At 67.0% G+C, this 55177-nt stretch carries 53 protein-coding genes and 1 pseudogene (2 of these 54 cut by a window edge); 22 read left to right on the top strand and 32 right to left on the bottom strand.

What is annotated here, in order from left to right; translation table 11 throughout:
• Positions 1-253, bottom strand: partial view of a helix-turn-helix domain-containing protein gene (locus BM113_RS01345; protein ID WP_089784687.1) — the 5' end (the start) only. 425 nt of this gene lie to the left of the window's left edge; only the first 253 of its 678 coding nucleotides appear in the window; its start codon is at positions 251-253; its stop codon lies off the left edge, out of view.
• Between the two features lie 212 nt (positions 254-465).
• Between BM113_RS01345 and BM113_RS01340 the strand changes: the two genes are divergently transcribed.
• Positions 466-846, top strand: a complete 381-nt coding sequence (locus tag BM113_RS01340; RefSeq protein WP_007142269.1) for a winged helix-turn-helix domain-containing protein — start codon at positions 466-468, stop codon at positions 844-846.
• 302 nt (positions 847-1148) lie between these two features.
• Here BM113_RS01340 and BM113_RS01335 read toward each other — a convergent pair whose 3' ends face one another.
• The 3 genes from BM113_RS01335 to BM113_RS01325 all read right to left on the bottom strand — a co-directional run bounded on the left by BM113_RS01335 (position 1149) and on the right by BM113_RS01325 (position 5502).
• A complete protein-coding gene (locus tag BM113_RS01335) occupies positions 1149-3074 on the bottom strand; it encodes an aldehyde ferredoxin oxidoreductase family protein (RefSeq protein ID WP_089784686.1) in 1926 nt (641 codons plus the stop codon).
• A 264-nt stretch (positions 3075-3338) separates the two neighbouring features.
• Positions 3339-3524 carry a DUF1328 family protein gene (locus BM113_RS01330; RefSeq protein ID WP_089784684.1) on the bottom strand — a complete coding sequence of 62 codons (186 nt, stop codon included), beginning with the start codon at positions 3522-3524 and terminating at the stop codon, positions 3339-3341.
• A gap of 91 nt (positions 3525-3615) precedes the next feature.
• A complete protein-coding gene (locus BM113_RS01325; RefSeq protein ID WP_089784682.1) occupies positions 3616-5502 on the bottom strand; it encodes a bacterio-opsin activator domain-containing protein in 1887 nt (628 codons plus the stop codon).
• A gap of 94 nt (positions 5503-5596) precedes the next feature.
• Here BM113_RS01325 and BM113_RS01320 point away from each other — a divergent pair, with 94 nt between their 5' ends.
• Both BM113_RS01320 and BM113_RS01315 read left to right on the top strand, forming a co-directional pair.
• Positions 5597-5785 (top strand): HVO_0649 family zinc finger protein, encoded by a 189-nt coding sequence (locus tag BM113_RS01320; RefSeq protein ID WP_007142265.1) that lies wholly within the window; start codon positions 5597-5599, stop codon positions 5783-5785.
• A gap of 186 nt (positions 5786-5971) precedes the next feature.
• Positions 5972-7069: an archaeosine biosynthesis radical SAM protein RaSEA gene (locus BM113_RS01315; protein WP_089784680.1), complete on the top strand. Its 1098-nt coding sequence runs from the start codon at positions 5972-5974 to the stop codon at positions 7067-7069.
• 13 nt (positions 7070-7082) lie between these two features.
• On the opposite strand, the gene BM113_RS01310 is transcribed toward BM113_RS01315, so the two are convergent.
• The 3 genes from BM113_RS01310 to purS all read right to left on the bottom strand — a co-directional run bounded on the left by BM113_RS01310 (position 7083) and on the right by purS (position 11720).
• The gene (locus BM113_RS01310) at positions 7083-10583 is read right to left on the bottom strand and encodes a PAS domain S-box protein (RefSeq protein ID WP_089785544.1); all 3501 of its coding nucleotides are present in this window, start codon (positions 10581-10583) and stop codon (positions 7083-7085) included.
• Between the two features lie 145 nt (positions 10584-10728).
• Positions 10729-11403 carry a phosphoribosylformylglycinamidine synthase I gene (gene purQ / locus BM113_RS01305; protein ID WP_089784678.1) on the bottom strand — a complete coding sequence of 225 codons (675 nt, stop codon included), beginning with the start codon at positions 11401-11403 and terminating at the stop codon, positions 10729-10731.
• A 65-nt stretch (positions 11404-11468) separates the two neighbouring features.
• Positions 11469-11720, bottom strand: a complete 252-nt coding sequence (gene purS, locus BM113_RS01300) for a phosphoribosylformylglycinamidine synthase subunit PurS (protein ID WP_089784676.1) — start codon at positions 11718-11720, stop codon at positions 11469-11471.
• A gap of 620 nt (positions 11721-12340) precedes the next feature.
• On the opposite strand from purS, the gene BM113_RS01295 reads away from it, so the two are divergent.
• The 3 genes from BM113_RS01295 to BM113_RS01285 all read left to right on the top strand — a co-directional run bounded on the left by BM113_RS01295 (position 12341) and on the right by BM113_RS01285 (position 15313).
• Complete coding sequence (locus BM113_RS01295; protein WP_007142256.1) at positions 12341-13288, top strand: formyltetrahydrofolate deformylase; 948 nt, start codon at positions 12341-12343, stop codon at positions 13286-13288.
• Positions 13289-13489: 201 nt separating this feature from the next.
• Complete coding sequence (locus BM113_RS22145) at positions 13490-13663, top strand: DUF7556 family protein (protein ID WP_007142255.1); 174 nt, start codon at positions 13490-13492, stop codon at positions 13661-13663.
• A 342-nt stretch (positions 13664-14005) separates the two neighbouring features.
• Positions 14006-15313 carry an acetamidase/formamidase family protein gene (locus BM113_RS01285; protein ID WP_089784674.1) on the top strand — a complete coding sequence of 436 codons (1308 nt, stop codon included), beginning with the start codon at positions 14006-14008 and terminating at the stop codon, positions 15311-15313.
• 77 nt (positions 15314-15390) lie between these two features.
• Here the strand turns inward: BM113_RS01285 and BM113_RS01280 are convergent, their stop codons facing one another.
• Together BM113_RS01280 and BM113_RS01275 are read right to left on the bottom strand one after the other, a co-directional pair.
• A complete protein-coding gene (locus tag BM113_RS01280) occupies positions 15391-15606 on the bottom strand; it encodes a hypothetical protein (protein ID WP_177209073.1) in 216 nt (71 codons plus the stop codon).
• 122 nt (positions 15607-15728) lie between these two features.
• Positions 15729-16754, bottom strand: a complete 1026-nt coding sequence (locus BM113_RS01275) for a phosphoribosylaminoimidazolesuccinocarboxamide synthase (protein ID WP_089784670.1) — start codon at positions 16752-16754, stop codon at positions 15729-15731.
• A gap of 159 nt (positions 16755-16913) precedes the next feature.
• Between BM113_RS01275 and BM113_RS01270 the strand changes: the two genes are divergently transcribed.
• The 4 genes from BM113_RS01270 to BM113_RS01255 all read left to right on the top strand — a co-directional run bounded on the left by BM113_RS01270 (position 16914) and on the right by BM113_RS01255 (position 25229).
• Positions 16914-19583 (top strand): methyl-accepting chemotaxis protein, encoded by a 2670-nt coding sequence (locus BM113_RS01270; RefSeq protein ID WP_089784668.1) that lies wholly within the window; start codon positions 16914-16916, stop codon positions 19581-19583.
• 142 nt (positions 19584-19725) lie between these two features.
• A complete protein-coding gene (locus BM113_RS01265) occupies positions 19726-22305 on the top strand; it encodes a methyl-accepting chemotaxis protein (RefSeq protein ID WP_089784667.1) in 2580 nt (859 codons plus the stop codon).
• Positions 22306-22448: 143 nt separating this feature from the next.
• Entirely contained in the window at positions 22449-23822 is a 1374-nt protein-coding gene (cofH, locus tag BM113_RS01260; RefSeq protein ID WP_089784665.1) for a 7,8-didemethyl-8-hydroxy-5-deazariboflavin synthase subunit CofH, read from the top strand.
• Positions 23823-23912: 90 nt separating this feature from the next.
• Entirely contained in the window at positions 23913-25229 is a 1317-nt protein-coding gene (locus BM113_RS01255; RefSeq protein ID WP_089784663.1) for a M48 family metallopeptidase, read from the top strand.
• 17 nt (positions 25230-25246) lie between these two features.
• On the opposite strand, the gene BM113_RS01250 is transcribed toward BM113_RS01255, so the two are convergent.
• The 6 genes and pseudogenes from BM113_RS01250 to BM113_RS01225 all read right to left on the bottom strand — a co-directional run bounded on the left by BM113_RS01250 (position 25247) and on the right by BM113_RS01225 (position 31521).
• Positions 25247-25705, bottom strand: coding sequence for a DUF2267 domain-containing protein (locus BM113_RS01250; protein ID WP_089784661.1), 459 nt, complete (start codon positions 25703-25705; stop codon positions 25247-25249).
• 75 nt (positions 25706-25780) lie between these two features.
• Positions 25781-26761 carry an LLM class flavin-dependent oxidoreductase gene (locus tag BM113_RS01245; protein WP_089784660.1) on the bottom strand — a complete coding sequence of 327 codons (981 nt, stop codon included), beginning with the start codon at positions 26759-26761 and terminating at the stop codon, positions 25781-25783.
• Positions 26762-26817: 56 nt separating this feature from the next.
• Entirely contained in the window at positions 26818-27564 is a 747-nt protein-coding gene (locus BM113_RS01240) for a GIDE domain-containing protein (protein ID WP_089784658.1), read from the bottom strand.
• A 66-nt stretch (positions 27565-27630) separates the two neighbouring features.
• Complete coding sequence (locus BM113_RS01235; RefSeq protein ID WP_089784655.1) at positions 27631-28854, bottom strand: ABC transporter permease; 1224 nt, start codon at positions 28852-28854, stop codon at positions 27631-27633.
• 310 nt (positions 28855-29164) lie between these two features.
• Positions 29165-29873 (bottom strand): annotated as a pseudogene (locus BM113_RS01230) (ABC transporter ATP-binding protein); the annotation flags it as partial.
• A 103-nt stretch (positions 29874-29976) separates the two neighbouring features.
• Positions 29977-31521 (bottom strand): amidohydrolase, encoded by a 1545-nt coding sequence (locus tag BM113_RS01225; protein WP_089784653.1) that lies wholly within the window; start codon positions 31519-31521, stop codon positions 29977-29979.
• Positions 31522-32190: 669 nt separating this feature from the next.
• Here BM113_RS01225 and BM113_RS01220 point away from each other — a divergent pair.
• From BM113_RS01220 to BM113_RS01205, 4 genes are all read left to right on the top strand, one after another.
• A complete protein-coding gene (locus BM113_RS01220) occupies positions 32191-32679 on the top strand; it encodes a hypothetical protein (RefSeq protein WP_089784651.1) in 489 nt (162 codons plus the stop codon).
• A gap of 86 nt (positions 32680-32765) precedes the next feature.
• A complete protein-coding gene (gene hmgA / locus BM113_RS01215; protein WP_089784649.1) occupies positions 32766-33998 on the top strand; it encodes a hydroxymethylglutaryl-CoA reductase (NADPH) in 1233 nt (410 codons plus the stop codon).
• Positions 33999-34125: 127 nt separating this feature from the next.
• Positions 34126-34332, top strand: a complete 207-nt coding sequence (locus BM113_RS01210; protein ID WP_089784647.1) for a hypothetical protein — start codon at positions 34126-34128, stop codon at positions 34330-34332.
• Positions 34333-34432: 100 nt separating this feature from the next.
• Positions 34433-34855 carry a CBS domain-containing protein gene (locus BM113_RS01205; RefSeq protein WP_089784645.1) on the top strand — a complete coding sequence of 141 codons (423 nt, stop codon included), beginning with the start codon at positions 34433-34435 and terminating at the stop codon, positions 34853-34855.
• Between the two features lie 41 nt (positions 34856-34896).
• On the opposite strand, the gene BM113_RS01200 is transcribed toward BM113_RS01205, so the two are convergent.
• Genes BM113_RS01200 through BM113_RS01185 form a run of 4 tightly spaced genes read right to left on the bottom strand, consistent with a single transcriptional unit; the run spans position 34897 to position 37461 of the window.
• Positions 34897-35235, bottom strand: coding sequence for a hypothetical protein (locus tag BM113_RS01200; protein ID WP_089784643.1), 339 nt, complete (start codon positions 35233-35235; stop codon positions 34897-34899).
• A gap of 56 nt (positions 35236-35291) precedes the next feature.
• Positions 35292-35816 carry a DUF5817 domain-containing protein gene (locus BM113_RS01195; protein ID WP_089784641.1) on the bottom strand — a complete coding sequence of 175 codons (525 nt, stop codon included), beginning with the start codon at positions 35814-35816 and terminating at the stop codon, positions 35292-35294.
• Between the two features lie 59 nt (positions 35817-35875).
• Complete coding sequence (locus BM113_RS01190) at positions 35876-36544, bottom strand: DUF7504 family protein (RefSeq protein WP_089784639.1); 669 nt, start codon at positions 36542-36544, stop codon at positions 35876-35878.
• Positions 36541-37461, bottom strand: a complete 921-nt coding sequence (locus BM113_RS01185) for a GAF domain-containing protein (protein ID WP_089784637.1) — start codon at positions 37459-37461, stop codon at positions 36541-36543. Before BM113_RS01185 ends, BM113_RS01190 begins: the two co-directional genes overlap by 4 nt.
• Positions 37462-37568: 107 nt before the next feature.
• Between BM113_RS01185 and BM113_RS01180 the strand changes: the two genes are divergently transcribed.
• Positions 37569-37910: a cupin domain-containing protein gene (locus BM113_RS01180; protein ID WP_089784635.1), complete on the top strand. Its 342-nt coding sequence runs from the start codon at positions 37569-37571 to the stop codon at positions 37908-37910.
• 64 nt (positions 37911-37974) lie between these two features.
• The gene (locus BM113_RS01175) at positions 37975-39333 is read left to right on the top strand and encodes an NRAMP family divalent metal transporter (RefSeq protein WP_089784633.1); all 1359 of its coding nucleotides are present in this window, start codon (positions 37975-37977) and stop codon (positions 39331-39333) included.
• A 66-nt stretch (positions 39334-39399) separates the two neighbouring features.
• On the opposite strand, the gene BM113_RS01170 is transcribed toward BM113_RS01175, so the two are convergent.
• From BM113_RS01170 to BM113_RS01155, 4 genes are all read right to left on the bottom strand, one after another.
• The gene (locus BM113_RS01170; protein WP_089784631.1) at positions 39400-39729 is read right to left on the bottom strand and encodes a hypothetical protein; all 330 of its coding nucleotides are present in this window, start codon (positions 39727-39729) and stop codon (positions 39400-39402) included.
• Positions 39730-39803: 74 nt separating this feature from the next.
• Positions 39804-40307: a GNAT family N-acetyltransferase gene (locus BM113_RS01165; protein WP_089784629.1), complete on the bottom strand. Its 504-nt coding sequence runs from the start codon at positions 40305-40307 to the stop codon at positions 39804-39806.
• A 174-nt stretch (positions 40308-40481) separates the two neighbouring features.
• Positions 40482-41759: an isocitrate dehydrogenase (NADP(+)) gene (gene icd, locus BM113_RS01160; RefSeq protein ID WP_089784628.1), complete on the bottom strand. Its 1278-nt coding sequence runs from the start codon at positions 41757-41759 to the stop codon at positions 40482-40484.
• A 217-nt stretch (positions 41760-41976) separates the two neighbouring features.
• Positions 41977-42306 carry a hypothetical protein gene (locus BM113_RS01155; RefSeq protein WP_089784626.1) on the bottom strand — a complete coding sequence of 110 codons (330 nt, stop codon included), beginning with the start codon at positions 42304-42306 and terminating at the stop codon, positions 41977-41979.
• 126 nt (positions 42307-42432) lie between these two features.
• Between BM113_RS01155 and BM113_RS01150 the strand changes: the two genes are divergently transcribed.
• Complete coding sequence (locus BM113_RS01150; protein WP_089784623.1) at positions 42433-43374, top strand: isoaspartyl peptidase/L-asparaginase; 942 nt, start codon at positions 42433-42435, stop codon at positions 43372-43374.
• Between the two features lie 290 nt (positions 43375-43664).
• Positions 43665-44567, top strand: coding sequence for a type II methionyl aminopeptidase (map, locus tag BM113_RS01145; RefSeq protein WP_007142226.1), 903 nt, complete (start codon positions 43665-43667; stop codon positions 44565-44567).
• Positions 44568-44717: 150 nt separating this feature from the next.
• Here the strand turns inward: map and BM113_RS01140 are convergent, their stop codons facing one another.
• The gene (locus BM113_RS01140; protein ID WP_089784621.1) at positions 44718-44918 is read right to left on the bottom strand and encodes a DUF7835 family putative zinc beta-ribbon protein; all 201 of its coding nucleotides are present in this window, start codon (positions 44916-44918) and stop codon (positions 44718-44720) included.
• A gap of 304 nt (positions 44919-45222) precedes the next feature.
• Here BM113_RS01140 and BM113_RS01135 point away from each other — a divergent pair, with 304 nt between their 5' ends.
• Entirely contained in the window at positions 45223-45765 is a 543-nt protein-coding gene (locus BM113_RS01135) for an HIT family protein (protein ID WP_007142225.1), read from the top strand.
• A gap of 15 nt (positions 45766-45780) precedes the next feature.
• Here BM113_RS01135 and BM113_RS01130 read toward each other — a convergent pair whose 3' ends face one another.
• From BM113_RS01130 to cofG, 3 genes are all read right to left on the bottom strand, one after another.
• Positions 45781-46023, bottom strand: a complete 243-nt coding sequence (locus tag BM113_RS01130; RefSeq protein ID WP_089784619.1) for a glutaredoxin family protein — start codon at positions 46021-46023, stop codon at positions 45781-45783.
• 47 nt (positions 46024-46070) lie between these two features.
• Positions 46071-47324: a tRNA (N(6)-L-threonylcarbamoyladenosine(37)-C(2))-methylthiotransferase gene (locus BM113_RS01125; RefSeq protein ID WP_089784617.1), complete on the bottom strand. Its 1254-nt coding sequence runs from the start codon at positions 47322-47324 to the stop codon at positions 46071-46073.
• Between the two features lie 86 nt (positions 47325-47410).
• Positions 47411-48568: a 7,8-didemethyl-8-hydroxy-5-deazariboflavin synthase subunit CofG gene (cofG, locus tag BM113_RS01120; RefSeq protein ID WP_089785542.1), complete on the bottom strand. Its 1158-nt coding sequence runs from the start codon at positions 48566-48568 to the stop codon at positions 47411-47413.
• A 254-nt stretch (positions 48569-48822) separates the two neighbouring features.
• Here cofG and BM113_RS01115 point away from each other — a divergent pair, with 254 nt between their 5' ends.
• Together BM113_RS01115 and BM113_RS01110 are read left to right on the top strand one after the other, a co-directional pair.
• Positions 48823-49632 (top strand): bacteriorhodopsin, encoded by an 810-nt coding sequence (locus BM113_RS01115; protein ID WP_089785540.1) that lies wholly within the window; start codon positions 48823-48825, stop codon positions 49630-49632.
• 117 nt (positions 49633-49749) lie between these two features.
• Complete coding sequence (locus BM113_RS01110; protein ID WP_089784615.1) at positions 49750-50340, top strand: hypothetical protein; 591 nt, start codon at positions 49750-49752, stop codon at positions 50338-50340.
• Between the two features lie 31 nt (positions 50341-50371).
• Here BM113_RS01110 and cofC read toward each other — a convergent pair whose 3' ends face one another.
• From cofC to BM113_RS01095, 3 genes are all read right to left on the bottom strand, one after another.
• Positions 50372-51067, bottom strand: a complete 696-nt coding sequence (cofC, locus tag BM113_RS01105; protein ID WP_089784614.1) for a 2-phospho-L-lactate guanylyltransferase — start codon at positions 51065-51067, stop codon at positions 50372-50374.
• A 350-nt stretch (positions 51068-51417) separates the two neighbouring features.
• A complete protein-coding gene (locus tag BM113_RS01100; RefSeq protein WP_089784612.1) occupies positions 51418-52593 on the bottom strand; it encodes a tubulin/FtsZ family protein in 1176 nt (391 codons plus the stop codon).
• Between the two features lie 260 nt (positions 52594-52853).
• Complete coding sequence (locus BM113_RS01095) at positions 52854-53774, bottom strand: complex I NDUFA9 subunit family protein (protein ID WP_089784610.1); 921 nt, start codon at positions 53772-53774, stop codon at positions 52854-52856.
• A 109-nt stretch (positions 53775-53883) separates the two neighbouring features.
• On the opposite strand from BM113_RS01095, the gene tmk reads away from it, so the two are divergent.
• On the top strand, positions 53884-54489 hold the full coding sequence (tmk, locus tag BM113_RS01090; protein WP_089784608.1) for a dTMP kinase: 606 nt from the start codon (positions 53884-53886) through the stop codon (positions 54487-54489).
• 2 nt (positions 54490-54491) lie between these two features.
• Here the strand turns inward: tmk and BM113_RS01085 are convergent, their stop codons facing one another.
• Both BM113_RS01085 and BM113_RS01080 read right to left on the bottom strand, forming a co-directional pair.
• Positions 54492-54722 carry an Lrp/AsnC family transcriptional regulator gene (locus BM113_RS01085; RefSeq protein ID WP_007142215.1) on the bottom strand — a complete coding sequence of 77 codons (231 nt, stop codon included), beginning with the start codon at positions 54720-54722 and terminating at the stop codon, positions 54492-54494.
• A protein-coding gene (locus BM113_RS01080) for a potassium channel family protein (RefSeq protein ID WP_089784606.1) crosses the window boundary here: on the bottom strand, positions 54722-55177 show its 3' portion. It continues 252 nt past the right edge of the window; the window shows 456 of its 708 coding nt (coding positions 253-708); its start codon lies off the right edge, out of view; its stop codon occupies positions 54722-54724. The genes BM113_RS01085 and BM113_RS01080 overlap by 1 nt, the downstream gene beginning before the upstream one ends.

Below are 55177 nucleotides of genomic sequence, written 5' to 3'. Positions count from 1 at the left end.
CGCGGCCGAAGCGGTAGACGGAACTCGAGCCGTAGGAGAAAATCTCCGTCAGTTCACGGTCGCCGTCACGTTCCGGATCGTCGCCCGGTTCCCCGGGCTCGAGCAGGAACTCCTCGGCGACGCGGTCGGGTGCGCCGGGATCGACGCTCTTCGAGACCGAGTGGACCGTCCCGCTCGTGTCTGCTGCAGCGTCGGCGACGGTGCACGACGGCGGGTCGTCGATCCTGATCTCGGCGCGGATTCCCGAGGTCATGGTACGGCTATCGATGGGGGGCCCTCCTCCGTAAACCCTCTGTCCTCGATGCCGTCGAATCGAGTGGTCCGGTCACTCGACCCGTGGTATCGTGTATCACAAATCGCGGGGAAGGGACGCTGTCGCGGCCGATACTGGCAACCCCATATAAAGAGCCCTGTATTTATTGGGACTCATTTGGAGGGGGACTGGTGGATACTAGAGAGTGAACGATGTCCGCTACGAACCCAGACGCGACGCGAGGATGGCTCACTGAAGAGGAAACCGCCGACGCCGGCACCGTGCTCTCGGCCCTGGACGACGACGCCTGCCGGGCGATCCTCGAGGCGACCAGCCAGGAGGCTCTGACTGCGACCGAACTCTCGGACCAGTGTGACATTCCGACCTCGACCGCCTACCGCAAAGTCGAGAAACTGACCGACGCCGGACTCGTCGAGGAGAAAGTCCGGATCAACACCTCCGGCAAGCACGCCACCGAGTACCGGACGTGTTTCGACGACGTCGTCGTTTCCCTGGCCGACGGCAGCGTCGAACTCGAGCTGACGAAAGCGGAGAGTCAGAGCGGGTCCGCGGCCCCGATCGCCGGCGACTGAGGACTGTCGAGCGATTCGACGCGACCGCAACCGCGACCGCGACTGCGATCGCGGCTGCAATCACCGGCGCGGCTCGGGGCCCGTCGTAGCGGACGTCTCGAGCACTTCCGGTGGATTCGATCTACTCTTTCTCTCTGCCCTTTGCTCTCCGCTTTCCGGTTTCGGAGCGATCCCCCGTCGGCCGAGTGGCGTTCCTGCTGGCTGACCTCGCGATCGACGCGAGCCGGGGCTGTCGCCCACGGCGGTGAAAAACGGAGAAGTGACGATCGATCGACCGCGTCGACGGAGTCCTCGGGGATCGATCAGTCGTCCGAGGGAGCCGCGGCGCCGCCTTCGCTACTGACGCCCGTGCCGGGGCCGACCTCGATCCCGAGTTCGTCGAGTTTCTCGTCGGGAACGACGCCGTCGACCCAGCCGCGGTAGTCGTAGTACTCCGCTTTCATCTCCTCGAGTTCGCAGTACTCGCCCTCGCTTGCACCCTGGCCGCGGATGCCGTCCTCGAGGAACCGCTCGGGCAGCGAGTCGTCGGAGCCGTCAAACCCGTTGAGGTTGTTGTAGTACCGTTCGAGGTTGTAGACGCGTTCGCCGGCCTCCATCAGTTCGTCCTCGGAGACGTCGCGACCGGTCATGCCGTTGTACTGCAGGACGTACTCCTCGATGCCCTCCGCGAAGGCGTTGAACTTACAGATGTCGAAGGAGTCGCTGATGGCGTGTAGGTCCTGGAACTCCGCGGTGAGTTCGCCCTTGCCTTCCCACTCGTAGGGATCGACTTTCTCGGGGATGCCGAGGATTTCGGCGGCGGGCGTGTAGCCGCGCAGGTGACACGCGCCGCGGTTCGAGGTGGCGTAGCCGATCCCCATGCCCTTCATACAGCGCGGGTCGTAGGCGGGGATCGTCTGGCCCTTGACCGCCAGAGAGTTGTCGTGGGCGCCGATTTCGTCGGCGACGCGGCGGGCACCCTCCGCGAGCAGGTCGGCGAGTTCGTCCTCGCGGTGGGCGATCTTCTCGATCATCTCGATCATCGTCTCGGTGTCGCCCCAGTCGAGTCCGCCGACGTCCTCGAGTTTGCCCTCCTCGGTCATCTCCATGGCCATCGCCATCATGTTGCCCGTCTCGATGGTGTCGATCCCCATGTCGTTACAGCGATCGATCATCAGGGCGACGTCGTCGCGCTCTGTGTGGCCGGAGTTGGGGCCGAGGGCGAACGCCGACTCGTACTCGTAAGACTCCATCCGGACGTTCATCTCCTCGCCCTTGTGCATCGCCTGGACCTCGACTTCCTTCTTGCAGGCGACGGGACAGGAGTGACAGGTCGGCTCGTCGACGAGGATGTTCTCGCGGACGTTCTCGCCGGAGACCTCCTCGGCGTCCAGGTCGGCGTCCTCGGCGTCGCGCATGCTCCGGGTCGAGGTGTACTTCGCGTTGCGCGTCGGCAGGCCGTCCATCTCCTCGGTGATGTTCATCAGGACGTTCGTCCCGAACTGCGAGAGGCCGCCCTCGTTGGGCGCGGTAACGTCGGACTCCTGGATGGCCTGCATCGCCTGCTGGTGGCCCTCCTTGAACGTCTCGGGGTCGGCCGGCTGGGGCATCTTCGTGCCGGATTTCACGACGATGGCCTTGAGGTTCTTCGACCCCATGACACAGCCCGTGCCACCGCGGCCGGAGGCACGGTCGTCCTCGTTCATGATACAGGCGTAGCGAACCTCGTTCTCCCCGCCGGGGCCGATCCCCATGAAGCTCAGGTTCTTCCCGTAGGACCCATCGACCTCCTCCTCGAGGGTCTCCCGGGTCTCGTGGACGCCCTCCCCCCAGACGTGGGAGGCGTCCCGGAGTTCGACCTCACCGTCCTCGACGACGGCGTAGACCGGGTCGTCGGCCTCGCCCTCGAACAGTAGACCGTCGAAACCGGCCCACTTCAGACGCGCGCCGGACCAGCCGCCGTGGTGACTGTCGGTAACGGTGCCGGTCAGCGGCGACTTGGTACAGACCGCGATCCGGCCGCTCATCGTCACTTGCGTGCCCGACAGCGGTCCGTTCATGAACGCAAGCAGATTGTCGGGACCGAGCGGATCCACGTCCGGCTCCTGTTCGAAGACGTACTTCACCCCCAGTCCCCGCGCCCCGATGTATTTCTTCGCGTCTTCCTCGTCTATCGACTCGTAGTCGACCGACCCCTCGGAGAGATCGACGCGGGCGACCCTGTCCTGGAAACCGCCGAGTTCTGTCATGGTAACGCCTCGTCCTTATCTTCGGTCTCCAGGGTGTTAGGGGTTGCCAACGCAAGGTAACCAATATTGGTTACACACTCGAGACGGGTGAATCCCGGAGACGATTGCCGCTTTTCCTGCTCGTCGGGCGGGGCAAGTGCTGCCGTAGCGTAACTGGTCCCGCACGAACCGGGTGGACAGCGGCTCCGATCGATGAGTCGGGACCGCTGCTACCGACGCCGCCTCGCCGTTCCGTGTCCCGTTGTCCTACCGTCTCGACCGCGCTCACAGTAACAGCGCAACGATCGCGAGCACGATGAAGACGAGCACGAAGATCCGGGCGATCTCCATGGAGATTCCGGCGACCCCGCGCGCGCCGACCGCCGCCGCGATGATCGCGAGGACGAAGAACACGATCGCCCAGTAAAGGAACTCGCCGCCGGCCTGAAGCGGTAGTGCGTACTCGAGCATAGACGTCGGTATCACGACCCGCAGTATAAACGCCGGGTACGGTTTGGGCCGCTAACGAGGGGCTACAGCCCCGGTAACGACGGATTCAGCCCTACTCCCCTTCAAAGAACGCCCTGCAAAGCTTTCCCTCCGCGGAGCGCAGGTGCTCGTGGAACGTCGGCCGGGAGACGTCCATCGAGTCGGCGAGTTCCTCGCCGGTCGTCGGCCGTGGCCACTCGAAGTAGCCCCCGAGGTACGCTCGCTGGAGCGCGGCGAACTGCCGGTCCGTGAGGTCGCTCTCGAGGCGGGCGGCGAACTCCTGGCGGGTCTCGTCGTCCCGGTCGCGGTGGCGGAACGAGCGGACGTCGGTCCGGTCGTACCGCTCCTCGACCGCCTCGACGATCGAGCGGACGTTCGCGGACCGCGGGATCTCGAGGGTCAGGGTCGCGCGGCCATCCTCGGCCTCGACCGATTTGGTGCGCACGCCGCGTTCCGAGAGCCAGCCGACCGGATCGTCGCCGCCGGTGAGTTCGACCAGACAGCCGTCGTCACGTTCGACGACCACGTGACAGTCGAGGTCTTCGTAGGCCGCGGCGGCGTCGACGAGCGCCGCGGGATCGCCCGTCGCGGAGAACATCGAGGCCGTCCCGTCGGCCCCCGAGCGGTGGACCGAACGGCGGTACTCGAGGTGACAGTCCGCGTCGGCCGAGAGCGCGGCCGGGGCGACGGCGTCGTCTTCGATCTCGAGTTCGACCGCGACGACCGCGTCGGTCTCGAGGACGCGGCTGGTCTCGCGTGCGTTGACCCCGCTTGCGACCGCGCGGGCGAGCGCCGAGAGGATCACCGATTCTCGGTCGTCGACCTCTCGATCGCCCTCGATGTGCAGCGTCAGCACGCCGTACTCGATGTCGTTGTAGAACAGCGGGAACGCGGCCACCGTCGTCCCGTCGACGGTACCGACGGCGACGGCCTGGTTCGGGAGCGTCGCCGCGGCAGGGTGGTCGGCGTCGATCGGGATCGGTTCCGGATCGGAGTCGATTCCCGCGCTCGTCCGAACCTCGATCGTTCCCGTCGCGGGGTTGCGCTCGCCGATCCAGGCCCCTTCGTAGGCCTCCTCCGAGGCGATCCGGTCACAGACTGCCTCCTCGAGTTGTGCCCGGCCGGTCGAACCTGCGACGGCGGCCGTGACGTCCTGGACCAGTCCCTCGACCCGGTCGAGGATGTACTCGAGTTCCTCGGTTCGGCGCTCGAGTTCGAGTTCGGCCTCCTTGCGCGCGGTGATGTCGTTCTGGAAGCCGACGTAGTTCGTGACCTCGCCGTCGTCGTTGCGGACGGGCGCGATGGTCACCTCGTTCCAGAACTCGGTGCCGTCCTTGCGGTAGTTCTTGATCTCGACGGTGACGGGATAGTCCTCGTCGACGGCCTTCGCCATCTGGGCGATCGCCTCCTCGCTCGAGTCTTCTCCCTGCAGGAGCCGGCAGTTGCGTCCGACGACGTCGTCGTAGTTGTAGCCGGTGATCTCCTGATACGCGTCGTTGATGTAGACCAGCGGGTTGTCCTCGCGGTCGGGGTCGGAGATCGAGATCCCGACCGGTGCCTCGTCGATCGCACGGTCTTTGATCACGCGATCGCTCACGGTCGACTCGACGTCGTCGCCCGGCCGGAACACGATCGTCGCCGCGTCCGCGTCGCGGTGGACTCGCGCGACGTACCCTCCCGCCTCGAGGTCGACCCGGCGTGCGGCCCCGACGGTCGTCTCGTTGATCGCCTCCTCGAGTCGGTCCCACTCCTCGAGGACGGAACCCGGGTCCGTTTCGGCGACGCTCTCGTTCTCGAGGTCGCTCTCGGGGATTCCGAACACCCGTCGGGCGGCACCGTTCGCGTAGCTGATCCGGCCGTCAGCAACGGCTACGACGGGATCGACGACGTGGTCAAGCGCAGCCGCCGCGGGCGAACGACTGGGCTCGCCCGCGCCGGGCTCCGCGTCGGCATTACTCATATGCCTCCATAGGTAGGGAGGCTTCAAGAACCATTGGGGTCCCGGCCGCCCCGGCACCCTGAATGTTATTACCTCGCGCGTCATACGGTAACATATGTCAGCATACCGATCACCCTTCGACCGGCTCCGCCAGAAGTTCGAGGAGTCGACCGTCGAGTGCGGGCACTGTGGCTACCGCGACACGGAGGCCGGATGGCGAGTGACGGCAACGGGGAGTCGTGTCCAGTACCAGTTCGTCTGTCCGTCCTGTGACGGTGTCGAGACACGGGAGATGCGGCTGTAAGGGTCTCGATCCGAACGCGTCGTCGTCCGCTTTCGTCCGCTTTCGTCCGCGACCGGTAACTGACACGCCACGGGTCGGAACGCTGGCTCACCCGCGAGTCCCGGTCGGGGCAGGTCCCGCTCGAGCGGTGACTGCCCAACGGCGCCAACGAAGGCGCTTTACGGCCTGGGCCGTTTTCCCCTTCTAATGAGTCAACCCACGCCCGAAGTCTACGAGCAGGGCAAGGGCATGGACGCCCACAACCAGGTGATGCGCGAGATTCGTTCGCGCAAGGAGGCCAGCTACGACCCCCACGAGCCGACCCGCGTCTGGCTCGACGAGGACAACACCCCCGGCGGCGTCAAACGGAGCCTGACGATCATTCTCAACACCGGCGGCTGCCGGTGGGCCCGCGCCGGCGGCTGTACCATGTGTGGCTACGTCGCCGAGAGCGTCGACGGCGGGAGCGTCTCTCACGAGGCACTGATGGACCAGATCGAGGTCTGTCTCGAGCACGAAGCGGATAACGGCGACGAGCCGGCGGACCTCATCAAGATCTACACCTCCGGCTCCTTCCTCGACGAACGCGAGGTCGGTGCCGAAACGCGCAGGGCGATCGCCGACACATTCGCCGACCGCGACCGGATCGTCGTCGAGTCGCTGCCGGACTTCGTCGACCGCGAGAAGATCGCCGACTTCACCCAGCACGGGATCGATACGGACGTCGCGATCGGCCTCGAGACGGCGACCGATCGCGTGCGCCACGACTGCGTGAACAAGTACTTCGACTTCGCGGACTTCGAGGAGGCCTGCGCCGAGGCTGCCGCCGCGGACGAGGACGCCGACGACGCCGACGCAGGCATCAAGGCCTACCTCCTGATGAAGCCGCCGTTCCTCACGGAGTCCGAAGCGGTCGAAGACATGATCTCCTCGATCGAACGCTGTGCCGACGTCTCCGGCTGCCATACCGTCTCGATGAACCCCTGTAACGTCCAGCGCTACACCATGGTCGACGACCTCTACTTCTCGGACGGCTACCGGCCGCCGTGGATGTGGTCGATCGCCCACGTCCTCGAGGAGACGGCCGACGTCGACGCCATCGTCGTCTCGGACCCGGTCGGCCACGGCTCCGACCGCGGCCCGCACAACTGCGGGGAGTGCGACGACCTCGTCCAGAAGGCGATCAAGGACTTCGACCTGCGCCAGGACCCGTCGGTCTTCGAGCAGGTTTCCTGTGAATGTGAACTGACCTGGGAGACGGTCATGGAACGCGAGCGGGGGTTCAACCAGCCGCTGACGCGGTAGACGAACCGACGCGCTACGTCCCGGAGTCGGTCTCCAGTCCCCGGTCACGACCCCGACGCCGACCCCGGTCTCGCTCACCGTTTCCGCACTCGACGTCCCCGTCGAACTCCGCCCGCGGCAACTCGATCGTCACTACTGCCCCCCGCGAGCCGTTCTCCGAAAACGAGAGTCGCCCGCCCGAGTGGGTGACCACCCAGTTGACGAGCCACAGGCCCAGGCCGCTGGCGTGGCGCAACTGCGTGATCTCGCGGTCCTCCTGGAGGAGTTCGCGTTCCTCGGCCGGGATACCCGGCCCGTCGTCGGCGACCGAGACCCGGACCATTCCGTCTTCAGCCGCGTCCGCGACCGTTACCTCGATCGACGGCTGCGGGGTGTCGTTGTGCTCGACCGCGTTCTCGAGCACCTGGAACAGCGCCGTCTCGAGGAACTCGGTCCCCCTGGCTGTACAGTCGGGAACCGAGGTCGTCACCTCGGCGTGGGGGTACTCCCGCTCGAGTCGCCCGACCGCGTCGGAGACCAGGTCGGCGAGATCGATCCGACTTGCCGCCGAATCGCCGCGCTCGAGGGTACGTTCGACCCCGCGGGTCTTCTCCGCGAGTTCGATGAGTTCGTTCGCCCGTTCCTGGATCGCCCTGGCGTGTTCGCACCCGTCGACGTCGAGTTCGACCTCGGGGTCGCTCTCGAGGGACTGGAGTTCCTCGAGAAGCAGTTGCGCACAGCCGTCGATGATGTTCATCCCGTTGCGCAGGTCGTGACGCAACACCCGGTTGAGGATCTCGACGCGCTTGCGGTGCTGTTTGCGCTCGGTGATATCGGTATAGACGCCGAAGGTTCGCTCGGAGTAGCCGTCGGTCTCCATCGGAGCCAGCCGGAGCATGAAATCGCGGAGCCCGTCGGTCGTCCGGCGTTTGACCTCCATCTCGACGGTGTCGCCCTGGCTGCCGGTCCGGTTGATGCGCTCGGCTTCGTCCCCGCGGTCGGAGGGGACGATATAGTCGTCGATGGATTCGCCGATCAACTCGGACTCCTCGTAGCCGAAGACGCGTTCGAACGCCGGGTTGACAGCCTCGACGATCGGCTGGGCCCCCTCGTCGACGTATCGCGAACTGACGACGGCGTCCGGAACGTTCTCGAACAGCGCCGCAAAGCGGTCACGCTCGGTGCGCAACTCCGCCTCGAAGGCCAGCCGCTCGAGCGCATCGGAGACGTGTGACAGCAAGAGCTCGGCGAGTTCCTTGTCATCGTCGTCGAACGCATCGTACTCCGTTGACGCGGCCTGGAACACGCCCCGATCGCCGATGGGAACGCTCAGGGCCGACCGGAACCGCTCCGTCGCCGGGTGAGCGTCGTCCCGCTCGCCGACGTCCTCGATGCGGTAGGTCTGCTCGTTCCGATACGTCTTGCCGGCGATCCCCCGGTCGAGCGGGATGCGCCGTTCGTACTGGTCGTCGAACTCCGAGGAGAGTGCCCGCTTGACCAGCGAGTCGTCGTCCTCGTCGGCGAGATAGACCGCGCAAGCGTCGAAGTTCAGCACGTCCTCGGCGGCTTCGACGGCGAGTTCGCAGACCTCGTCCCCGTCCTCACAGTCGTCGAGCCGGGACGCGATCGCGTGAAGGCTCTCGATCTTCGCTTTCTGATCGATGATCTCCCGTTGCATTCGCTTGCGGTCGGTGACGTCGCGGACGATGCCGACGGTTCCCGTTCGGTCGGCGGCCGCGGACCGAACGGAATCGTCCGGCCCGTCGCCTCCCTCCGGCCGCCACAGCGTCGTGTTGATCTCGCAGGGTACCGTCTCGCCGTCGCTCGCCTCGAGGGTCGCCTCGTAGGTCGCGATGCCGTCCTCGCCGACCGACGAGAGCGCGCGGACGCGCTTGCGCCGGCGAGCGTCGCTTTCGTCGGTGAGGATCGTCGAGACGTGGCTTCCGAGGAGATCGTCCCGGTCGTACCCCGTCACCGCAGCTAGCCGATCGTTGACCGTCACGAACCGGCCGTCGGCGTCGAGCGCGTAGACCCCGTCGCCGACGGCTTCGACGATCGTCTCGGTCCGTGCGAGTTCCCGGGTCCGAACCGTCCGATCGAGTGCCGCCTCGACCGTCGCCGCCAGGACTCGCACGAGGTGGATATCCGTGGGATCGAGACGATCCTCTCCCGAGGACGCGATGGTCAGCAGGCCGTGCTCCCCGACGGGATGCAGGATCGCGTTCCCCAGCGAGACGGCGGCGTCCGGTTCGAACTCGACCGGGATTCCGTCGCTCGAGACGTCCGTAAGGACGATCGACTCCCCGTCGGCGTAGGCCGTCCAGAAGTCGGAGTCGCCGGGTTCGACCGGCGGGACGTCGGCCGCGACGGCCTCGAGTTCCGAGGTGGCGCCCTCGAGTTCGAGGTGGCCGGCCTCCTCGTCGTAGAGGCGGATCGTCCCGAGGGGCTGCTCGAGGACCGTTTCGGTCGCGTCAATCACGATCTCCGCGATTCGCTCGGCGGATTCGGCCCGGATGAGTTCGTGAGTCGTCACCTGGAGCGCCTCGAGGGCGTTGGCGCGTTTGTGTTCCTCCGAGACGTCGCGGGCGTACGAGAGAATGCCGACGACCTCGTCGCCGTCGAAAATAGGGGTGTTGACCCACTCACAGACGATAGTCGAACCGTCCGCGCAGACGTTGCGGTTGATCCGCGTCGAGGGCCCGCGGCCGTACTGCTGGTCGACCAGTTCCGACCAGTACTCGCGGGCGGTGTCGCGTTCGGATTCCGGAATCAGTAACTCGAAAGCAGAGGTTCCGAGCGCCTCTTCCGCGCTGTAGCCGAACAGGCCCGTCGCCGTGGCGCTCCAGCCGACCGCCTCGAACTCGCGGTTCCACTCGACGACGGCGAGAGGAATTCCCTCGAAGAACCTGTCGAGAGCTTCGTCGACACGGATCGAACCAGCACCGTCGTCCGTCGAGGAGGGAGAGGAAGAAGAGGAAGAAGAGGAAGAAGAGGAGGGGTCCGACCGGTCGTCCGCACCGGCGTACTCCGGATCGAGAGCCATCGCGGACTCGAGGGTCTCGATCGTGTTGGTCGCGGTGACCGGCGCGCCCTCCGTTCCATCGCGTTCCGTGTCGGCGTCGCGGGTCTTCGGATCGCCGTCGGCGGACGACCCCGGTCCAGGGGAAACTAGCTCTCGGATCCGCCTCGAGAGGGTGTCCAGACCCTGCGAGCGCGGAACGTAGCCGTCGACCCCCGCGGCGACGAGTTCGCCCGCGAGGGCCTCGCTCCCGTCGGTCGGGAAGGCGACGATCGGCACGTTCGGCCGCCGGTCGCGGATCCGTTCACAGAGGTCCACGGGATCGGTCTCCGGGAGGCCCGCGACGACTACGCAGTCTGCACTCGGGAGAGCCTCCAGGCAGTCCCGAACGCCGTCGACGACCGTCGTGACGGCACCGTCGATAGTGTCGGTGTCGTCCGTTCCGTCGTCGAGCGGGGACTCGAGTCCCTCCGGTGGCGTATCGTCGGCGAAGACGACGCGGGTTCGACCAGTCATCGTCTGTATCGGAGCCGTTGCGTCCATTGAGCCGATTGTGCGACGGACGTGCAGTGCACGCTCGGCGGCGTTTCGGCGTCGTTTACTTCGGTCGGAGTCGACTCGGAAGGAATATAAGTGTACCGGCCGTCCGTCGCCGGCCCAGCTACTCGAACGCCCGGAGAACTCCCTGTCCGTCCGTGGGACCCACGTCCGGCAGCGTCGCGCGTTCCGGATGGGGCATCAGGACGGCGACGGTGTCTCGGTCGCCGAGCACGCCGGCGACGTCGTGTTTCGACCCGTTCGGGTTCGCGTGCGGTCCGACCTCGCCGTGCTCGTCGCAGTACCGGAAGAGGACCCGGTCCTCGGCCTCGAGTGTCGCCAGCCGGTCGTCAGCGATCTCGTAGCGGCCCTCACCGTGGGCGATCGGCACTTCGATGACCTCGCCCTCCTCGTAGGCGGCGGTCCAGGGCGTGTCGGTCCGCTCGACCCGCAGGTGGACGTGCTCGCACTGGAAGCGGGCGCTCTCGTTCGTGGTGAACGCCCCCGGAGTCAGGCCGGACTCGCAGCCGATCTGGGCCCCGTTACAGACGCCCAGCACCGGGACCCCGTCGCTCGCGGCCTCGCGGACCTCCTCCATGATCGGCGCGCGGGCGGCCATCGCGCCGGCCCGGAGGTAGTCGCCGTAGGAGAACCCGCCCGGGAGGACGATCCCCTCGGTATCGGCGGGGAGGCCGTCCTCGTGCCAGACGATTTCGGCGTCGATCCCGAGGTGCTCGAGGGCGCGTTTCGCGTCGCGGTCACAGTTCGAGCCGCCAAAGCGGACGATCGAAACCGTCACAGTCGCCACCTCCTGGTGTTGCGACCGACGGTTTCGATCGGGGTGTGAGTGTAAGGGACAGTCATCTACCGTTCGTCGACCTCCACGTCGTAGTCGTGGATGGTCGGGTTCGCCAGCAGCCGTTCGGCCATCTCGTCGGCGCGCTCGCGGGCCGCATCCGCGGAGGTGGCCTCGAGGTCGATCTCGAACCGATCCGACGAGCGCAGTTCCTCGAGTTCGAAACCGAGCCGTTCCAGGGCCTGCTTCGTGGTCTCGGCCTCGGGATCCAGGACGCCGCGTTTGAGTCGAACCGTCACCGTGGCGGTGTAGGCCGTCATTACCTGATATCCCGTATTCGTGATCAAAAACGCTTTCGCCTTGTCGCTGTAATACACGATCGTGAATATTTCCGTCCGCGATACGGAGACGCCCGGACGCGCCGGAAACCACCCGGCTCGCAGATCGTCGGCTCGAGAACACTGTCGGGGGTCGGGGCCGATCCGCCGACGAACGCCGGTCAGTCCGCGGCGAGACGTAGCCGGTCCCGCTCGGGGAGCCCGCGACGATGTTCCCCGCGAGGGGACCTCCCCGCGCCGGATCGCGAGGTCGCCGGCGTCGGCAAGCGACTCGAGGCGACCGAGTCCGGCGTCGCATGCGATCCCGATCGATACGAGGCTCGGCTTCTGGGACGGACAGTCACGAGAACTCTCGGTCGAACCCGTCTACAGGCAGTACAGTCCGAGTGCTCCGGAATCCGACTCGAGGGGATTCACGGAGCGGGAATGATCACAGTCGTCCCACCCCAGACGATCACGGTACACCGGTCCAGCGGGGAGGTGGCCGTCTCGAGCGTTGGCGACCGGCGAGATGGATCGACTGCGGAAAGCAGGACTTTTAGCCACCCGGGGCCTGAGAGACGTCCAATGTATCGCCGCACGCTCGAGCGGAGGTGGCAGCGATGACGACCGACCTGACCGAAATCACGGTGATCGGAGACGACGACACCGGACTGATCGCGAACGTGACCAGCCTCCTGTTCGAGCGCGGAATCAACATCGAGGACCTCGACCAGGCGGTCCGGGACGGCGTCTTCCGGATGTACCTCGCCGTCGATACCTCGGAGATGGTCTGTACCGAGGCGAAACTCCGCGAGGACCTCCACGACCTGGGCGACGACCTCGGGCTCGACGTCCAGGTCCGGTTCCCCGCCGACCGCGAGGACCAGCAGATCGCCGTCCTCGTCACCAAGGAGAGTCACTGTCTCGAGGCGCTGTTCGAGGCCTGGGCCAACGACGACCTCGGCGCGGAGATCGGGGTCGTCATCGGCAACCACGACGACCTCCAGCCGCTGGCGGAACACTACGGCGTCCCGTTCCACGACATCGGTACCGAAAACGGCCAGCAAAACGAGGACCGACTCCTCGAACTGCTCGCGGAGTACGACGCCGACCTCATCGTCCTCGCGCGGTACATGCGGATCCTCAGCCCGAACGTCGTCTTCCGCTACGAGGATCGGATCATCAACGTCCACCCCTCGCTGTTGCCGGCTTTCCCCGGTGCCGAGGCCTACCGACAGGCCGTCGAGGAGGGTGTTCGGGTCGCCGGCGTCACGGCCCACTACGTGACGACCGACCTCGACCAGGGACCGATCATCACCCAGCGGGCCTTCGACGTGCCCGACGACGCCGACGTCGCCGAGATGAAACGCCGCGGCCAGCCCCTCGAGGCGGAGGCACTGCTCGAGGCGGTGCGGTTGCACCTGAACGGCGACGTCTCGGTCCACCGCGGCCGGACGAGCGTCCGGGAGAACGGCGACGAGTACCAGCTCGGCCTCCCGTCGGCTATCGACGACGCGACGCCCGACCGCCCGGTCGACGGCATCGGGGACGCGATCGCCGACGACTGATACGGATCCCTGTCCCGATATCGGTGTAACCGGGACGGATCCGGTGGTTGTACCGAAGACGACTGATAGCGGCCCCGACAGTTCATACTGGACGATCATTACGTTTCGAGGTCGTAACATTGTCGCTTCTGAGATTGAGTTTCCGATACTGGTTGGACAGGAGTCGGAACATTCATAGTGACATACGTGAGATATCCGAACATGACGCCCAATCCAGGCTCTATCGGCAAGCTGCCGGCGGACGGCGGTGAGATCGTGGCGGCGATCGACGAGATCGACGGCCGACCACATCTCGTCATCGCCGATATCGCCCGGGACGATGCCTGGATCTCGGTAGCGGCGGACGACGCCGCGCCGCTGCCGGACTGGGAGTGATCGCCGGGGTCGTCATCGGGAGAACGGCCGCTCGCGGCCGTACTCTCGAGTTGATTTTCAGGCGGTCGGGACCGTGGTTGCCGAAATGCGGGTCCTCGGCCGTCGACGCGGTCGACCGAAACGTCCTCGAACAGCGGCTGCAGGTCTCCCTCGAGTTGCGCCTCGAGGGTCCGGAGTTCGTTTTCAGTGAGCGTGACCGCGACGGCGTCGGTGACGGCGTCGACGTGGCGAGCGGATCGTCGGGTCCAGGGTTCGCTCCGGACGAGTCGTCGATCCGCGATTCCCGGTCTACTGGCATGCTACTGCCCTTTTATTTTCGTCGCCGTCGTAGTCTGGTACGTTATGGCACAACGCGAAGTACAACAGGAGCTATCGGTCGACCAGTACACGCTCGGACTCGTCGGCCCGGACCGGGAGTGGGCCGGAACGGTCGCCGACGGCGGGACGATCGAGACCTACACCCCGCCGGCCTGTTGGGGGCCGATGATCACGCCCTCGTTCCGGGGCGGACACGAGGTTACGCGGCCGATCCGGGTCGAGAACGCCGAGGTCGGCGACGCGATCGCCCTGAAGATCAGGGAGATCGAGGTCACGAGCATGGCCACCAGCACCGGGACGATGCGCGAACGGGAGGAGGCGTTCGAGGACGACCCGTTCGTCGACCACCGCTGTCCCGAGTGCGGGACGGAGTGGCCCGAGTCGGTCGTCGAGGGCACCGGCGAGGACGCGATCCGCTGCAAGGAGTGTGGCGCGAACGCCTCGTCGTTCGGCTTCGAGTACGGCTACACCGTCGCGTTCGACGAGGACCGCACCGTCGGCGTTACGATGGACGCGGACGGTGCACACGAACTCGCGACCGACGCCGAGGAAGTGATGGACATCCCCGAGAACTCCCGGCAACACCCCATCCTCCTGTACGAACCCTCGGAGATGCCGGGCACGCTCGGCCGACTGCGTCCCTTTATCGGCAACGTCGGGACGACCCCGCCCGTGGAACTGCCCGACTCCCACAACGCCGGCGACTTCGGCCAGTTCCTGATCGGTGCCGACCACGACTGGGGCCTCGAGAGCGAGGCCGACCTCGAGGAGCGGACGGACGGCCACATGGACGTGCCGGAGGTTCGTGCGGGTGCGACCCTGATCTGTCCCGTCAAGGTCGACGGCGGCGGCGTCTACGTCGGCGACCTCCACGCCAACCAGGGCGACGGCGAACTCTCCCTGCACACGACCGACGTCAGCGGCACGGTTCGGATGGACGTCGAGGTGATCGAGGACCTCGAGATCGACGGGCCGATCCTCCTGCCCAACGAGGAGGACCTGCCGTTCATCTCGAAGCCTTACAGCGACGAAGAACGCGAGGCGGGCCGCGACCTCGCCGAGAAACACGGCGTCGACCTCGAGGACGACATGGGTCCGATCCAGGTGATCGGGTCCGGCGCGACGATCAACGACGCGACCGAGAACGCGTTCGACCGGGCCGGCGACCTCCTCGACATGAGCGAGGGCGAGGTCCGGTCGCGGTGTACGTTCACCGGCGGCGTCCAGATCGGCCGACTACCGGGCGTCGTCCAGCTTGACATGCTCGCGCCGATGGACGTCCTCGAGGATCGCGGGATGGCCCACCTGGTGCGAGAGCAGTACGACCTCTAACGACCGGTGAGAAAAGATAGGGAAACGAATCGGAGATCAGGAACCGGGGCCGCGAACGCAGCCATCGATGGCGAAACTCAGTCGGTCTCGTTCGCCTCGGCCTCGAGCGACGGGCCTCCCTGCGGGGAACCCGTCAGTCGCTGGTTCCACGTCTCGGAGACGACGGGTGCCAGGGCCAGGAACGTCATGGCGGCGATGAACACGGTCAGCATGATGCTGGCGACGGCCGCGACGCCGATCGTCGGATCGAACGGAACGATACTCGCCGGCACGGAACTGATGGGAACGGTCATTTCGTGCTTCAGGGTGAGGTCCCCCAGCATATGAGGGTTACTGATTCGCCCGGAATCGGTACGGACGATACCTTCTACCGCGTCGTTCGGTAACTAGCCGCAAAATAACGGTCGGCCGCCAGCTACAGCCGGCGGACGGCACCGATCGCCTTCGAGAGCGGCGGCGCGTCGAACAGCTCTCTGCCGATGTAGGCATTGGCCCCGGCACAGTACATGTCGCTTGCGGTCTCGAGGACGCTCTCCTCGAGCGGGTCGGGCGTTTCGTCACAGAGGGACTTCCAGTCGGCGACGCCCTCGTGTTTCGCCTCGGCTTTGGCCTGTTCGACGGCCTGGACCCACTCGGGTTGGGTGCGCTTGTGGTACTGGCGCAGCACTTCCTTCGAGAGCTGGGTACCCTCGTAGCTGAAGCGGTTCTCGTCGAAGGTGCCGACGACGTCGGCGACGCGGATCTCGCCGTCGTAGTAGCAACACTCGATCTTGCCGTCCTGGTGGTCGAGCCCGGCTTCCTCGGCGCGGTCGGTGACGATCCGGTTGACCTCGCGGGCGAGCGCCTCGAGGTCGTCGATCGCGGCCCGTCCGGCGATGGCGTCGGCCTCTTGGCGGTCGAGGTAGCGGTCGCTCTCCTCGTACTTCGTCGAGAACTCGACGACCGGCTCCTCGAGGTCGACGGGTTCGTTCGGCCAGCTATCGAGGTCGAGGCCGTGGTCGGCGGGGTCGGTGCGCCGTCGGAGGCTGGAGCCGACGGGGACCCGGTTGCGGAAGACGACCTCGAGGGGGATCAGGTAGTTCTCGCCGGCGTCGGCGTGATAGCTGTCGTAGTCGTATTCGCGGCCGTCGTTGGGGAGGTCGGGAACCTGCGTCAACTCGATAGCCATCTCGCGGGGCGGTTCGTCGACCTCCTCGAGGGGAACGGGTTCGTCCGCGTCGTCGGGGACGACCCCCCGGTAGTGGGTCGGGATCCCCGCCGACTCGAGGCGCTCGAAGTTGTACGCGCCCATCGCACAGAGACTCGCGCCCTTCCGGGGGATCGTGTCGGGCATCTTCCCCCAGTCGAAGACGGAGTAGTCGTCGGTGAAGACGAACGACCCTCGGCCGAGTCGGCTCTCGGTCGCGGGCGTTTCGATCCGGAACTCCTTGACGCTCGTCACGGCTGCCACCCGGCGGCGGTACGGTCGCCGTCGTACATACCCGAACCCGCGTGGTGATCCCTCAAGAAGGTTTCAGTATCGATCGCAGGGTCGGTCCCGCCGGTTCGGCCGCGAGTCCGGCCATAATCTCTTTCTGGGATGGAAAGAAGCTCTTGGTAAATGACATCACGACTCCAGCGGCTCCTTCCTGACCGGATTCGGTCGAGTTACGTCGCGAAGTTCGCCCTGGTCATCTGCGTCGTGCTCGTCGTGACGGTCGCCGCCGCTTTGTTCTTCTACGTCGACATCACGGGGGAGATCACCGCGAACGTCCAGAGCGAGGTGGAACTGGCGACGAGCGACGAAGCGAGCGAACTCTCGAGCCTGCTCGAGAGCCACGAGGAGGTCGCCCGTTCGATCGCAGGGACGACCGTCCTCGAGCGGGGTTCGGACGAGGACATCGAGACACGGCTTGCCGAGGAGCAACGGGGTGCCGGGGACGCCGTCATTGCGATCCACCACGTGGACCTGGCGAACGACGAGATCGTCCACAGCAGCGACGCGAACGCGGTCGGGACGGACGTCTCGGAGTACGGGATGACGATCCACCTCCCGGTCAAGGACACGGTCGTCGAGCGGGAGTACAGCGGCAATCTGAACGTCGATTCGACGTACACGGACGCGTTCGAATACGACGGCAACGCGGTCATCGCCTTCCTCAGTCCGGTCGAGCGCGCCGGGGACGGGGAGACTGCCGTGATGGTGGTAGCCTCCGCGACGGAGCTGGCGGCCGAGTTCGAGGAGCCGGTGGAGGGCGGCCACACCCGGGTCGTCGACGTCAAAAGCACGGCCGTATTGCTCGCCGAGGACGACGCCGCGATCGGCGAGACCTACCGCGAAGGGGAGGAGAGTGCGCTCATCGACAGTGTCACCCACGAGGCTGGCGAGTCAGTCAACGAGAGCGAGGACGACGACGGCTCCGGTGTGCTCGAGTACGACGACACCGACGAACTGGTCGGCTACGCCACGGTGCCCGAGACGGACTGGGTGCTCGCCACCCACGCCCCGGAGAGCAACGCGTACGCACTGGCCGACGAGGTCGCCACGTCGCTGCTTACGTTGATCGCGATCGCCGTCGGCGGCCTGCTGGTCGTCGGGGCGACGATCGGGCGCTCGACGGCCCACGCGCTCGACGACCTGGCCGACAACGCCGCGGCGATCTCCGAGGGCGCGACCGACGTCGAGGTCGCAGACGACGGCCGGATCGACGAGGTCGGACAGGTTCGGACCGCCTTCGACGGCATCCAGTCGTACCTCGAGACGGCCGCCGACCAGGCCGACGCCATCGCCCGCCAGGAGTTCGACGATCCCGCCCTCGAACGCGACGTGCCCGGCGGGCTCGGCGACTCCCTCGAGACGATGCGAACAGACCTCGAGCGATCCATCGAGGACCTGGAGGCGTCGAAGGCCGAGGCCGAAGCCTCTCGCGAGGAGGCCGCCGAGGCCCGTCGCGAGGCCGAAGAACTCGCCCAGCGCCTCGAGCGCAAGGCCGGGGAGTTCGCGGACGTGATGGCCGACGCCGCCGACGGTGATTTCACCCGCCGACTCGACGAGAACGTCGACAACGACGCCCTCGCCGAGATCGCAGCCGCGTTCAACGAGATGCTCGAGGATCTCGAGCGGACCGTCCTCGATATTCAGGATCTGGCGGAGGAAGTGGATCGCGTCAGCCGGGACGTGACCGCCCGCGTCGAGGAGATCGAACAGGCCAGTACCGAGGTCAGCACCTCCGCCGACGAGATCGCGACCGCCACCGCCGAACAGAGCCAGCGGTTCCAGGAGGTCTACGGCGAGATGAACGACCTCTCCGCCACGGTCGAGGAGATCGCGTCGACGACCGACGACGTCGCGACCGTCTCCGAGCGGGCGGCTGAGCAGGCCGAGGCGGCCGGCGAAGCCAGCAGCGAGATCCGGTCGGAGATGGATCGGCTCGAGGACCGAACGGCGGCGATCACCGACCGGATCGAGCAACTGGACGACGAGATGGGCGAGATCCGCGAGATCGTCGATCTGATCGACGACATCGCCGGTCAGACGAACCTGCTGGCGCTGAACGCCTCGATCGAGGCCGCCGCCGCAGGGAGCGAGGGCGACGGGTTCGCCGTCGTCGCGGACGAGGTCAAGTCGCTGGCCGAGGAGACCGCCGAGGCGACCCAGGAGGTCGACGACCGCATCTCCGAGGTCGAACGCTCCGTCGAGGAGACCGTCGACGAGATCGAACGCATGCGCCGGCAGGTCGACCGCGGGGTCGACGTCGTCGACGACGGGATCGAGGCGATCGACGCGATCACCGATCGGGTAGACGAGGCGAACGAGGGCGTCCAGTCGATCGACGAGGCGACCGACGAGCAGGCCCGGGCCAGCGAACGGGTCGTCACGATGGTCGACGAGGCGACCGAAAACAGCGAGGAGACGAAAGACGAGACCGAGAACGTCGCCGCGGCCGTCGAAGAACAGACCGCGACGATCGCCGAAGTCGCCTCCGGCGCACAGACCCAGACCGAACTCGCCGAGGAACTGCGCGACTCCCTCGAGGCGTTCGACGTGGACGAAGGGGCTGACGACGGGGGCGACGGTGAACGCGAGGGCGAGAAAGAAACCGAGAACGCGACCGACGACGCACCCCTCGAGTGGGACGAGGACGATGTCGATGGAGGCGGCACGGCAAGCGACGCGGACGCCTCGGGGAACGGTACGGATGCCGAACCCTCGGGAGACGAGTCCGAACCGGACGGGGACGCGGACGGGCCGGACGAGGTCTCCGACGTTCCCGCGACGACCGACGAGTGATGCGTGGTCGGGGTCGGTGCCGGGGCCGGGATCAGTGCCGGGGCGATAGTCCCGGAGAGACCCGATCGCCGCCGACTCGTGCGGGGTGCTCACACTCCCGGGGCCACAACTGCTTTTGTACCGTAGTCGAATCCTCCGGGAAATGGCTGGTTTGCAGGGACTCGTTCCGGATCCCCTCCGACGAAGCTACGTGGCGAAGTTCGGACTCGTCATCGTTCTCGTGTTGCTCGTCACGCTGGGGGTCGCCGGGTTCTACTACGTCGATATCTCCGAGGAGATCACCGCCGACGTACAGTCGGAGATGGAACTGACGGCCGAACTCGAGGCCGACGAGATCGGCTCCTGGATCGAAACACAGGAACAGCAGGCGGCCGCGCTCGCCTCCGACGGCGACGCCGACCTGGCCGGCAGCTCCGACATCGGGATCAACACCGCGCTGAAAAACGAGTTGACGTTCATGCCCGACGAGGTGCAACGACTCCACTACGTCGACCTCGAGTCCAACGAGATCGAACACAGCACCGACGAGGCTGTGGTGGGGACGGACCTCGCGGAACTGGGGGTCGACGTCCACGAGCGCGAAGTCGGCTACGTCGAGGAACACGAGTTCGACGGCAGCTACATCGCCGACGGACGCGCGACACACTCGGACGTCTACGAGTCGAACGGCGAGCCCGTGATGGCGTTCTTCGGCCCCATCGAGGGAGAGGACGCGGCGGTGATGATCGTCGTGTCGGTCGACGGCGTCTCGGAAACGTTCGCCGAGTCGATCGAGGGCAGCATGACCGAGGTCATCGACGCGTCGGACGGGAACGTGATGCTTGCAAACGAGAGCGACGCCGTGCTCTCGACGTACCGCGACGGTCCCGACAGCCGAGTGATCGAACAGGGACGGAGCGGCCCGGGGTCGACCGAGTTCGACGACGCGGACGACGTCGTCGCGTACGCGCCAGTGCCGAACACCGACTGGCTCCTCGTCACGCACGCGCCACAGTCGAGTGCTTACGCGCTGGTCGACGACGTCGCGGGGTCGCTGATCGTCATCATCTCGATCGCGCTGGCCGGCTTCCTGGTCATCGGCGCGACGATCGGCCGCTCGACCGCCAAGGCCCTCGAGGGACTCGCCGAGGACGCGACCCGCCTTTCGGAGGGCGATACGAGCATCACGATCGAGGACGACGGCCGGATCGACGAGGTCGGACAGGTTCGGACCGCCTTCGACGGCATCCAGTCGTACCTCGAGACGGCCGCCGACCAGGCCGACGCCATCGCCCGCCAGGAGTTCGACGATCCCGCCCTCGAACGCGACGTGCCCGGCGGGCTCGGCGACTCCCTCGAGACGATGCGAGCCGACCTCGAGAGTTACATCGACGATCTCGAGGCGTCGAAGGCCGAAGCCGAGGCGTCCCAGGAGCAAGCCGCGGAGGCCCGTCGCGAGGCCGAAGAACTCGCCCAGCGCCTCGAGCGCAAGGCCGGGGAGTTCGCGGACGTGATGGCCGACGCCGCCGACGGTGACTTCACTCGCCGACTCGACGAGAACGTCGACAACGACGCCCTCGCCGAGATCGCAGCCGCGTTCAACGAGATGCTCGAGGACCTCGAGCGGACCGTCCTCGATATTCAGGGGATGGCCGAAGAGGTCGACCGCGTCAGCCGGGACGTAACCGCCCGCGTCGAGGAGATCGAACAGGCCAGTACCGAGGTCAGCACCTCCGCCGACGAGATCGCCACGGCTACCGCCGAACAGAGCCAGCGGTTCCAGGAGGTCTACGGCGAGATGAACGACCTCTCCGCCACGGTCGAGGAGATCGCTTCCACCGCGGACGACGTCGCCTCGGTCTCGGAGGAAGCCGCCGATCGCGCCGAGGCGGCCGGCGAAGCCAGCAGCGAGATCCGGTCGGAGATGGATCGGCTCGAGGACCGAACGGCGGCGATCACCGACCGGATCGAGCAACTGGACGACGAGATGGGCGAGATCCGCGAGATCGTCGATCTGATCGACGACATCGCCGGCCAGACGAACCTGCTGGCGCTGAACGCCTCGATCGAGGCCGCCGCCGCAGGGAGCGAGGGCGACGGGTTCGCCGTCGTCGCCGACGAAGTCAAATCGCTCGCCGAGGAGACCGCCGAGGCGACCAAGGAGGTCGACGACCGCATCTCCGAGGTCGAACGCTCCGTCGAGGAGACCGTCGACGAGATCGAGCGCATGCAGGAACGCGTCGAGAACGGGAGCGAGGTCGTCGGCGAGGGAATCGAAGCGATCGAGGCGATCACCGAGCAGGTCGCGGAGGCCAACGCCGGGGTCCAGTCGATCGACGAGGCGACCGACGAGCAGGCCCGGGCCAGCGAACGGGTCGTCACGATGGTCGACGAAGTCACCGACGTCAGCGAGGAGACGAAAGACGAGACCGAGAACGTCGCCGCGGCCGTCGAAGAACAGACCGCGACGATCGCCGAGGTCGCCTCCGGCGCGCAAACACAGACCGAACTCGCCGAGGAACTGCGCGACTCCCTCGAGGCGTTCGACGTGGACGGCGAAGAGGCCGACGGCGAGGACGTGGCCGGCCGACTCGAGGGCGTCACGGAGGTGAACGCCGACGACGCGATCGATACGGACGACTCGAGCAGTGAGATCGATACGGGCGATTCGGATGGCGAACTCCTCACGTACGAGGAGGAGACCGACCTCGAGGTGCGAGACGGGTCGGCCGACGAGGAGTAAGGCGCAGCGTCGACGTCCCGATCCGCTCGAACGACGCGAGCGAGACCCCGCGAACGCGCAGTGGGGCGGTTCGAGTTCGAACGGAACGAAACGGGTCGCCCGATCCATCACCCTTTTCTCGCTGTACCGGCATCGTTACTCCGATGGGTTCCCCGGTGACCGAGATCGAGGCTGACCTCTCGTTCGAGCACGTTCCCGAGACCGATCAGTCGTTCGAGAACGCCCTCGAAAAGGCCCGCGACGGCGATCGGCTCACCGTCGACGATGCCGTCGAGTTGCTCACCACCGGGACCGACACCGACGGGATCGACCGCCGGCGCAAGGAACGCGTCCTCGAGGCCGCGGATCGGCGCCGGGCCGAGGTCGTCGGCGACGAAGTCACCTTCACGGCGAACCTCAACAACAACGTCACCACCGCCTGTAACGTCGGCTGCCTGTTCTGTAATTTCAAGGACACCGCCCGCACCTTCGAGCGGGACGCCGACGTCGAGACGGCCGGGTTCACGAAGACGCCGGCCGAGTCCCGCGAGATCGTCGCCGACGCCGTCGAGCGGGGGATCTACGAGGTCTGCTCGGTCTCGGGGCTTCACCCCGCGTTCGCCCTCGACGACGAGCACAGGGAACTCCTCGAGGCCCACCCCGAGCCAAAGGAGATCAACTACAAGCCGCCCGAGGTCTACGAGACGAACCCCGGCACGTACGTCGACCAGATCGCGGCGATGAGCGTCGACGGGGTCCACGTCCACTCGATGACGCCCGAGGAGGCCTACCACGCCCGCCGGGGGACCGACTGGTCGTACGAGGAGGTCTACCGCCGGCTGAAGGACGCCGGCCTCGATACGGTGCCGGGGACCGCCGCCGAAATCCTCGTCGACGAGGTCCGGGACGTCATCTGCCCCGGGAAGATCCGCACCGACGACTGGCTCGAGGCGATGGAGGCCGCGGCCGAGGTCGGCCTGGGGATGACGGCGACGATCATGTACGGCCACGTCGAGAACGAGGCCCACCGCGCGCTCCACCTGAAACGGGTCCGGGACCTGCAGGACCGGACCGGCAACATCACGGAGTTCGTCCCCCTCTCGTTCGTCCACCGGAACACGCCACTGTACGAGCAGGGCGTGATCGACGGCGGCGCGAGCGACGACGAGGACGAACTGCTGATCGCCGTCTCGCGACTGTTCCTCGATAACGTCGACCACATTCAGTCCTCCTGGGTGAAATACGGCGACGAGCAGGGGCTGAAGATGCTGAACTGCGGGGCCGACGACTTCATGGGGACGATCCTCTCCGAGGAGATCACCAAGCGCGCGGGCGGCGACTACGGCGAGTTCCGGTCGTTCCGGGACTACGTCGAGATGATCACCTCCATCGGCCGGATCCCCGTCGAGCGGTCGACCGACTACGAGAAGCGACGGGTCGTCGACCCCGACGACCCTCCATTCGGCCCGCGACTCGGGCCGAAGGCCGACGGGACGCCGCTGCTCGAGGGCGAGCGGCGAGCGCCGGCCGACGACTGATCCCGGAGACTCGAGCGGACGCGACGGACGCCGAGGATCGAAAGCGAGCACGAAGGAACCTTAATCCGTTCCCACACCAACGGACCCAACATGCTCGCGTACCACGCCCTGTTTCTGCTCCTGTTCGTCGGCACGACGGCCTTCTTCAGCGTCCTGGCCGTTCTGAACGTCCGCCACGGGCGGCGGGCGCTCGAGCGGGAACGCGACTGGGTCGAAAAGCGTCTGGACCTCGGGGACCTCGATCGGGTGATCGACTACCAGCGATCGAAGACGCTGCTCTCGCAGGTCCGCACGTGGCTGGGCGTCGCCGTCGTGCTCGCGGCGCTCTATTCGGGCGCGCTCGCCGAGATCGTCGCCCTGCTCGAGGGGCTGGGGTACGGCCCCGTGCTCACCGGCGTCGTCTTCTTCGCGGGCGCGGTCGTCGCGCTCAGGCTCCTGTCGCTGCCGTTCGACGCGTACGACACCTTCGTGATCGAGGAACGGTTCGACTTCAACGAGACGACGCCCGGCCTCTTCGTTCGCGACGCGGTCCTTGGGACTGCACTTGGCGTCGTCTTCGCGGCCGCCCTCGCGGCCGGCGTGCTCTGGTTCGTGGCGGCGGTCCCGACCTACTGGTGGCTGGCCGCAGTCGGGCTCTACGCCGCGTTCTCGCTGTCGATGCTCGTCATCTACCCGCGCGTGATCGCGCCGCTTTTCAACGACTTCGAGCCGATCGAGTCCGGGGACCTGCGGCGAGCGGTCGAACGCGTCTTCGAGCGGGCTGGCTTCTCCTGTGACGACGTCTACGTCATGGACGCGAGCAAGCGCTCCTCACACGCCAACGCCTACTTCATCGGCTTCGGCCGGACCAAACGGGTCGTGCTGTTCGACACGCTCGTCGAGACCATGGACCGGGAGGAGATCCAGGCGGTGCTGGCCCACGAACTCGCCCACTGGAAGCGGGCCCACATCTGGAAGCAATTCGCCGCCGGGGTCGTCCGGGTCGGGGCCGTCTTCGCGGTCCTGTGGCTGTTGCTCGAGACGACGTGGCTGTACACGATGTTCGACCTGCCCGAGACGGCCTACGCCGGGCTGGCGGTCGGCGCGCTCTGGATCCAGCCGCTCGCGAAACTCGCCAGCCCGCTCGAGAACCGGCTCTCGCTCGCCCACGAACGCGAGGCCGACGCCTTCGCGACGGACGTGATGGGCGACGGCGAGCCGTTGATCGAGGCGCTGTGTCGGCTGGCCTCGGAGAACCTCTCGAACCCGTTCCCCCATCCGCTCTATGCGACGTTTCACTACACGCACCCGCCGATTCCGGACCGGATCAGGTACCTCCAGGGTCTCGAGGAGGGGGGCGACCTCGAGACGGACGCGGGGTCGGGCGAGCCGCCCTCGCCGGCGAGCGGGTCGGACGCTTCCGACTGAGTCGGTCCGCGGGTGGCTCACTCGGTCGACTCCCAGGGTTTCGTCTCGGCGTCGACGAACTCGAACAGTTCGTCGAACTCGTCGGGAAGCTGGTTCTCGACGTTCGCGAGTTCCCCGCCGGGTGCCAGCTGGCTGACCAGTTCGATCACCGCCTTGCTGCGGTAGACCGCCTCCGCGCGGTCGACCTCCGCCGGCCTGCCGTAGGAGGCGTCGAGATCGAGATCGTCGTAGTTCAGTTTCGCCTGCACGCGGTCGACGAACCCGTCGAAGTCGAACGTGTGGCCGTGGTCGGCCGCGAGCAGGTAGCGGTCGATCTCCATCGGCAACGGACCCGCGATGTCCGTCGCGCCGCCCTCGCCGACGCGTTCGCCCAGCGTCTCGAGGACCGCGCGGGTCGTCCTGACCGCCTCGGCCTGCGTCCCGGCCTCCACTCGGTGCTGTACCTCGCCGATGAAGTCGTTGTAGCTCGTCGACATAGAAACCACCTAGGGATCGATACGGAGTCACCGAAAAACCATACGCTGGCTCTCGCAGGTTGGGACTGCCGTAGGCTACCCGTCCGGGGCGAACGCCACCATCGTCTCCTCGAGCGTCTCGGTCGAGGCCGGCTCCGGGAGCACCACCAGCGGCTCGTCGATCCCCGTCTCCTCGACCAGCCCGTGCAGCCGCTCGCGGGCGTCGTCGGGTGTCGCCGCGATCCCAAGGTCGTCGACCATCTCGTCGGAGACGGCGTCGGCCGCGGCCTCCCGGTCCCCGGAGCGCCAGGCGTCGGCGATCCGGTCGGCCCGGTCGGGGTAAGCCGTCGCGACCGCGTTCCGGTACCCCTCGCCGCTACCGACGTAGTAGGCGACGTGGCGGCGGATGGTCCGGCGCGCCGCCTCGAGGTCCGGGTCGACGGCCGCGGGGACGTACGGCGCGACGGTGATCTCACCGGGGTCGCGGTCCCGCTCCCGTGCCGCCCCGGCCACCTCCTCGAAGGCCTCGTCGAGCCGCGAGAACGGGATATTGTGCGGGATCCAGCCGTCGCAGAGCCGCCCGACGACCCGCCGGTTGGCCGGCCCGAGTCCGGCGTGGTAGATCGGCATCGGTCCGCCCTCGAGAGCGGGGAAGTCCGCGACCGAGAGCAGTTCGCCGTCGTACTCGACCGGGTCGCCGTCGCCGGCCAGGTAGCCGCGAACGATCTCGATCGTCTCGTGGGCACGCCGCACCGGTTGGTCGAACGACATCCCGTGGAGGTCCTCGACGGCCTTCGGCGTGCTCGTCCCGAGTCCGAGCGTGAACCGCCCGTCGGAGGCGCGCTCGAGGGCCGCGGCGGTCATCGCGAGGACGGCCGGCGACCGGGAGTAGACGTTCAGGATGGCGCTGCCGAGTCGAACGTCGTCGGTGCGGGTCGCCAGTTCGCCCAGCTGGACGACGGCGCTTTCGCCCCATAGCTCGCCGAGCCAGACCCCATCGTAGCCGAGTTCTTCGGCGCGAACTGCGCGGTCGATCCGTGTTGCGTCCCCCGACGTCAGTACCAGTCCGACGTTCATGGCCGTGGTCTCGATGCCCAGCGAGAAAAGGATCGGTGTCGATCGGCCACGGCGGACTACAACGTCGCGATCGTCGCGATCGTCGCCGAAAACAGGCCGAGGGCGATCCACATCAGTCCCGGCTTCGCCAGCCGCCGGGCGGCCACCTCCTGGGAGGCGTCCGCGACGACGAACGCCGGCGCACCCGGTCCGTCCTCGATCACCGCGCTGACGTCGCGCATCCGCTCGCGCGCGTCGACGTCGTAGCGGGACTGCCCGAAGACGTACGCCTCCTCGCCGGACTCGAGCCGGCGTTCGTGGTACTTCCGGTCGTTCCCGGTCGCGATCTCGACGATCTTGAGGTCAAGCGAGGTGTTCTCGGACTCGAGGTCGGACTCGGTCGCGAGGAACTCCCGGATCGGCTCGGGTTCGGGCTCGCCGCCGTCGACGCGGATCGTGTCCTCGCTCGCGAGCGCGAGGTCGGCTCCCGCGGGGTCGACCCGGACGCTCGCGGTCTCGTCCTCGAGGCGGAAGGGGACGCCGCCTCCTCCCCGATCGACGGTGTTCCACGAGGAGTTCTTGCCGCTTGACTGGTACTCCTCGACCTCGTACTCGTAGACGAGACACTCGCTGCCGGTCAGCGGCGCGGTCGCCGTCGCGTCGATCCGGTCCGCGGTCCCCTCGAGTTCGACCGGGCCCTCGGCTCGTTCGATCGCGACGACGTCGTCGGTATCGCCCCGGTAGACGTGATATGCGGGCCTGAGTTTCCAGCAGCCGCCCGCCACGAGACCGATACCGACGACGACGAACAGGACCTCGAACATCGATCGGACGTCGCAGCCGGCGGCGATAATAGTATCGGTTCCCTAACACCACAGCCGCCGAGGAAATTACTCGTGGCGCAGCGCCTCGATCGGGTCCACGCGCGCCCCGCGCCAGGCCGGATACAGCCCGGAGACGACGCCGACGCCGATGCCGACGGCGATCGCGATGGCGATCCAGTCGACGGGGTACGCCATCGGCCACTCGAGAAAGCGGACGCCGAGATAGCCGGCCCCGAGCCCGGCGGCCACACCGACCAGCGCGCCGATTACCCCCAGGATGACCGACTCGACGAGGAACAGCTGCATGACGTCGCGTTTCGTCGCGCCGACGGCCTTCATGATCCCGATCTCCCGGGTCCGCTCGGTGACGCTGACGATCATGATGTTCGCGATGCCGATCGAGCCGACGACGAGCGCGATGGCCGCGACCGCGCCGATAAACAGCGTCAACTGGTCGACGATGTCGGTGAACTGCTCGATCGCGTCCTCGACGGTCTGGACCTCGATCCGGTCGTCCTCGGCTTTCAGTTCGGCGGCGTGGGACTCAGCCTCGAGGTAGTCGACGACCGCCTCCTGTGCGGGATCGATCCGTTCGAAGTTCTCCGCGCCGACCTGCAGCGTCGGGTACGCCCGTTCTTGGTCGCCGTCGGGCGTCTCGATGGTCGTCTCGTAGTAGGGGTCGACGGGGAGAAACACCTGTGGCGGCGTTTGCTCGCCGAACTCGCGTTCGACGACGCCGGTGACGGTCACCGTCACGACCTCGCCGTCCTCGAACGAGAGCTCGAGTTCGTCGCCCGCCGAGAGGTTCCCCTCGAACAGCCGGCTGGCCGGCTCGTTGACGACGACCTCGTCGGGGCCGTCGAAGGGTTCGCCCTCGACGAAGGTCGTGTGTTCGAAGCGATCGGCGGTCGTCGCCTGGGCGTCGATGACGCCGGTCACCTGCTCGTCGTCCGTGGCCGTCTGGACGACGTCGACCGACGCCTCGGGCGCGACGAAGGCGACGTCCTCGAATTCCTGGAGCGTCTCGACGTCGCTCTCGGAGTAGATAGGCGTATCGACGGGGACGATCCCGACGCCGGCTTCGGGCTCGGTCTGGGTCTGGACGACCATCACCGGCTCCTGTTCGGCCTCGATGTCGCCGACGATGCTCGCCGAGAAGCCCGAGCCAAGCACCATGAACGTGATGACGGCCGCGACGCCGATGATGACGCCGATCGTGGTCAGCGTCGACCGGAGCTTGTGCGAGGTGATCGACCGCCAGGCGATACGGACGCTCTCGCGGACGTTCATGAATCCGTTCCCTCCCCGGGTTCGGCCTCCGCCCGGGCCTCGGCGTTCTCCCTGTCCCCCGAATCGCCCCGTCTCCTCCGGTTGGGGCCGGGTTCGAGCGCCGAGTTCGGTACGACAACGTCCCGGGCCTCGGCGTTCTCCCTGTCCCCCGAATCGCCCCGTCTCCTCCGGTTGGGGCCGGGTTCGAGCGCCGAGTTCGGTACGACAACGTCCCGGGCCTCGGCGTTCTCCCTGTCCCCCGAATCGCCCCGTCTCCTCCGGTTGGGGCCGGGTTCGAGCGCCGAGTTCGGTACGACAACGTCCCGGGCCTCGTCCAGATGCTCGAGGTCTTCGATCCGGCCGTCGAGCAGGTGGACGACGTGATCAGCATATTCCGCGACCTCCCGCTCGTGGGTCACCACGAGCATCGTCGTCCCCGCGTCGTTCAGGTCCGAGAAGAGGTCCATGATCTCGGCTTCGGTCTCGGTGTCGAGGTTGCCCGTCGGCTCGTCGGCCAGCACGAGCGTCGGATCGTTCGCAAGCGCCCGGGCGACGGCGACCCGCTGGCGCTGGCCACCCGAGAGTTCGCTGGGCAGGTGATCCAGCCGGTCGCCGAGTCCGACTCGCTCGAGCAGCGTCCGCGCCCGTTGCTGTCGATCCGCGTCGACCGAATCGTGAAACACCATCGGCAGCGTGACGTTCTCCGCGGCGGTCAGCCGCGGCATCAGGTTGAACGTCTGGAAGACGAACCCGATCTCGGTCCCCCGGAGGTGAGCGCGCTCGGTATCCGAGAGTGCGCTCACCGGTCGGCCGCCCACTTCGATCTCCCCCTCCGTGGGCGTATCGAGACACCCGATCAGGTTCATCAGCGTGCTCTTCCCCGATCCGCTCGGTCCCATCACCGCGGTGAACGACCCCTCCCCCAGCGTCAGCGACACCCCGTCGATGGCGTGAACCGGCTCCGCGAGGTGATAGGTACGGCGGACGTTTTCGACGGCGACGGCCGACGCCGTCTCGAGTGGCTGGCTCTCCCCGGACATCTCAACCAGCTACCACGACCGCCCGGAAAACGGTTACAATCGGTCACAGGGCCTGAGTATCGTCAGCGCGATCGAAAACCGGCCACCGGCCACCGGCCACCGGCTACGCCTCGCCCCCATCGAAGACGACCGCCCCGTCGACGACCGTCTTCGCAACGTCGATCCCGTCGATCCGGTCGGCCTCCCACGGCGACTCCTCGAGGACGACCAGATCCGCGCGCTTCCCGACCTCGAGGGTACCGAGTCGGTCCTCGTCGAAGCCGGCGTAGGCCGCGCCGCGGGTGTAGGCCCGCAGCGCCTCGGTCACCGAGAGTCGCTGGGCCTCCGTCGGCGCGGTGACGGCGTGGTGGACGCCGAGCAGCGGATCGAGCGGCATACAGTCCGAACCGAACGCGAGCGGGACGCCCGCCTCGAGCACGTCCCGGAGTCGGTTCGTCCGTCGCCGTCGGTCCTCGCCGAGCCGCTGGTCGTAGAGACCGCCCTCGGCGGCCCAGCGGTGGAAGTTCGGCTGCATCGAGGCGACGATGCCCGCGTCGGCCATGCGCTCGAGATGGTCGTCCGTCGCGAGTTCGACGTGTTCGATCCGGTGGCGCGCCCCCGCGGGGTCGTCCGTTTCCTCGAGCGCCGAGACCGTCTCCTCGATGGCCTCGTCGCCGATCGCGTGGGCAGTCACCTGGTACCCCTCGGCGTCGGCCCGGTCGACGATGTCCCGGAGTTCGTCGGGGTCGACGACCCACTCGCCGTCGGTGTCGCCGTCGCCGTCCGCGTACGCCTCGCCCAGCTTCGCGGTCCGGGCCCCGATGCTGCCGTCCGTGTAGGTCTTGATCGCGCCCGTCCGCACGCGGTCGCTGCCCGCGTTCGTCGCGAGTCCGACCTCCGTGACGGCCTCGAGGTGGTCGGCCCAGTAGTTGATCCGTACCCGCGTCGGGAGTTCGCCCTCGGCCTCGAGGTCGCGGTAGACCCGCGGGGCCACGGAGTTGCGGACCATATCGTGGACGGCGGTGACGCCCCGTTCGGCCGCGTGCTCGAGGCCGGCGGTGACCAGGTCGCGGGTCTCCTCGTAGCCCGGCGCGATCCCTTTCCGGACGGCCTCGGCGGCGTCCTCGACGACGACGCCCGTGGGTTCGCCGTCCTCTTTCCGGACGTCGCCGTCGGGGAGTTCCGCGGCGAACCGCTCGAGTGCGACGGAGTTCAGCGACGCGGCGTGCATGTCGACCCGGAGCGCGACGACGGGGCGGTCGTCGCTGACCCGATCGAGGTCCTCGCGGGTGAGGTAGTCCGCGTCGTCCCACTCGCTCTCGTCGTAGCCGAAGCCCTGGATCCACGCCCCGTCGTCCGTCTCCGCCGCCCGGGCCTCGAGACGCTCGAGACACTCCTGGGCGCTTTCCGCGCCCGAGAGGTCGGCGTGGACCAGGTATCGGCCGAGGTTCTCGACGTGAGTGTGGGCGTCGATGAAGCCCGGCAGGACGACCCGCCCCTCGCAGTCGATGACGTCGGTCTCGACGCCCTCGAGGAACTCGACCTCGTAGGCGTCGCCGAGACGGACGATCTCGCCGTCGCGGACCGCGAGGGCCTCGTGGACCTCGTCGGGGTCCGTCAGCGTGTGTACCTCCGCGTTCGTGAACAGCCGGTCGGCGGCCTCGGTCATCGTTGGAACACGCTCGCGGAGGGGCAAAAACGGTACTGTTGACATCCTCCCCGCGCTGAAGCGCGAGGATTCCAGCGCGGGACAGCGGGCCAGTCCCGTGTCCCGCGCTGGCAACTTCTCGCCTGCCGAACGGGGTTCGGCGAGGGATACCGGGTTCGTGCGCGATACGTCGGCCCCGCGAGGGGTGTGGTGTGTTCGGCGTCCATTCGGACGCGGTATCCGCTTGCACCGTGCATCCCGTTCGTCTCGGAGAGACGGTGGGGATGCCCCCAGTCGCAGGTTTCCCTGCGTCCGGGCACGGGCCGTGCCATCGGCCTGCCTGCCCTTCGTACCACGGTGGGCAGGCACAAGCGGGCGAGGGTCGCTTTTTGCCTGCCGTGTTGCCACGGCCTCGGAGACGCCCTCTCGGGAACGGTGTGGTGGCCTTCGTCGTCCGGGCGGACCCCAATCCAACCGCCAGTTTTTGCCCGTTGTGCTTACCCACAAAAACGCTGCCGAGAGGCTTAGTTCCGGCGGTTGTGGCCGTGTTGTCGGATTCATCCCCGCCGTGAACGGCGAGGCTTTCTCCTTGACTTTCCGTAACGGCACCGAGGCGGAACGGCGTCCATCGGAACCGACGTGTCACCGATCTCACCGATATATAAGTCGTCTCGCCTCGAGTGCCTCCGTATGGTCTCCCGCGAAAACCGCGTCGTCGCCGGCTCCTTCGTCCTCCTCGTCGTCGCGATCGTCCTCCTGACGACGATCGACCGCTACCTCGGCGTCTCGCTCGATCAGCACCCCCTCCCCGCGTTCCTCGTCGTCGTCGGATTGGCGGTCGTCCTGCCCCAGCTATATCTCGCCGCGACCACGCCCGACGACGGCGAGGAAGTGTCGCCACGCGCCCGGGTTCGGTTCGCCGCCGTCGCGATCGCCGCCTTCGCCGTCATGTTCGCGGGCGGCACGATCACCGAACCCGCCGACCTCACGGGTGGGCCGCTCGAGGACCCCGAAACGCTCCAGCACCTCGCGATCCTGTCGATCGGCGGGCTGGCGCTCGTCGCGCTGGTCGGCTACGAGTTCCTCGACGGGTATCGATCGGGGTCGGGTTCGGGGTCGGGATCAGGATCAGGATCAGGATCAGGATCGGGGTCCAGCAACCACGACACCCGAAAATGACGCCGCTTTTCATCGGCGAACCCCCGGATCAGCCCCGGTCGGCGGAATCAGCAATCCTTAGGACAGCCGACTGTCTCCACGGACACATGACCACGATCGATCCCGCCGAACTCGCCGACCGCGTCGCGGACGGCGACCTTCGCATCCACGAACTCGAGGAGGAGGCCGACCACGAGACGGCTGCCCAAGCCCGCCGGCTGCTCGTCGAGCGCGAGACGGACGCGGATCTCGAGGCCGTCGCGGACTACACCTTCGATGCCGAGGAGGCGGATTCCGCGATCGAGAACATGATCGGCGCGGCCCAGGTGCCGATGGGCGTCGCCGGGCCCGTTCCGGTCGACGGCGGGGCGGCCGAGGGCGACTACTACCTGCCGCTGGCGACGACCGAGGGCGCGTTGCTTGCGTCGGTCAACCGCGGGCTCTCGACCATCCGGTCGGTCGGCGGCGCGACCGCCCGCGTCACGAAAAACGGGATGACCCGCGCGCCGGTCTTCCGGGTCGACGGCGTCGCAGAGGCCTCCGAGACGATCGAGTGGGTCGCCGACAACGTCGACCGGCTCCGCGAGGCCGCCGAGTCGACGACCAGCCACGGCGAACTGTTAGACGTCGAACCCTACGTCGTCGGCGACTCGGTCTACCTGCGATTCGCCTACGACACCAAGGACGCGATGGGGATGAACATGGCCACCATCGCGACCGGCGAGGCCTGTGAACTCGTCGAGGCGGAGACGCCGGCCTCGCTCGTCGCGCTGTCGGGCAACCTCTGTTCGGACAAGAAGCCCGCCGCGATCAACGCCGTCGAGGGCCGCGGGCGCTCCGTGACCGCGGACGTCCTCGTCCCCGGCGACGTCGTCGAGGAGCGACTCCACACCACGCCCGAGGCCATCGCCGAGGCCAACACCCGGAAGAACCTGACCGGCAGCGCCAAAGCCGGCAGCCTCGGGTTCAACGCCCACGCCGCGAACGTCGTCGCTGCCGCGTTCCTCGCGACCGGCCAGGACGAGGCCCAGGTCGTCGAGGCCGCGAACGCGATCACGACGATGGACGCCAGAACGAACGAGGACGGCACGACCGACCTCTACGCGTCCGTCTCGTTGGCCTCCCTCGAGGTCGGCACGGTCGGCGGGGGGACGAAACTGCCGACGCAGGCCGAGGCGCTCGAGATCCTCGGTCTGCGAGGCGGCGGCGATCCGGCGGGGTCGAACGCGGACGCCCTGGCGGAGGTCATCGCCGTCGGCGCGCTGGCGGGCGAACTCTCCCTGCTCGCGGCGCTGTCCTCGCGCCACCTCGCGAGCGCACACGAGGACCTCGGGCGGTAACACGGTGCTTTGGCTGGCAGCGGGTCGGAGTCTACGGTCGTCGGCCGTCGGTCGTCGGTCGTCGATCGTCGGTAGCGCTGTGATCGCGAACGGGAAAACATATACCTGAACGGCCGAAGCCGGAGTCGTGAAAGACGAGAACAGAACCGTCGTCGACATCCTCGAGCGAGTGCGAGAGTCGCGTCGACGCAAGCGCTGCCCGGACTGCGGTGGCGTCGTCTCGATCCGCGGCCACGGCGGCGAGTACTGCTGGACGTGCGTGAACTGCGAGGCGGTGGGAATCGGGTACGCGAGCCGTTCGGCTGCCCTGGAAGGGGTCCCGCGGCGCGGGTGATCCACCAGGGGACTCTCCTGTCGCCGTCGGTGATTGTTGTGGCGGTCTGGGAGTACGGTGTGGGTTTATACTCGCGTCCGTGGGACGGCAACGCAGGCCTATGCCTATCGAAAACCTCGCCCGAAGCGACGTGGTAACGGCACAGGAAGGCGACTCCGTCGAGGAACTCGCGACGCGCATGGACGAGTCCCACGTCGGGAGCATCGTCATCACGGACGGCGACGAGCCGATCGGGATCGTCACCGATCGCGACCTCGCGACGCGCGTTCTCGGCAACGGGATGGACCCGTCGGAAGCGACGGCCGGCGACGTCATGTCCGAAGATCCGACGACGATCGACCACGACGCCGGGTTCTACCAGGTGACGGAACTGATGAGCGAGGATGGCGTCCGCCGGCTTCCCGTCTGCGACGACGACGGCGAACTGGTCGGGATCATCACGTACGACGACCTCAGCGAACTCCTCGCCGACGAGCACATGCATCTCTCCGACGTCATCCAGGCCCAGCGCCCCGAGTACTGAGTACTGACTGGTTCGCCGGCGGCCCCCGCTTCGTTCCGCGGCTACTCGTCTCGAGTGCGAATCGTCGTCACCGCGATGTAGCCCCCGCCAGCCAGCAACAGCGCGTAGCCGCCGAGCACCTGGAGGGCCGTCGCCGCGAACGCGACGAGGAAGAGCCCGACGCCGGCGACCAGGTGTGCGAGCGCGAAGTCGCCCCGACCGTACGCGCCGTGGAGGGAACCGACCGCGACGAACGTCAGCCCGAACGCTCCCACGGCGAGCGACACCGCGTCGATCCCGAACACCGACTCCCGGACGAACGTCCCGTAACCGAACAGGAGGATCGCGATCACCGTCCCGACACCGATCGTCGTCTCCTGTACGTCGACCGTCTCTGCCATCGCCTACTCATTCGGTCCGGTCGGCAAAGCGCTGACGTTCTGCGTCGCGCTGGCCGCTACAGTTTCCGATACCGACCGCGGCTCTCGCTGACCACTCCCCGCCGCGTCAGCTTCTCGAGCGCGTCCCGGACGTACTCCGCGGAGACGCCGCGTTCGCCGGCGTAGTCGACGATCTCGTCCTCCGTCGGCGTCTCGAGGTCCTCGAGTGCACGCTCGACGATTTCCTTCTTGCTCCCGCTGCGGGACGGACCGCGGGGGTCGCGGTCGCCCGCGGCCTCCACCTCGTCGACGTCGAGGCCGGACTCCTCGAGGTATCGGTCGTCGTCGACGACGCCGTCTTCGACCTCGTCCTCGAGGGCATCGAACGAGTCCAGTTCGGCGAACCGCTCGCCCTCTCCCTGGCGGTTCGCGAGCATCGAGGCGCGGACGTCGCGGGCGTGGTTCGCGTCCTCGGTCTCGACGAACTTCTTGCGCTTCTCGTAGGCGCGACGCGAGCCACAGCGAGGACACTGGGTGGTCTCCGACCGGCCCTCGAGGAGCCAGAGGTGCGAGCACTCGCTACAGCCGACGACGGCGTACATGTCTCGTTCCGAGGTGGGGCGTCCCGGTAGTTCAACCTTCGGTCACGGACGCGGACCGCCTATAGCGAGACGATGACCTCCTCGTCGACCCCGACCCCCGACAGCCCCGACGTCGTCAACGTCGCCTCGCGCCGGCCCGTTTTCTCGACGTCGATCCGGCCCGTAAAGGAGGTCTCCATTCCCGAGATCATGCTGTCGATGTCCGTCTCGAGGTCCGCGCTCGTATCGAGCGCACAGACGCCGATTCCGGTCCCGCGACGGAGTTCGGTCAGGAAGTTCGTATTCAGAAAGCGGTAGATCGATCGGACGTCGTCGACTTCGCGACAGATCGTCGAACAGAGGAAGATGCCGGAGCGGAATCGCTCGGTCGACTGCTGTGTAGTCGCGATCAGGGTCGAAAGTTCCATCCCGAGGGTCGTCAGATCGGCGACGTCGGCGACGGCGTCGGCGTTCGTCCCGCGGCCGGCGTCGTCGGACAGCAGTACCGAGACGTCGTCGGCCGCCCCGGGCCGCGCATCGTCGAGCGTCCGCCCCAGGGACCGGGCGCCCCGCTCGGTCTCGAGAACGACGCTTCGCTCGTCGGCGGCCGAGTCGGGTGCGACCAGTCGGGCGAAGACGGCCTCGAGCGCGTCGGTGTCACTCCCGGTCAGCAGGATCGAGGTCCCGTCCTCGAGACCGTCGACGGACACGCCCTCGACCGCGAACGGCTCTGCGCTCGCGAGGCTCATCGGCCACCCTCCGGGGTTGCCTCGACGGCAGCGGCGTCGTTCCCGCGGGCCTCGAGGAGCGCCTGCCGGAGTTCGAGGATCTCCATCGCCGTGTCGGCGTAGCCCTCGAGCGTCTCCCGTTCCTCGGGCGAGTACCCCCGTGGCTCGTGGTCGAGCACGCAGACCTGGCCGATCACCTGGCCGTTCGGCGCGGTCATGTTCGCGCCGGCGTAGGAGACGATTCCCAGGTTCTCGAGTTGCTGGTTCTCCGCGAACCGCTTGTCGTCGGCGATGTCCTCGACGACCATGACGTCTTCCTGGAGCATACTGTGGGTACACATCGTGTCCTCTCGGGTCAGCGAGTCCCAGTCCGCGCCGGTACAGGCGAGGAAGTTCTCCTCGTCTTCCTCGATCAGCCCGACGAACGCGACCGCGACGCCGAAGTGGTCCGCGATCAGGTCGGTCAGCCGGTCGAAGCTCTCCTCGATCGGGAGTTCGTCGATATCGTACTGGGCGAGCGTCTCGAGACGTTCGTCCTCGTCGTCGGGCGCGAGGAAGCCGACCTGGGCGCTGTGGTCGATCACGTCGTTGACGACGAACCCGAGGCGGTCGTCCGCATCGGGCAGGTCGCGGTTGAGGTACTCGACGATCGTTTCCTCGAACGACGCGGTATCGATCTCGGCCGGCGAGACGTCAGTGAAGAGAACGCAGGGGGTCTGTGGGGCCTCTGACCTGATCGCGTCGACGACGTCCATCCCCGTTCCGTCGGGGAGATCGTACGCGGTGACGACGCAGACGATCGGCTCGGCGGCGATGCGATCGACGGCGTCCTCGACCGACGCGGCCTCGATCGCCGTGAGGTCGTCGTCCGCCTCGACCGTCGACGCGACGGACGATACCCGCTCCTCGGAGTCGACACAGAGAACTGTGCGAGTCATCCTCGCTACCTACCGAGACCCGCACTAAAAGTCGTCTGGCCAACGAGATCCGGCGATCGGATCCCACCACCCCGAAAGCTATGTCCCTGGCCCGTCACTCGAGAGCCATGCAGCGAGTTGCACTCGAAGACCTCGAGGCCTCCGAGGCCGCCGACGGCGTCCACCTGGCGCTGATGGCCGGCTCCGAGTCGATGAACGTCCAGCATTTCGAGATCGAACCCGGCGCGGTCGTCGAGGAACACAGCCATCCCCACGAACAGACGGGGTTCATCTACGAGGGCGAGTTGACGTTCCTGACCGATGGGGAAGAACTCGTCTGCGGGCCCGGCGACTCCTACGCGATCCCGGGCGACCAGCCACACGCGGCCGAGAACCGCGGGGACGAACCGGTCCGCGGGGTCGACATCTTCAGCCCGCCGCGGGAGAACCCGAGTTGGGAAGAGGACTGAATCGGAGGGACCGACCACTCGAGAATACCACGGAGTTTTCTACGGCCCGCCGCAAGAACGAGCGATGGCAACCGAAGCGCGCGGGATCGGCGTTGGGCGCATCGGGACGTTCGTACGACGGCTGGGGCCGACCTGGCTCGCCGGGGCGATCGCCGCCGGGCCGGCAACCATGGCGAGCCTCCTCGTCGCAGGGGCGAGTTTCGGCTACACCCTGCTGTGGGTCGTCGTCCTCTCGGCGGTCCTGGGTACGCTCGGCCAGTACCTCGCGATGCGGGTCGGTCTGCTCACCGAACGGGGGATCGTCGCCGTCGTCGAGGAGCACCTCGGCTCCGTCTGGGCCTGGGTGCTCGTGATCGACGTCGTCCTCGCGGCCGGATTGGCACAGCTCGTGATCATGCTGACCCTGGCCGACGTGAGCGCGACGATCGCGGCGAACGCGGGGGTCGGGATCGGCCCGCTGACGGATTCGCGGTTCTGGGGCGTCATCTGGGCGCTGGTACTCGCCGCCGGGCTCGCGACCGGCGGCTACCGGTTCGCGGAAGTCGGCGCGAAGGTGCTCGTCTCGCTTGTCGTCCTCGCGTTCGTCGCGTCGGCGTTCGTCGTCCCGATCGATCCGGCCGCGGCCGCGACGGGGATCGTCCCCGAGATCCCGGGCGTGGGCGGCGCGGTCGTCGCGGCCGGCGTCCTCGGCGGCGCAGTCCACATCACACTGTTGACGATGCAAAGCTACACGATGCGAGCCCGCGGCTGGACCGACGGCGATCGGGACATCGCGACCTTCGACGTGGTCAGTTCGATGCTCGTCGCGTTCGGGATTTTCAGCCTCGCGGTCTTCCTCGTGGCGGCGAGTGTCCTCCCACAGGTCGTGGCCGACCCCGCGACGATCGACGAGATCCAGGCCGCCGATGCGCTTGGCCCCATCGCGGGCGAGCACGCGACCTGGATCTTCCTTCTGGGGCTGTGGGGCGCCGCGGTCTCGACGCTCGGCGGGAATACGATCGTTCCGCCGTACTTGCTCGCCGACAAACTCGGCTGGGAGCAGTCCGTGGAGGATCCACGGTACCGTGGCGCGCTCGTCGTCGTCGCGCTCGCCTCCGCAGCGGGCGCGTTCCTCGAGGGCACCTTCTTCCAGTTGCTCGTCCTCGTGCTCGCGTTCGGGCTCGTGGGCACGCCCTTTGCCCTCGCGGTGATCCTCTACCTGCTGAACGATCCGAGCGTCGTCCCCGAAACGAACTCCCGGGCGGCGAACCTCGGCGGCATCGTCCTGTTCGCCGTCGCGACCGTCCTCGCGGTCGAGTTCGTCCTCGAGGAACTCGAGGCCGCGACGGCCGGCGACCCGCTCTCGGCGTTCGTCGTCGCGTTCGCGGTGGCGATGGCCGTCGCGATACTCGGACTGGTCGTGAAGTACGTCCGGGATCGGTGAGTCACTCGATCGCGGTCCCCCGTCCGACTCTGTCCCCCCAATCCGTTGGCCGGTGCGATCGACCGATCAACCGAAGAACGCGCCGCCCATCCGACCGGGGTCGAGGTCTTCCTCGCCCTCGTCCTCGTCCCCACCTTCGTTTTCGTCTTCGTCCCCTGCTCCCGCCGCCTTCGCTTCGCGAAACTCCGCGAGTTCAGAGGCGTAGACGGCCACTACCGTCCGGGTTTCGTCGTCCTGGATCGAGAACGCCCGGACGACGTAGTTGGGGACGTCCGCGCCGGGTTCGAGCGTTTCGGCGTAGTCGGCGATCGCTCGGAGTTCCTCGGCCGAGTGGTCCTCGAACCGTTCGACGATGAAGTCCGGAACCGTCTCGTGTGGTGTGGGGGGTGTTGGCATGCGTACCCCCTCGAGTTCGACGTAGATAACTTCCGGGGTTCGTTGAATTACCCCTCGAGCGAACGGTCGCGCGGCTATCGGGGGTCCTCCTTGCGCATTTCGACGTGGGGGATCCCGGCCTCCTCGAACTCCTCTCCGTGGCGCTCGTAGCCGAGTCGGTCGTAGAACTCCGCCGCGTGGGTCTGGGAGTGAAGCACGAGCGGCGACAGCCCCAGCGCTTCGGCCCGTTGCTCGACGGCGTCCATCAGCAGCCGACCGATCCCCTCGCCCCGTCGCGGTTCCAGGACTGCGACGCGTTCGACTTTCCCGCCGCCGTCCTCGAGTTCGCGGAGGCGGGCCACGCCCACGGGGTCGCCGTCGTCGTACGCGACGAAGTGGACCGCGCCGTCGTCGTGTTCGTCGTACTCCAGTTCCTCGTCGACGTCTTGCTCCTCGACGAAGACGGTGTGTCGGACCGCGAAGGCGTCCTCGAGGTCGTCGCCGTCGACGACGCGGACCTCGATCTCTGGGTCTGGATCGTCGCTCGAGTCGTCCTCACGTTCGCCGGTGGAATCGTTCGCGGACGCGTCCGGAGTCATTGTGCCGGCGATACACACTCCGAGGGTGAGAGCGTTACGTCCGAGGCGAGCCGTTCACTGGCGACCGGCGACCGGCGACGAGATGGCGGAGACGGACGGCGCACACGACGGCAAAAACGGAAAATCGGAAAGACGAGATCCTCGCGGAACAGCCACGAGAGGGCGAGAACCCGTTTACGAGAGCTTCTCGATGTTGCTGACGACTTCGTCGGTGTACTCGCTGGTCGCGAGCTTCTCGGCGTCCTCGAGCTGGCGCTCGAGGTCGTAGGTGACCAAGCCCTCCGAGATGGTCTTCTCGACGGCGTCGCGGATGAGGTCGGCGGCGTCGTCCCAGCCGAGGTAGTCGAACATGAGTCGGCCGGAGAGGATCATCGCGGTCGGGTTGGCCATGTCCTGGCCGGCGCGCTTGGGCGCGGAGCCGTGGACGGGTTCGGCGAGCATGCGGCCCTTGCCGAAGTTGCCACCGGGTGCGATGCCGAGGCCGCCGATCTGTGCGCCGGCGGCGTCGGAGAGGTAGTCACCGTTCAAGTTCGGCATGGCGAGCACGTCGAACTCGTCGGTGCGCAGTTGCATCCACTGGAGCATCGCGTCGGCCAGGCGTTCCTCGACCATGACGGCGCCCTCGGGGATGTCGATGTCGTCCTGCTCCTCCCAGAGGGAGTCGGGTGCGGCGAAGACCTCGTCGTCGGGGTACTCCTCGTCGGCGACCTCCATGCCCCACTCGGAGAACTGCCCTTCGGTGAACTTCATGATGTTGCCCTTGTGGACGAGCGTGACCTTGTCGCGGTCGTGCTCGAGGGCGTAGTCGATAGCTTCGCGGACGAGACGCTTCGAGCCTTTCTCGGTGATCGGCTTGATGCCGATGCCGACGGGGCCTTCGTGGATGGTCTCGTCGAAGCCCATCTCCTGCTCGACGAAGTCCCGGACCTGTTCGACCTCGTCGGTACCGGCTTCCCACTCGATGCCGGCGTAGACGTCCTCGGTGTTCTCACGGAACGTCACCATGTCCATTTCCTCTGGCTCGGACATCGGCGACGGAACGCCGTCGAGATAGTAGGTAGGACGGACGTTCGCGTAGAGGTCGAGGGTCTGTCGCAGCGCGACGTTCAGCGAGCGGAAGCCGGCGCCGACCGGCGTCGTGAGCGGCCCCTTGATCGCGACGCGGTGTTCCTCGATCGCCTCGACGGTCTCGTCGGGCAGGTTGACGTCCTCTCCGTACTTCTCGCGGGCGCTCTCGCCGGCGTAGACGCGCATCCAGTTGATCTCGCGGCCGGTCGCCTCGGCGGCGGCCTCGAGGACCTTCTGTGCGGCGGGGCCGACGTCCTTGCCGATCCCGTCGCCGTGGATGATCGGGATGATCGGGTTGTCGGGCACCTCGATCTCGTCCTCGGAGCCCTCTTTCAGTGTGATCTTTTCCCCGTCCTCGGGGACCTCGATCTTGTCGTAGCTCATCTCGTCTGTACCGTTCTTCGATGAGGGTAAAAGGTCTACCATTTCCGTCCGTCCGCCGGTTTCGATCGCCCGAACGGCGTTCGGGCAGCGATCGGCGGCGAGCGGAGCCGTACTGCCGCGAGAGGCGACGAGCGCAGTTCCGACGGTGACTTGCCGGATGTGTACGTTCGTCGAATACCGGGTTCGACGGCGGCAAACGTCCAAATTCGGCCCGGCCTCAGGAGCCGTCGTCGCTGGCCTCGAGTTCGTCACCCCGGGCGGACCCGTCCGGCGACCGGTCCCAGTGTCTGGCGAAGACGACCAGTCCGGCGACGCCGACCGCGAGACAGCCTATCGCCACGACGCCCCGGGCCGGCCGCGACAGCCACGACTCCTCGGTCGCAGCCCAGAACACGGTGCCGAGTGTGATCGAAACGACGAGCAGCGCCGTCCCGACGTCGATCGGGTCCCGTTCGTGCGCCTCCGCGACGAGGAGCCGTCCGATCGCCACGGCTGACATCGCCGCACAGAAGCCAGCCAGCAGAACGACCGGAGTCAGCGCGGTCATCGTCGCCCTCGATTCTCGAGCCGCGGTCGTAAGTGTGGGGGTTTCCGGACGACCGGGTCAGGGTCCGGGTCCGGTTCCGGTTCCGGTTCCGAACCGATTATCCTACCCGCGCGTCCACGGGGCCGTATGCAGGTACTCGTTCACGGCGGTGCAGGCAGCGATCCGGACGAACCCGAACCCAGACAGGCCGTCCTCGAGGAGGCGGCCGAAGCCGGGGCGAGCGAGTCGACCCCGGTCGACGCGGTCGAGGCCGCGGTGGGCGTCCTCGAGTCCTCCCCACGGTTCAACGCCGGTGTCGGCGGCGCGGTCCAGAGCGACGGTGCGATCCGGACCGACGCCGGGATCATGACCGACGACCGGGCGGTCGGCGCGGCCTGTTCGATGCCGGGCGTCGAGCACGCGATCAGCGTCGCCCGGGTCGTCATGGAGGAGACCCCTCACGGGTTCGTCTCGGGGGAACACGCCGTCTCGCTTGCCGAGGCGTTCGGCGTCGAGACCGGCGTCGACCTCTGGAGCGACCGCACGCGCGACCAGTGGGCCGAGGAGGGACTCGAGTCCGCCGGCGGCGTCCGCGACCAACTCGAGGCGATCCGCGACCGGTACGGCAGTTCGGACCCCGACGGCCGCGACGAGCCGGCGGACGAGCACGATCACGACACCGTCGGAGGAAATCCGACGAGCAGTGATCCGAAGGATCACGATACGGTCGGCGCGGTGGCGTTCGACGGCGACTCGCTCGTGGCGGCGACCTCGACCGGCGGACGCTGGCTCGCGCTGACCGGCCGCGTCGGCGACGTCCCCCAGGTCGGCTCCGGGTTCTACTGCTCGCCCGCCGCCGCGGTGAGCGCGACGGGGGCGGGGGAAGACATCGCCCGCGTGACCCTCTCGCGGCGGGCCGCCCGTCACATCGAGAACGGCCTCGAGGCGGACGCGGCGGCCGAACTCGCGATCGAGGAGTTCGCCGAACTGACGGGTTCGACAGCCGGGCTCATCTGTCTGGATGCCCGTGGCAACCTCGGCTCGGCGTTCAACAGTTCGCAGATGCAGACGGCCCACGCCCGCGACTGAGCGGGTGAGGCCGCTTTCGTCGACGTTCGACCTCCCCAGTCCGGCCGATTTCGACGATCGACGTAGATTACTTTTATTATTGTCGTGTTCGTTGTCACGGCCGATGCTCGAACACGCACACCACGCCGCACGGCAGTGCCCTCGCTGTGGGACGACGCTCTCGAACGTCCAGGGGGTCGACGCCTGTCCGGAGTGTCGCTGGACCGACGGGCCGGACCGCTGACGTCCGTCCCGGGATGCGATCGACCGGAGGCGGAACCTCTTTTTGTCGACCGGTGCAACCCCGGTACATGGCCGAATCCGACGACGAGGTGGATCTGCAGTCCGAGAAGTACGAGAAACACCGCGAGGCCGGGGAGATCCTCGCCCAGGTACGCGAGGAGACCGCCGAGCGCGTCGAGGTCGGCGTCAGCCACCTCGAGGTCGCGGAGTACGCCGAGGACCGGATCCGCGAACTCGGCGGCGAACCCGCCTTCCCCGTCAACATCTCGATCGACGAGGAGGCGGCCCACGCGACCCCCTCGATCGACGACGACTCGACGTTCGGCGAGGAGATGGTCAACTTAGACATCGGCGTCCACGTCGACGGCTGGCTGGCCGACACCGCGATCACCGTCGACCTCTCGGGCAACCCCGAACTCGCCGAAGCTTCCGAACAGGCGCTGGAGGCCGCCCTCGAGGTCGTCGAACCGGGCGTCGAAACCGGCGAGATCGGCGCGGAGATCGAAGACGTCATCGACGGCTACGGCTTCAACCCCGTCGTCAACCTCACCGGCCACGGACTGGGCCACTGGGAACAGCACACCCAGCCGAACATCCCGAACCGCGCCGTCTCCCAGGGTGCGACGCTCGAGGTCGGCGACGTCGTCGCGATCGAACCGTTCGCGACCGACGGCGGCGGCAAGGTCACGGAGGGCGCGAGCGAGGAGATCTTCGCGCTCGAGCGCGAGGGGACCGTCCGGAACCGGCAGGCCCGGGAGGCCCTCGACCAGATCACCGAGGAGTTCCGGACGCTGCCGTTCGCGACGCGCTGGCTCGAGACGGATCGGGCCGAGATGGCGCTGCGACGACTGAAGCGCAACGACATCGTCCACGGCTACCCGGTGCTCCAGGAGGACGACGGCTACCTCGTCAGCCAGAAAGAACACACGATCATCGTCACCGAGGACGGCTGCGAAGTGACGACGGACTGAATCGGTCGGCGATTAGGTTCGGAAATTCTTTTTCGCGCGGGCGGAGAGAGGAGAGCGTGACACCAGAGAGGAAGGCGAAGGGGGGAGATCGAAGAGCGGCGATTCGATCCGGACCGCGGGGGTGAACCGGTCTCGTGGCGAACCGGACGTTCAGGCGTTGTTCATCCGCTGGCTGGAACGAGCGCCACAGCGCTGACATTCGCTGACGCGGTAGGGTTCGCGAGAGAACTGGGCGTTCTCCTCTTTGACGCTCTCGGTTCGAATCTGGACCGAAACTTCGTGAATAGTTTCAAGTTCGCAGTCGTTGCAGTATTCGGTTATCCCATTGAATGAGTTATCAGTCGTTGCCATTACTGACCCGGTTGCGGCAGTACCATCTTAAAAGCCCGTTTCGTATCGAGACGTGAGTCGAAAATCCTCAACGAGAGGTTTCGATTCCCTGTAACTCCAGCAGATCGTTCAATACTGTTCAGTCGGTTATATGATTCCCTATTTCTGAATGTCCATCTGGAAATATAATGTCCGCCAGTGATAGAACATCGACCGGAGTAATGTCTCGTTTCGACAGATCAAGGAACGGAGACGAGCGTCGGTGACGGCCAGGGCGGCCGGCCGGGACCGACAGTATATAAAACACTCTGCCCTGTCACCCGGTATGGAGCAGGTCTTCGCACCGTGGCGGATCGAGTGGATCAGACGCGACGACAAGAACCCCGACATCGACGACTGCGTCTTCTGTGAACTCCCCGAACGGGAACGGGACGAAGACCGGGAGAACCTGCTCGTCGCGCGCAGCGAGCACGCGTTCGTCATGCTGAACAACTACCCGTACAACCCGGGCCACGTGATGGTCATTCCCCGGGCACACACCGGCGAGTACGGCGATCTCGGCGACGAGCAACTGCTCGACCACGCACGGCTGAAACAGCGGACGTTCGACGCTCTCGAGGCGGCCATCGAGCCCGACGGGTTCAACGCCGGGTTGAACCTCGGCGACGGTGCCGGCGGTTCGATCGACGACCATCTCCACACACACGTCGTCCCGCGCTGGGAGGGCGATACCAACTTCATGCCGGTCCTGAGCGACACGACGGTGATCGTCGAGGCGCTGGAAGAGACATACGACCACCTCCACGAGGCGTTCGCAGCACAGGAGGGTGCAACGGTTCCGGACGACGGTGCAGTCCGTTTCGACTGATCGGGCCGATCAGGCTCAGGCGTACGTCGTCTCGAGGAACTCGAGGATGCGGTCGGATTCGGCCATCGTCACGCCGTACTCCTCGTCGACCAGCACCGGGACCTGCCGTTGCCCGGAAAGCCGCTTGACCTCGTCTCGTTCCGAGTGGGGTGGGTCGACCCAGACGCTCTCGTAGTCGACGTCCAGTTCCTCGAGGCGGTCGGCGACCCGCTCGCAGTAGGGACAGCCGTCGAGTTCGTACAGCGTAATCGAAGCCATGGGCTGGCTTCGTGGCGAATCGTCAAAAGATCCGGCGTCCCGCGCCGTCAGATCGGCTCCCCGAACGCGTACATCGTCTCGTGGGCCGTCACCTCGAGGTCGACGAAGTCGCCGGGCTCCAGGCCGTGGTCGTCGGCGTTCTGGACGATGATCTGTCGGTACGCCGAATCCCGACACTTCACGGAGTCGGCGGTCCCCTCCTCGACGACGAGACAGTCCTCCCGGCGCTGCCCGATCATCGACTCGTAGACGTCGCCGACGATCTCGCGCTTGAGCGCGCTCATCTCCTTCGAGCGTTCCTTCTTGACGGTACCGCCGAGGCCCTTCATCTCGGCGGCGTCGGTGCCCGGCCGCTTTGAGAAGCGGGTGACGTTGATCTTCTCCGGCCGGGTCTCCCGCAGGAGTTCGAGCGACTGCTCGTGATCCTCCTCGGTCTCGGTGGGAAAGCCGACGATGAAGTCCGTCGAGAGCGTCCAGTAGTCGAGATGGTCGTCGAAGGTTTCGACGACCTCGAGGTACTCCTCGACCTGGTGCTGGCGGCGCATGTCGCCGAGCACGTCGTTCGAGCCGGACTGGACGGGCGCGTGCAGGAAGTCGTACAGTTTCTCGTTGTCGGCGAAGACATCGGCGAGTTCCTCGCGGATGCCGTGGACGCCCTTCGGGTTGGCCATCCCCACGCGGACGCGGAAGTCGCCGTCGATCTCGCAGATGCGCTCGAGCAGGCGGTGCAGCTTACGTTCGCCCTCGTCCCAGCCGTAGACGCCGGTGTCCTGGCCCGTGATGCGGATCTCTTTCGCGCCGGCGTGGACCAGGGCGCGGGCCTTCTCGACGTTCTCCTCGATCGACGGGGAGTCGATCTTGCCGGTGGCTTTCTTCGTGATGCAGTAGGAGCAGTCGGACATACAGCCCCGGGCGATCGGGAGGATGCCGACGACGCCGTCGAGGATCGGTTCGACGTCGGGCGTCGTGGTCGGACACTCGCCGTTGGTGACGGCTTCGGGCACTTCGTCCCAGTGGAGCACGCGGCCGTCGACGTCGGCCTCGGCGAACTCCTCGCCCTGGGCCAGGGCCATACAGCCCGTGATGTAGAGGTCGGCGGTCTCGTCCGAGAGTTCCTCGGCCCGCCGGAGCATGTTGCGCTCGGTTTTCTCGACGACGGTGCAGGTGTTGAGGATGGCGACGTCGGCCTCCTCGGGGCCGTCGACCCGGTAGTGGCCGGCGTCGCGGAGCCGCCGCTCGATCTCGCGGCTCTCCCCGCGGTTGGACGTACAGCCGTAGGTTTCGATGTGGTACCGGGCCATTCTTTCCGTTCGCGTACCTCCCCGTCGGGCCCGGGCGGGCAAAAGCGCGACGGATCGGAGCGGCGGAGGCGCGGACGGACCCGCGGTCAGCGATCGACCGTCCCGAGCACCGACCGGTACCGCCGTCCGGCCTCGTCGTCGGCCGTCAACGCCGCGTGGATCGTCGGCGAGATCCACTCCCGGTCCGCGCCTCGTCCGGCACCCTCGGCAGGAACGCCGTCGAACGCCGGCGAACGGAGGTCCGGCGGCAGGAACCGCTCGTAGACCGGCAACCGCTCGCGAAGCGGTAGCCCCGCGTCCTCGGCGATCGCCTCGAGTTCACGGAGGGCGGGCCACTCGTAGTCGGGGTTGACGTGGTCGTCGGTGACCGGCGAAACGCCGCCGAGGTCGTCGACGCCGCAGTCGATCAGTTCGCGCGCGTCGGTGAGGTTCGGCGGGACCTGGACCGACACCTCCTCCGGAAGCGCGGCACGGGCCATCGCCGTCACCCGTCGCATCGTCTCGAGGTCGGGCGTGTCGCCGGACCAGCGATCGTTCTCCCGGACGGGCTGGACGATCACCTCCTGGACGTGATCGTACCGCTCGTGTAATTCCCGGATCGCCAGCAGACTCTCGGCCCGATCCCGCCAGTCCTCGCCGATCCCGACCAGGATTCCGGTGGTGAACGCGACGTCGAGTTCCCCCGCCGTTCGGATCGTCCGGAGCCGCTGGCCCGGTTCCTTCCGACGCGGGCCCGCGTGGGCGTCGACCTCGGCCGTCGTCTCGAGCATCACGCCCATGCTGGCGTTGACGTCTGCAACCTCCGCCATCTGGTCACGGGTCTGGTCGCCCGGGTTCGCGTGGGGGAGCAGCCCCTCCTCGAGGGCGACCTCGCAGGCCTCCCGGAGATAGGTGTGGATCGAGTCGTGGCCCCACTCCGCGAGTTGGTCGTGGATCCCGTCGTAGCGGTCGTCGGGGTCGTCACCGAACGTGAAAAGCGCCTCCGTACAGCCCGCGTCGGCACCCCGCTGGCAGATCTCGCGGACCTCCTCGAGCGAGAGCAGCGAGGCCTCCCCCGGCGGATCGAAGTACGTACAGTACGTACAGGTGTACCGACACGCCGTCGTCAGCGGGACGAAGACGTTGCGAGCGAAGGTCAGCGACGACGCCCCATCGACGTCGCCGGGTGCGACCTCGAGCAGTTCGTCGACTGCGGCGTCGTCGATCGTCACGTCGACGCCGTACTCGCTGGCCCCGGGGATCATCGTCTCGGTGTGTCGTCGCCCGCTATATAAGGGCTTGTAGTTCGTGCGATCGGCGGGTGTCGTCGGTTCGACCGATCGATCGTATCCCGTGCCGTCTAGCAAGTACGCTCGGGTTACTCCGATCGACCCTAACTGGTTTGTGGTCGTGTTTATTCGTTGACGAACTATAGCTGATACGTATCATGCTTGAAGCTGCCACGGTAGACCTCGCAGCGGTCGCACAGCTACACCCACTCACCGCCACCCCACTCGAGATGACCCAGCCGGAGATCTTCGAGATGATCCAGGACGACCAGCTGTTGAACGCGTCCTTCTGGGTCAACATCGCCCTCGCCGGCCTGGTGACGCTGCTTTTCGTCTACATGGGGCGCAACCTCGAGGACTCCCGGGCCAAGTTGATCTGGGTCGCAACCCTGATGGTCCCGCTCGTATCCATCTCGAGTTACACCGGGCTCGCGTCCGGGCTCACGATCAGCTTCCTCGAGATGCCGGCCGGACACGCGCTCGCGGGTGACGAAGTGCTGACGATGTGGGGTCGGTATCTGACGTGGACGTTCTCGACGCCGATGATCCTGCTCGCGCTCGGGTTGCTCGCCGGGACGAACCTGACGAAACTGTTCACCGCCATCACCGCGGACATCGCGATGTGCGTGACCGGCCTCGCCGCCGCGATGACGACCTCGTCGTACGCGCTGCGGTGGTTCTGGTACTTCATCAGTTGCACGTTCTTCCTCGTCGTGTTGTACGTCCTGCTGGCGGAGTGGCCGCGCGATGCCGAAGCGGCGGGGACCGACGAGATCTTCGGCCTCCTGCGTAACCTCACCGTCGTACTGTGGCTCGGGTACCCGATCTTCTGGGCGCTCGGCGCCGAGGGGCTCGCCGTCCTCGACGTCGCGATCACGTCGTGGGCCTACAGCATCCTCGACATCGGCGCGAAGTACATCTTCGCGTACCTGCTGCTGAACTGGATCGCCACCAACGAGCGCGTCATCGCCCAGCAACCCGCCGGTATCGGTATCGGTGCGGAACCTGAACCCGGGACCGGAACCCCGGCGGAAGACTGACGAACCGTCGCCGACGCGCTTTTTCGAGACCCACCAGCGGAGACAGATCCGTACACTCGTCGGGGTATCGGGTTCCGAAAAGTTGATACCGGGAACCGGCCTTTCGGCGGTCGACGGATGGACGAGGACAAGTACACGCGGCTCGTTCTCGAGGGGTCCGAGTACGAGTTGCTCCGGGCGCGCTGGGGGATGTTCAGCAGGTGGTCCATCCCCCAGAAGATTCGGGGGTGTAGCTTCCTCCTGTTTGCCGCCTCGGCGATGTTCCCCATCATGTTCTCGCTTCCCGGGGCGGTCCAGGAGCGGTACCTCGGCGTCGACGTCGCAGCCTCTCAGGTCGGCTTCACCGCGCTTACCCTGTTCAGCGTCGGCTGTCTCGTCGGCTCGAGCGTCGGCCTCGCCGTCCTCGCCGGCTACCGGGATCGGCTGGACGACATCTCCGAGCGCCAGGCCTGGTCGCTCGTCGGGATCGAGGACCTCTTCTCCGGCCTCGGGCTCGTGACGGGGCTGTTGGGCGTCGTGGCGACGCTCGTGCTCGCGGCCATCGGCCACGCCGGCGTGGAGACGATCGACGCGCTCGTCGCCTCCGGAGTTCGCCCCTACCGGGCCGGCCCCCGGATCGCGGTGACCGTCGCGGCGGCGAGCGGCATCGCGTTTTGCTGTGCGATCACGGTCTTCGTTCTCGGGACGTTCACCGAGTCGTTCGAGTAGCCGGGCCTCGAGAACGCCTCCCCGTTCCGTTCTAATCGCGAGCGACCGTCACCCTGCCGTCGCTCGTCTCCAGTTCGAACCCGAACTCGCACAGACAGGCCCGCGTGGAGCCGCCCGACCGGTGGACGAGCACCTCCACGAGGTCGGCCGGTTCGTCGATGTCCGTCGCGAGCCGGTGGGAGTCCACCGGCTCGAGCGTGGCACCGATCCCGGCGGCGATCTCGCGGTGATCGAGGTACGACGCGCCGTGGTAGTCGACCCGGAACTCGGGATGGCGAACCACCAGTGCGTTCGTCCCGCCGCCACGACCCGGGGCGACGACGACGTCCGCATCGGGTTCGAAAAGTCGCTCGAGCGCGGCCGGCGTCGCGAGCGCGAGGTCGGCCATGACGACGGCGACGGCGTCGCTCCCGTCTCCGACCGACTCGAGGCGGGCGTTGACCGCGTCGGTGAGCGGTCGGTCGTCGACCTCGACGGTCACGTCGTCGATGTCGGCCGCGGGGCTGCCGGAGTCGGAATCGGAGTCGGAGTCGAACGCCAGCGCCGACGACAGCGAAAGCGGCGCCGTCGACACCACCGTCGGCTCGCACTCGCGGTCGGTCGCCTCGAGCGCCCCGAGCACGTCCGCAAGCATCGCTCGTGCGATCGTCGATCGCTCTTCGGAAGAGAGAACGCCCTCGAGGCGGGTTTTCGGCGACGTCGCGGCGAACGGAACGACGACCTGCATCTGTCGATCCTCTCTCGTACGCGTTCAAAAGCACGTCGGAGTCGATGAAAAAGGCGTTCTCCGGGGCGACCGCCGACGGCGGTGACGCGGTTCGACCACACCGGGTCGCGTTCGGTACGTGCCCCCCGACACGCGAGCGACCGCCGAGCGCGGTTCGTCGACCTGTGCCGTCTCCGGGTTTGGATTCGGGTTCGGGTTTGGATTCGGGTTCGGGTTCGGGTTCGGATCCCGCGGTCGTCCGGAAGCGACCGCGATCACCGTCACCGATTCACGTCCGCGATTCGAGCCGGTGCACCGAAACGGTATTGCCCGGCGAGAAGCCGCCTCGGCCGCCTCGCCGGCAGTCCCGCTCAGAACAGCGGCTCGAGTTCGTCCTCGTCGTCCTCGACGAGTTCCTCGAGGTTCTCCTCGCTTTCGGCCTGGATGTCCTCGATGTTGTCCTGGGCCTCGATCGCGACCTGCTGGAGGCGCTTGATGCGCGGGACGTCGGTGACCCCCGAGAGCAGGATTGCGGCCGAGACTTCGGGCTCCTCGCGCGGGAAGTCGCCACCGCGAACTTCCATGCTGCCCGTTTCCTCTTCGAGCCACTTGCGGCCGCGTTCGATGCCTTTCCGGTTGAGGTACTCCGAGGGACCGGAGAGGACAAGCAGCGCGCGTTCGGCACCCTCGATCTCACACGGGAGCGTGAGTCGGCCGAGCGCGGCCTTGCGGACGAGGCTCGTGATGCGGTTGGTCGTGTTCGCGGCGTCCAGATCGTCGCCGGCGTCGTCGCCGGTGAACCGGGAGAGGAGGCCGCCGCCCGTGTTCAGTTCGACCTCCTCGCTGGCGTAGCCGACCGTCGAGACGCCGCCGCCCGAGAGCGTGTTGATGATCTCGGAGGAGTCGACGACGCTCTCGGCGACCTCCTCGCCGTCGCCGACCTCGCCGGCCCCGAAGAGGACGCCGAACCGACGGACGATCTCCTCGTTGATCTTCTCGTAGCCCCCCTCGACGGACTCGCCGGTCTGTCGCCAGGAGTCGTTGTCGAAGACGAGCAGGTTGTCGACCTCGCGGACGAACGTCTGGAACGAGCGGGCCGCGTTGAGCGTGTAGATGCCACCCTCGTCCGTGCCCGGCAGGACGCCCAGCCCGTAGACCGGGATCGTGTAGATCCGCTTGAGGTGTTTCGCGAGGACGGGCGCACCGCCCGAACCGGTCCCGCCGCCCATCCCGGCGACGACGAGGAACGCGTCGACCTCGTGGGTCGGGATCGCGTCGATCGCGTTCTGGACCTCGTCGATGTCCTCTTCGGCGATTTCCGCGCCGAGTTCGTTGTCCGCTCCGACACCGTGGCCCTTGACCCGGGCCTGGCCGATCAGTACGCGGTTTTCCTGTGGGATCCGCTCGAGACCCATCAGGTCCGCTTTCGCCGAGTTGACGGCGACCGCAGCACGGACGATCCCACTGTTCGTCCGCTCGTCGTACTCGAGAAAGCGGTCTACGATTTTACCACCGGCCTGTCCGAATCCGATCATCGCCAACTTCATTGTTTGTCAGGGGGCTCCGTTGGATAGGTAACAGAGTGATTGAGGACATAAGTCTTTTGATGAGGAAAGTTACTGTCTAAATTCACAGCGGGAAAAACAGGGAGAAGAGACTGTTTCCCAGCCAAAATTGTCACTATAGAAGAAACGTCTGATCGGGAGTGTTCACATTATTTATATTATATCTGGTGGCCGCCATGGGTTCCACCGGCGGTTCACAGCCGTGGGCTTTCGACTCGGTACCGCTGTAATCGAGGTGCGATTCAGACCGATTCTCGGGGCGTCCCGGAACCGATCGGCTGTGGTTCCAGTCCGAGGTACGCCCCGAGCGTCGTGAGGTCGTCGACGTCCACGCCGAACGCGGCGATATCGTTGTCGGTAACGGTGTTGTTCATCTCGAGCGACCGCGCCTGGTCGGGGCCGAAGGGGACGAACGGCAGCGGGTCCGCCGCCGTCAGGCCGAGTTTCGCGAGGGGCATCGGGATCGGCAGGACGGTGACCGATTTGCCCTCTGCCTCGTAGGCCAGTTCCGTCACTTCGGCCAGTGTCAGCACCTCCGGGCCGGCGACCTGGTAGGTCTCGCCGACGTGGGTCTCGTCCTCGAGGGCGTCGGCCAGCATCGGCACGAGGTCGCCGACCCAGATCGGCTGGAACCGCGTCTTCCCGCCGCCGGGGAGTCCCGTGACGTACGGCGTCGTCAGTTCCTTCGTGAACTCGACGAACTCGCCGCCATCGCCGAAGACGACCGAGGGCCGGAAAATCGTCCACTCGAGGTCCGACCCCCGGACGACCCCTTCGGCCTTCCCCTTGGCGCGGATGTAGTCGGTGTCGCCCTGGGGATCTGCTCCGAGCGCGCTCAGCTGGACGAACCGATCGACGCCTTCCGTCTCCGCGAGATCGACGAGGTTCTCGGTCCCGCGGAGGTGGACCGTCTCGTGATCGGTGCCCCTGGGCTGGAACAGCGGCGAGAGCGCGACCAGGTTGACGACCGCGTCGTGGCCCACGACCGCGTCTCGAATCGAGTCGGCAGCGCTTACGTCGCCCATCGCCACCTCGACCCCGTCCGGGAGGCCGCGGTCGTCGGGGCTGCGGGACAGCGCCGTCACGTCGTGACCTCGGTCGTGCAGTTCCGTACAGAGATTCCGCCCGATGAAGCCGGTGCCGCCCGCAACGAGGATCTTCATAGTCGAAACGTACACGCGAGGCGATAAATAGCTAGTCGGCTACGCTGTTGTGTTCGGCTCACGGGGGCGGGACGACAGGTCCTTGTACCTCCCCCAGCGACGTGCGAGCATGCTCGTCACGCTCGAGGGGCTGGACGGCAGCGGCAAGACGACGGTCTGGGAGGCCCTCCAGGACGCCTACCCGGATGCAGTCTTCACCCGCGAACCGACGAACGACTCCTGGTACGGCGACGCGGTCTACCGATCGATCGAGGACGACGACGCCGATTCGCTGGCCGAACTCTTCCTCTATACCGCCGACCACGCCGACCACCTCACCCGGAAGATCGAACCGGCCCTCGAGCGCGGCGACCTCGTCGTGTCCGATCGGTACTCCGACTCCCGCTTTGCTTACCAGGGGGCGACTCTGGAGGACTACGACCGGCTCGACGTGCCCGATCCCCTCGAGTACGTCGTCGCCGTCCACGCGCCGTTCACGATCGACCCCGACCTGACGATCTACCTCGACGTCGACCCCGAGACGGCCGCCGACCGTGCGGGCGCGACGAACAAGTTCGAGCGCGTCGACTACCTCGAGACCGTCCGGAAGAACTACGAACGGCTGCTCGAGCGCCACCCGGACCGGTTCGTCCGCGTGGACGCGAACCGGTCGCCCGAAGCGGTGCTCGAAGACGTGGAGGACGCGTTAACCGACGCGGTCGGGGACGGGTACTAGGCTCAGTCCATCGCGATGTACGTCTGGGTCCCCTCGACGCCGTCGATACCCTGAATCTTGGTCGCCGCGATCTCTTTGACCGCCGCGGGGGTGTCGACCTGAGCCTTCGCGATGATGTCTACATCGCCCGCGACGATGTGGGCCGATCGGACGCCCTCGATCGCTTCCATCTCCGTTCGTAGTCGATCCGCCTCGCCCGTGTTCGCTTTGACCATGACGAATGCTGTAACCATTAGTTGACACCTCCCGATCCCGAGCCGGCGTTGGCGACCGCCTGGGACGCGGATTCCCCGACTAGCAGCTGCCGGATGTCGCTCAGCACCTCGAAGTCGGCCAGCACGACTAGCCGATCGCCAACCTCGAGCGATTCGTCCTCGCCGGGTAACTCGAGTTCGCCGTCGTGCTTGCCGAAGGCCAGCACCCGCGAATCCGCGGGCAACTCGAGTTCGCTGATCGTGTAGCCGTTGACCGGCGCGGCGTCGGTAATCGTCAGTTCGACGACCTGCAGGTGCTGTTCGATGTCGGCGATCGCACGGATCGTCCCGCCCAGCAGGGCGTTTTTCGCGCCGATCGCGCCGAGCCGTTCGGGGTAGATGACCTCGTCGACCTCGTCGGCGTACTTCCGGTAGATCTCCTCGCGGTAGGCCTCGTCGATGCGCATGACGGTCCGGCAGCCGTAGTGTTTCGC

Source organism: Natronobacterium haloterrestre (genome assembly GCF_900112205.1).
GTDB lineage: Archaea > Halobacteriota > Halobacteria > Halobacteriales > Natrialbaceae > Natronobacterium > Natronobacterium haloterrestre.
This window is presented reverse-complemented; position numbering and strand designations above follow the sequence as displayed.

Excerpts from the sequence above, each read along its gene's own strand:
- BM113_RS01180 (WP_089784635.1), top strand. The coding sequence starts at position 37,569 with ATGCAGCGAGTTGCACTCGAAGACCTCGAGGCCTCCGAGGCCGCCGAC.
- BM113_RS01205 (WP_089784645.1), top strand. The coding sequence starts at position 34,433 with ATGCCTATCGAAAACCTCGCCCGAAGCGACGTGGTAACGGCACAGGAA.
- BM113_RS01225 (WP_089784653.1), bottom strand. The coding sequence starts at position 31,521 with ATGACCGAGGCCGCCGACCGGCTGTTCACGAACGCGGAGGTACACACG.
- BM113_RS01255 (WP_089784663.1), top strand. The coding sequence starts at position 23,913 with ATGCTCGCGTACCACGCCCTGTTTCTGCTCCTGTTCGTCGGCACGACG.
- tmk (WP_089784608.1), top strand. The coding sequence starts at position 53,884 with ATGCTCGTCACGCTCGAGGGGCTGGACGGCAGCGGCAAGACGACGGTC.
- BM113_RS01265 (WP_089784667.1), top strand. The coding sequence starts at position 19,726 with ATGGCTGGTTTGCAGGGACTCGTTCCGGATCCCCTCCGACGAAGCTAC.
- BM113_RS22145 (WP_007142255.1), top strand. The coding sequence starts at position 13,490 with ATGACGCCCAATCCAGGCTCTATCGGCAAGCTGCCGGCGGACGGCGGT.
- BM113_RS01195 (WP_089784641.1), bottom strand. The coding sequence starts at position 35,816 with ATGTACGCCGTCGTCGGCTGTAGCGAGTGCTCGCACCTCTGGCTCCTC.
- cofC (WP_089784614.1), bottom strand. The coding sequence starts at position 51,067 with ATGCAGGTCGTCGTTCCGTTCGCCGCGACGTCGCCGAAAACCCGCCTC.
- BM113_RS01295 (WP_007142256.1), top strand. The coding sequence starts at position 12,341 with ATGACGACCGACCTGACCGAAATCACGGTGATCGGAGACGACGACACC.
- BM113_RS01250 (WP_089784661.1), bottom strand. The coding sequence starts at position 25,705 with ATGTCGACGAGCTACAACGACTTCATCGGCGAGGTACAGCACCGAGTG.
- BM113_RS01115 (WP_089785540.1), top strand. The coding sequence starts at position 48,823 with ATGACCCAGCCGGAGATCTTCGAGATGATCCAGGACGACCAGCTGTTG.
- BM113_RS01150 (WP_089784623.1), top strand. The coding sequence starts at position 42,433 with ATGCAGGTACTCGTTCACGGCGGTGCAGGCAGCGATCCGGACGAACCC.
- BM113_RS01130 (WP_089784619.1), bottom strand. The coding sequence starts at position 46,023 with ATGGCTTCGATTACGCTGTACGAACTCGACGGCTGTCCCTACTGCGAG.
- BM113_RS01155 (WP_089784626.1), bottom strand. The coding sequence starts at position 42,306 with ATGACCGCGCTGACTCCGGTCGTTCTGCTGGCTGGCTTCTGTGCGGCG.
- BM113_RS01110 (WP_089784615.1), top strand. The coding sequence starts at position 49,750 with ATGGACGAGGACAAGTACACGCGGCTCGTTCTCGAGGGGTCCGAGTAC.
- BM113_RS01310 (WP_089785544.1), bottom strand. The coding sequence starts at position 10,583 with ATGACTGGTCGAACCCGCGTCGTCTTCGCCGACGATACGCCACCGGAG.
- BM113_RS01280 (WP_177209073.1), bottom strand. The coding sequence starts at position 15,606 with ATGACCGTTCCCATCAGTTCCGTGCCGGCGAGTATCGTTCCGTTCGAT.
- BM113_RS01125 (WP_089784617.1), bottom strand. The coding sequence starts at position 47,324 with ATGGCCCGGTACCACATCGAAACCTACGGCTGTACGTCCAACCGCGGG.
- BM113_RS01270 (WP_089784668.1), top strand. The coding sequence starts at position 16,914 with ATGACATCACGACTCCAGCGGCTCCTTCCTGACCGGATTCGGTCGAGT.
- icd (WP_089784628.1), bottom strand. The coding sequence starts at position 41,759 with ATGAGCTACGACAAGATCGAGGTCCCCGAGGACGGGGAAAAGATCACA.
- BM113_RS01330 (WP_089784684.1), bottom strand. The coding sequence starts at position 3,524 with ATGCTCGAGTACGCACTACCGCTTCAGGCCGGCGGCGAGTTCCTTTAC.
- hmgA (WP_089784649.1), top strand. The coding sequence starts at position 32,766 with ATGACCACGATCGATCCCGCCGAACTCGCCGACCGCGTCGCGGACGGC.
- BM113_RS01325 (WP_089784682.1), bottom strand. The coding sequence starts at position 5,502 with ATGAGTAATGCCGACGCGGAGCCCGGCGCGGGCGAGCCCAGTCGTTCG.
- BM113_RS01340 (WP_007142269.1), top strand. The coding sequence starts at position 466 with ATGTCCGCTACGAACCCAGACGCGACGCGAGGATGGCTCACTGAAGAG.
- BM113_RS01240 (WP_089784658.1), bottom strand. The coding sequence starts at position 27,564 with ATGTTCGAGGTCCTGTTCGTCGTCGTCGGTATCGGTCTCGTGGCGGGC.
- BM113_RS01175 (WP_089784633.1), top strand. The coding sequence starts at position 37,975 with ATGGCAACCGAAGCGCGCGGGATCGGCGTTGGGCGCATCGGGACGTTC.
- BM113_RS01335 (WP_089784686.1), bottom strand. The coding sequence starts at position 3,074 with ATGACAGAACTCGGCGGTTTCCAGGACAGGGTCGCCCGCGTCGATCTC.
- BM113_RS01285 (WP_089784674.1), top strand. The coding sequence starts at position 14,006 with ATGGCACAACGCGAAGTACAACAGGAGCTATCGGTCGACCAGTACACG.
- purS (WP_089784676.1), bottom strand. The coding sequence starts at position 11,720 with ATGACGGCCTACACCGCCACGGTGACGGTTCGACTCAAACGCGGCGTC.
- BM113_RS01085 (WP_007142215.1), bottom strand. The coding sequence starts at position 54,722 with ATGGTTACAGCATTCGTCATGGTCAAAGCGAACACGGGCGAGGCGGAT.
- map (WP_007142226.1), top strand. The coding sequence starts at position 43,665 with ATGGCCGAATCCGACGACGAGGTGGATCTGCAGTCCGAGAAGTACGAG.
- BM113_RS01100 (WP_089784612.1), bottom strand. The coding sequence starts at position 52,593 with ATGAAGTTGGCGATGATCGGATTCGGACAGGCCGGTGGTAAAATCGTA.
- BM113_RS01095 (WP_089784610.1), bottom strand. The coding sequence starts at position 53,774 with ATGAAGATCCTCGTTGCGGGCGGCACCGGCTTCATCGGGCGGAATCTC.
- BM113_RS01170 (WP_089784631.1), bottom strand. The coding sequence starts at position 39,729 with ATGCCAACACCCCCCACACCACACGAGACGGTTCCGGACTTCATCGTC.
- BM113_RS01315 (WP_089784680.1), top strand. The coding sequence starts at position 5,972 with ATGAGTCAACCCACGCCCGAAGTCTACGAGCAGGGCAAGGGCATGGAC.
- BM113_RS01135 (WP_007142225.1), top strand. The coding sequence starts at position 45,223 with ATGGAGCAGGTCTTCGCACCGTGGCGGATCGAGTGGATCAGACGCGAC.
- BM113_RS01185 (WP_089784637.1), bottom strand. The coding sequence starts at position 37,461 with ATGACTCGCACAGTTCTCTGTGTCGACTCCGAGGAGCGGGTATCGTCC.
- BM113_RS01245 (WP_089784660.1), bottom strand. The coding sequence starts at position 26,761 with ATGAACGTCGGACTGGTACTGACGTCGGGGGACGCAACACGGATCGAC.
- cofG (WP_089785542.1), bottom strand. The coding sequence starts at position 48,568 with ATGATCCCCGGGGCCAGCGAGTACGGCGTCGACGTGACGATCGACGAC.
- BM113_RS01165 (WP_089784629.1), bottom strand. The coding sequence starts at position 40,307 with ATGACTCCGGACGCGTCCGCGAACGATTCCACCGGCGAACGTGAGGAC.
- BM113_RS01235 (WP_089784655.1), bottom strand. The coding sequence starts at position 28,854 with ATGAACGTCCGCGAGAGCGTCCGTATCGCCTGGCGGTCGATCACCTCG.
- BM113_RS01320 (WP_007142265.1), top strand. The coding sequence starts at position 5,597 with ATGTCAGCATACCGATCACCCTTCGACCGGCTCCGCCAGAAGTTCGAG.
- BM113_RS01220 (WP_089784651.1), top strand. The coding sequence starts at position 32,191 with ATGGTCTCCCGCGAAAACCGCGTCGTCGCCGGCTCCTTCGTCCTCCTC.
- cofH (WP_089784665.1), top strand. The coding sequence starts at position 22,449 with ATGGGTTCCCCGGTGACCGAGATCGAGGCTGACCTCTCGTTCGAGCAC.
- BM113_RS01190 (WP_089784639.1), bottom strand. The coding sequence starts at position 36,544 with ATGAGCCTCGCGAGCGCAGAGCCGTTCGCGGTCGAGGGCGTGTCCGTC.
- BM113_RS01200 (WP_089784643.1), bottom strand. The coding sequence starts at position 35,235 with ATGGCAGAGACGGTCGACGTACAGGAGACGACGATCGGTGTCGGGACG.
- BM113_RS01140 (WP_089784621.1), bottom strand. The coding sequence starts at position 44,918 with ATGGCAACGACTGATAACTCATTCAATGGGATAACCGAATACTGCAAC.